Raw genomic sequence first — 57461 nt, 5'->3', positions numbered from 1 at the left:
ACCACCAGCATGTCGAGCTGTTCCATCGCGGTCTTCATTTCCTTGCCACGGGTCTGGCTGTTGGGCGCGTGGCCCCAGAGCACCATGGCGCGCACCTTGTTCGGGTTGTCCATGTTCTCGGGGTCTTCGAGCACACCGTCGATCCAGCGGCTCACCGGGATGCCGGAGAGGTTCTGGAGCGATTTCTCCTTGCCGTCCTTGTCGGTGACGGTGGCAAACTGCCCGGCCAGCCACTCGGGGTCTTCGCCCCAGACGCGCGCCCAGTGGGCCCACGCGCCCTTGCTCAGGCCGTAATAGGCGGGCAGCGTGTGGCTGAGGACACCGAGGTCCGTCGCGCCCTGCACGTTGTCATGGCCGCGGAAGATGTTGGTTCCGCCACCCTCGCGGCCCATGTTGCCCAGCGCAAGCTGAAGCACGCAATAGGCACGGGTGTTGTTGTTGCCGTTGGTGTGCTGGGTGCCGCCCATGCACCAGATCACGGTGCCGGGACGGCTGTTGGCCAATGTGCGCGCCACGCGGCGTAGCTGCGAGCCCGGCGTGCCGGTCACGCGCTCGACCTCCTCGGGCGTCCACTGCTTCACCTCATCGCGGATCTGGTCCATCCCCCAGACACGGGTGCGGATGAATTCCTTGTCCTCCCAGCCGTTCTCGAAGATGTGCCACAGGATGCCCCAGACCAGCGCCACGTCGGTGCCGGGACGGAAGCGCACGTATTCGTCGGCATGGGCCGCCGTGCGGGTGAAACGCGGGTCGCAGACGATGAGCGGCGCGTTGTTCTCTTCCTTGGCCTTGAGGACGTGCAACAGGCTGACGGGGTGGGCCTCCGCCGGGTTGCCGCCGATGATGAAGATGGCCCTGGAATTGTGGATGTCGTTGTAGCTGTTGGTCATGGCGCCGTAGCCCCATGTATTGGCAACGCCCGCAACGGTGGTCGAGTGACAGATGCGCGCCTGGTGGTCGACGTTGTTGGTGCCCCAGTAGGCGGCGAACTTGCGGAACAGGTAGGACTGTTCGTTGTTGTGCTTGGCCGAGCCGAGCCAGTAGACGCTGTCAGGCCCGCTCTCCTCGCGGATCTGCATCATGCCGTCGCCGATCTCGTTGATCGCCTGCTCCCAGCTAATGCGCTTCCACTCGCCGCCCTCTTTCTTCATCGGGTACTTGAGGCGGCGCTCGCCATGCGCGTGCTCGCGCACCGATGCGCCCTTGGCGCAATGCGCACCGAGGTTGAAGGGGCTGTCCCAGCCGGGCTCCTGGCCCGTCCAGACGCCATCCTGCACCTCTGCCACCACGGTGCAGCCGACCGAGCAGTGCGTGCAGACGGATTTCACCGTCTTCACCGCCTCTTTGGCGGCGCTCTGGGCGTTGGCGCGGGTGACGGTGCCCCCCATCGCCCCCATCGCGGCAAGGCCACCGATGGCCAGGCCGCTGCCGCGCAGGAACGCGCGGCGATCGACGGATTTGCCGCCGACCTCGGACAGGATACTGGTCCGCTGGGGGCGTCGCGCAACCCCGTTGGTCTTTTTCCTAAGCATGTTTCTCTCTCCTCCCTGGGCCTGGATTCAGGCTGGGTACTGCGGTTTCCGCTGACAGTCGGGCGTCACGCAACCAGTCGTCGGCGGTGGATGACGGCGTCCGGGTCTCAGAACCGGGCGCTGTCGTAATAGGCGCGGGTATGCGCGGTGTCCTGCATCCGCTCGGATGCGAGGTCGGGCTCTGCGGCCTCGGCCTGCGCGCCGGTCACGGCGGTGGCCGCCGCGACAACGGGCGCGCCGGTGGCGGCGAGCCGGAGGAAATCGCGGCGGCTTGTGGCCTCCTCGGGTTTCCGTGTCATTCTAGGGTTCCTCCCCTCGATTGATGGCGGCACACGCCGCCGGTTGCTGCGCGGCTCACGCCCCGCTCATCCGAAAGCCCTCGGTCTCGATTTCCATGAACACCCGGCCGAGCGCGCCGACCGAGGCATAGAGAACCGAGGACTGAGCACCCTCCAGATCCGTGAAAAAGTGCCCCGCCCAGGGGCCGATGTGACGCGCGAAGAACGTCCGCTGGTCTTCGAGGCTGCCCGGCGCACCAAAGCGGCCACGGATCAGCCCCGCCATCATCTCCATCAGCGAGGCGATGTTGTCCTCGGGCTCGTAGACGTTTTCCGCCCGCCGCATGCCGCGCGCGGCCATGTCGCGGCGCAGGGTGGCCAGCGGCTTCTCGTTGAGAAAGCCGGTGAGATAGTAGCTGGCATAAGGCAGCAATTCGCCCCGCCCCAGCCCGATGAACAGCGCGTTGAACTCCGATTCCACGGCGCGCGGCGTGCTCACGCCCGCCACCCGCGCCAGCGCGCTGACCGCCTGTCCCATCGCCGTGTCGTCGCCGGTCAGCGCGGCGGTCCGCCCAAGCAGATCGGCATCGGCGGGACGCGCCAGAAGCGCGCCGAGGAAATCGTAGAGATCGGCGCGCAGGCCGTCCTCCTCGGCGATGGATGGCGCGGCGTCGGTGGTATCCATGAGGGCCTCTTGGTTGGTCATGCCTGCTCTCCGTCCGCCCCGGCAAAGTCAAATCGCATCCGGCGGCGCGGTGGCGGCGGGGCGTCGTCCCCGGCCTGTGCAACAGCCTCGGCAGGCGCGCCCTCCGGTGGCGCGGCCGCATCCTCGGGCGCTGCCTGCGCCTCGGGCTCCGCTTCGGCCTCCGCCTCCGTCAGCGCCATCGACCCGGGCGCCTCGTCCCCGGCGTCTGCCACCGCCTCGGCCTCCGCCTGCCGGGCCATCTCCCGCACATGGGCGAGCATCCCCTTGCCCACCTGATAGGCGGTCTGCATCCCCTCGATCACGCAGGCGCTGTCGGTGAAATCCTCGCCGTAATCCACCATCCCGTCGAGATTGGCGAGCGCCGGATTGCTCAGCCACAGCCGGCGCAGCGCCCGACGGCGCAGCCGCTCGGGAACGGCGCGGTCCATGAAGGCCCGGAAATCGCCACCCGCCTCCAGCGTGTCGGGATCGGGCAGGCCCAGTTCCTCGCAGATCTCCGCGTCGCTCTTCTCGGCCAGCGCCGCCTCCTGCGCGGCCCCGACCTGCGCCTCGGCGGCGCGCGCCTCTGCCGCATCCTCGGCGGCGACCCGCGCCTTGCGGCGCGACCAGAAATCGGCAGCCTCTGTCACGGTGCGTGTCAATGCATCCTCTCCTTGCGGGCGCGGGCAGGCGCGCGGTAGACATCGGTTTCCTGCGGGATGCGCGCGTCGCCCACGCCATCCTCGGAGCCGGTCACCCGCACCCAATCGCGTTTGCGTTTCTTGAATTCCTCGGCAACGTGGTGAGCCGCCACGAAATCGCGGATGAGCGCGATCATCCCCTCGGGCATCGGCACCCGCTCCACCATCTCCTCGCCGGTGTCGCAATAATCCTGCGCCTCGAACGGCGAGGCCGTGACCAGCGTGACCTCGAAGGGCATCGCCTCCGCCTCCGCCATGACCGGGCGCATCACCACGTAGACCGACGGCACCCGCGCCCGCAGCGCCTCCAGATAGGCCTCGGTTTGCGTGTGGTGCAGATCGAGGGTCAGCGTGGCGGCGTGATACTCGACCGCGTCGCCCTCGCGGCGCATCTCGCGCCAATCGGCGGGCCCTGCGCCTGGCAGCACCGCCACGGCCTTCCAGCTCCAGGGTGCCCAGCGTGTCACCCCCGGCGCACGCCGCACGACGACCCCGAGGGGCAGAAGCAATTGCTTGTCATGCATGGTGGCGGTCACGGCTGGCGATATCCCCGTTTGCTGGCCTCGCCCCAGATTGGTGCAGTTTTCTGACCACGCAAAGCACTTTCTGTGCGCAAAGGTCTACCGCGGGCCGATCCCGGACATTTTGAACCATGCAGCCCGTCCAACCGTGGCGAATCGGACAGTTTGACCGCCGCGACGCAGAGATGCTGCGCCGCCGCATGACAAGGCGCTGGAAACACACGGAATCAATCAGGCTTGTCAGCCCGCCGGATCCGCGGCTCACGACGGGACCGTCTGATTCGAAAGCCTGTTTACGACAGCCTCGAATCATGCCTAAGCTTTGGCCTGATCCGCGCCAAACGCGCCTTTCCCGACACCGCAACGCCCGGGGGAAACATGCCCAAGCACTTGATATTATGTGACTGTTCCGGCTCCCAGACGATAGACGCCACAGGGTTGTCGCAGGCCACCGGGCTCGCCTGCTCGCGGATGCACAGCGCGTTGTGCACCGCCGAAACAGGTGCGGCAGCCAGGGCCATCGCCGACGAAGGGAACGACGAGCCGATCATCTGCTGCACGCAGGAGCGGCGGGTCTTCGACGAGATCGCCGCCGATCTGGGCGTCGAGGCGCCCGCGTGCCTCGACCTGCGCGACCGCGCCGGGTGGACCGACGATACCGCCCCGTTGCTGCCCAAAATGTCCGCGCTGGTAGCCGAGGCCACCCTGCCCGCGCGCCCCGACAAGAGCCTGGATGTCACCTCCGAGGGGCTGTGCCTCATCATCGGCAGCGCCAAGGCGGCGCTCGCCGCCGCCAAACGGCTGGCACCTGTGCTGGGGGTCACGGTGCTGCTGACCGACGACAGCGACCCGCCCGACAGCCGCGATTTTGACACCATCCGCGCGCGCGTCACCGCCGCACAGGGCGCGCTCGGCGGCTTCACCCTGCGGCTCGACGCGCTGCGACAGGTCGATCCCGGCGGGCGCGGCGCACTCTCATGGACCGCGCCGCGCGACGGGGCGGAAACCACCTGCGACATTATCCTCGACCTGTCGGGCGGCACCCCGCTCTTTCCCGCGCCGGAAAAGCGCGAGGGCTATCTGCGCGCCGATCCCGGCAGTCTCACGGCGGTGGCCGACGCGATCCTCGCCGCCTCGCAGCTTACCGGCACCTTCGAGAAGCCGCTCTACGTCGCGGTCGAACCGCTGCTCTGCGCGCATTCCCGCGCCGGGCAGACCGGATGCACCAAGTGCCTCGACATCTGCCCCACCGGCGCGATCAGCCCTGCGGGAGAGCATGTCAGCATCGATCCGATGGTCTGCGCGGGCTGCGGGGCCTGCGCCGCGCGCTGCCCCTCGGGCGCGATCAGCTACGACGCGCCGCCGCCCGACATGATCCTGCGGCGCATCCAGACGCTGGCCTCGGCCTACCGCCGCGCCGGCGGAGAGGCCCCGCGCCTTCTGGTGCATGACGCAAGCCATGGTGCCGAGATGATCCGCCTCGCCGCGCGCCACGGGCGCGGCCTGCCCGCCGATGTGATCCCGCTGGAGGTGTCGGCGCTTTCGGGCTTTGGCCATGCCGAGATCCTCGCCGCCCTCGCCTCGGGCTTTGCCGAGGTCACGGTGCTGTTGTCGCCCACCACCGAACGCGACGCGCCCGACCAGGAAATCCCGCTGGCGCAGGCGATGGCGGGCGGTCACCCGGTGCGCCTGCTGGACCTCGCCGATCCCGACGCGCTCTGCGAGGCACTCTACGATGCGGACGCCTCCACGCCGCTGGCCGAGCCGGTGCTGCCGATGGGCAACCGTCGGCAGGTGGCCCGTCTCGCCGCCCGCGCGCTCAACCCCGGAACAGAGGTTCTGGACCTGCCCGCCGCCGCCCCCTACGGCGCGGTGGTGGTCGATACCGACGCCTGCACGCTGTGTCTTTCATGCGTGTCGCTCTGTCCCTCCGGCGCGCTTCTCGACAACGAGGACCTGCCCCAACTGCGCTTTCAGGAGGATGCCTGCCTGCAATGCGGCCTCTGCGCCAATATCTGCCCGGAAAAGGCGATCACGCTGGAGCCGCGGATGAATCTCACCGATGCCGCGCTCGGCCAGGTGGTGCTCAACGAGGAAGAGCCCTTTGCCTGCATCGAATGCGGCACGCTCTTCGGCTCGAAATCGACCATCGAGAAGATCACCGAGAAACTCGCGGGCAAGCATTCCATGTTCGGCACGTCACAGGCCGCGCGCATGATCCAGATGTGCGAGAACTGCCGCATCAACGCGCAGTTCCACTCGGCCGACAATCCCTTCGCCTCGGCCGAGCGCCCGCGCCCGCGCACCACCGAGGATTACCTGTCGAACCGCAAGGTTCAGACGCCGAACCGCAAGGATCACTGAAGTTGCAACGGCGCACCCAGATCGGCGGGGGCGATCCCCGCCACATAGGCGAGGATCGCCTCGATCTCGCCGGGGCTCACCTCGATGGGCACGATGGCGGGTGGCAGGTGGCTGGCGAATCCCTCGGTCACGCCGGGCACCTGCGTGAAGGCGGGGTGCGGGTTGAGCGCGTAGAAACTCTGGAACCGCGTGTCCCAGTCGCTCAGCGTGCGCAGCACCGGAAAGGACGGGGTCGAGCCGATGCCGCCGCGGCGCTCGGGATCGACCACATGACAGCGCCCGCACTTGGCCTGCGCAACGCGCGCCCCCCTCTCGGCGTCGCCCTCGAATTCGGGGGCCGCATCCTCCGTCGCCGCCACCTCGGGCAGGGAAAAGGGCGCGGCACCATCCACCTCGTAGCTGGTGACCGTGCGCTGCCCGATCTCCGACGTCAGCCAGTCGGCGAACCGCGCGGCCCCCGGATGCCCGCCGTCGAGGCGCAGCCGCCATGTCTGCCCTGCCCCCACGAACACCTCGCGCCCCTCGGTCGTGGTGAACGCCGCGTCGGCCCCGGCCTCCGGTGCCACCACCTCGATCCGCACCCCGGTCTTGAGCGAGAAGCGCGGCAGGAGGTAGTCGAGCAGGCCGCTATCGGCCAGAGCCCCGGGGGCGGCAAGGCGGAACCGCTTGTCATCCGCGCGCGCCGCCAGCGGCCACAAAACCGCCAGCAACAGCGTGACACCAAGCGTGATGCGCAGACACGCCGATATCAGGTCGGTCCGGGCCATACCGGAGCGTAGAAACAGGACTATATCCGCGTCAAGCGAGCGATCAGAAGAAAGGAGACCGCGATGAGCGACGAATTCAACATGTCGATGCGAAAGTTTCTCAAGCAGGTGGGCGTCACCTCGCAGCAGGCCATCGAGGAGGGGCTGCGCGCAAAGGGCGCGACCGCCGGGCAGGAATTCGAGGCAAAGGTGGTGCTCACCGTCGAGGGGCTCGATATCGAGCACGTGGTGACCGGAAAGATCAAGGGGCAGGACTGAGGTGGCAGCTACACGCGATGGCGTCCTCGAGGCGCTGAAACAGATCACCGACCCCGTGAGCGGGTCCGATATCGTCGCGGCGGGCGTGGTGCGCGCGCTCAATGTCGAGGGTGACGAGGTCCGCTTCGTCCTCGAGATCGACCCCGCAAAGGCCAAGACCTACGAGCCGGTCCGCGACGCCGCCGAAGCGGCAGCCAGATCGGCGGGCGCGGGCAGCGTCTCGGCGGTGCTGACCGCCCATTCGGCCAAGGAGCCGCCCGACCTCAAGCCCGCGAAAAAGGCGGAGCCCAAGGGACCGCAGCGTGTACCCGGTGTCGATCACATCATCGCCATCGCGTCGGGAAAGGGGGGCGTCGGCAAATCCACCGTCGCGGCCAATATCGCCTGCGCGCTCGCCGCCGAGGGGCGCCGGGTGGGCCTGCTGGACGCCGATGTCTACGGCCCCTCGCAGCCGCGGATGATGGGCGTCTCGGGCCGCCCCGCGAGCCCCGATGGCAAGATCATCCTGCCGCTCAGGAATCACGGCGTCACCATGATGTCGATCGGCCTGATGGTGAACGAGGATCAGGCGGTCGTGTGGCGCGGACCGATGCTGATGGGCGCGCTGCAACAGATGCTGATGCAGGTGCAATGGGGCGCGCTCGACTGTCTGATCGTCGATCTGCCGCCGGGCACCGGCGACGTGTCGATGACGCTGGCGCAAAAGACCGAGGTCGACGGCGCGATCATCGTCTCGACGCCGCAGGACGTGGCGCTTCTCGATGCGCGCAAGGGCATCGACATGTTTACCCAGCTCAAGGTGCCGGTGCTGGGCCTGATCGAGAACATGAGCACGCATATCTGCTCAAATTGCGGACACGAAGAGCACATCTTCGGCCATGGCGGCGTCAAGGCCGAGGCCGGGAAGATGGGCGTGCCGCTGCTGTCCGAGGTGCCGCTGCATCTCGATATCCGCGTGGCCTCGGATGGCGGCGCGCCCATCGTCGTGACCAGGCCCGACAGCCCGCAGGCGCAGGCGTTCCGGCAGGTGGCGCGCGATCTCGTCTCGCGCGGCGTGGCATGAGCGCACCTTCCTTCCCGCCGCTGATGTCGGGGCTCGCCGTCAGCGGCGCGATCGCGCCCTTCGACAAGGCGCGCGCGATGGCCGCGCTCGGTTGCGACGCGGGGCTGGTGGTGCACAACGTCGCCGACAGCAACCTGTCGGCGGCGCTGGTGATGGCGCCCGAGGTGCCTTTGGGCCGCGCGATGGCGATGCTGCCCGCCTGCGGCATCGGCTTTCAGAACGCACTCGGCGCGCTGGCCCCCCCCGAGGTGGCGGTGCATCTCGAATGGGCCGGCGGCATCCGCGTCAACGGCGCGCGCTGCGGCCGGTTGCGGGTGGCGGCGGGGGGTGCCGATCCGGCGGCCCTGCCCGGCTGGCTCGTGGTGGGTCTTGAGGTGCCCGTCACCCCCCGCACCGACCGCCCCGGCGAGACCCCGGACGACACCGCCCTCACCGAGGAAGGCTGCGCCGAGGTGGACGCGGCGATGCTGCTCGAAGCCTGGGCGCGGCACACGCTGGTGTGGATCACCCGCTGGGAGGACGAAGGCCCCCGCCCCCTCCACGCCGAGTGGCGCGGCCTCGCCTGGGGCATGGGCGAGCCGCTCACCCACGCCGGCGAGACCGGCACATGGGTTGGCGTGGACGAGGATTTCGGTATGCTCCTGCGCGTGGGCGACGCCACCCGGCTCGTCCCGCTCACCACCCTGCTGGAGACAGGCACATGAAACTGGCCCGCGCGATCCATTTCGACGAGAGCGACATGCGCGTCTATCACAGCCCCGCGCGCACCGGTGAATGGTGCATCCCGGGCGGGTTCGAGTTCTCCAACTGGGGCGAGGGCGATCTGGTGGGCAAGGCGCGGCAGGCGTTCGCCAATGGCTGGCTCGGGGTCGAGACCTTCGGCCGCACCACCTTCGTCGCCGTCACGCAGGTCGAGCCGGATGAGGCCGAGACCGTGATCCGCGCGCTCGCGCAGCACTTCGTCGACGTCTACGGCGCGCCCGACATCGACGCCGCCCTGCCCGTGGCGCGCGACGAGGTCGCGCAGATGGCCGACCTGTGCGACGAGCACGCGCCCAACACGCTGCTCACCGTGATGCGCGAGTTGTCAGAGGCCGGGGTGCGCGAAAGCTACAGCGCCATCGCGCCGCAGGGGGCCGAGCTCGACCTCGTGGCCGTGCACGGCGCGCTCGACGAGTGAGGCGGGCCGGGGTGGTCGCGGAGCGCGTGAAGCGGGCACCGCGAATGGCCTATACCTGCCATTCGCCACCCACCCCGCCCGGAATCAAGGCGTGCTTGCACGCCGCCGCGCGAGCGGTCATGCCGAAGGCATGCCTCCGGCATGACCCGCCCCCCGGGCTGGCGCTCGCGCGGCTCATCACCGGATAGGTCAACGTCCCCTTCAGGCCAAAAACACCGTGCGTAGCATTGGGCGGCAAGAGGTATCACAACAGGTGAACAGTCCCGGCTCTCATGCTCGGCCCGACCACGGAGACGCCGGGAGGCCGCACAAGGCGCGCGCCAGAGCCGAAGATCGCCCCCGACGCGCGCCGCTTATAGCCTCACAGGTTCGGATAGATCGGGAACCGTGCGCAGAGCGCCTCCACCTCGGCCTTGACCTTCTCTTCCACCGCGGCGTTGCCGTCCTCGCCGTTGGCGGCGAGGCCATCGACCACCTCGATGATCCAGTCCGCGATCTGGCGGAATTCCGCCGCGGCAAAGCCGCGCGTGGTGCCCGCCGGGCTGCCCAGCCGGATGCCGCTCGTGATCGTGGGCTTTTCGGGGTCGAACGGCACGCCGTTCTTGTTGCAGGTGATATGCGCGCGTCCCAGCGCCTTTTCGGTGGCGTTGCCCTTGACGCCCTTGGGCCGCAGATCCACCAGCACGACATGCGTGTCGGTGCCATGCGTCACGGTATCCAGCCCGCCCTTGATGAGCTGATCCGACAGCGCCTGAGCATTGGCCACCACCGCCTTGATGTAGCTCTTGAATTCCGGGCGCAGCGCCTCGCCGAAGGCGACCGCCTTGGCGGCGATCACATGCATCAGCGGCCCGCCCTGGATGCCGGGGAAGATGGCCGAGTTGACCTTCTTGGCGATCGCCTCGTCATCGGTGAGGATCATGCCGCCGCGCGGCCCGCGCAGCGTCTTGTGCGTGGTCGTGGTGGCCACATGCGCGTGCGGGAACGGGCTGGGATGCTCGCCCGCCGCCACCAACCCTGCGAAATGCGCCATGTCGACATGCAGATACGCGCCGACGCTGTCGGCGATCTCGCGCATCCTGGCAAAGTCGATCCGACGCGGGATGGCCGAGCCGCCGGCGATGATGAGCTTGGGCCGATGCTCGCTGGCCAGCGCCTGCACCTGGTCGTAGTCGATCAGGTTGTCCTGCTTGCGCACGCCGTACTGCACCGCGTTGAACCACTTGCCCGACTGGTTGGGGGCCGCGCCATGGGTCAGGTGCCCGCCCGCGTCGAGGCTCATGCCGAGGATGGTGTCGCCGGGCTTGAGCAGCGCGGTGAACACACCCTGGTTGGCCTGGCTGCCCGAGTTGGGCTGCACATTGGCAAAGCCGCAGCCGAAAAGCTCGCAAGCCCGCGCGATGGCGAGGTTCTCGGCGATGTCGACAAACTGGCAGCCGCCGTAATAGCGCCGACCGGGATACCCTTCGGCATACTTGTTGGTCATCACCGAGCCCTGCGCCTCCATCACCGCCGCCGAGACGATGTTCTCGGACGCGATGAGCTCGATCTCGTCGCGCTGACGCCCGAGCTCTTGCCCGATCGCGCGGGCGATCTCGGGATCGCGCGAGGTCAGCGCCTCGGTGAAGAAACCGCTGTCGGCCACGGGCCGGTGTCCGTCATGGGGCATGGCATGTCCTCCGCCAGAAAATGACTCTGGCGACCACCTAGCGGAAAGGGGGTCCCAAGGAAAGATCGCAAAGCGACACATCCGCCCGCCTCACCGGCATGGCTGGCCTTGCCCGGTGAATTGTGCTTCGATCCGTCGGGCCAGGACACGAGGAGCCCGGATGCCCCGCAAGATCGCCTTTGTCGCCAGCGACGTGCCCAGCGCGCAGACCGCACGCGCCGCTCTTGTCGCGCGGTTCGGTAACGTGCCCGAGGGGCAGGCCGACGTGATCGTGGCGCTGGGCGGCGACGGATTCATGCTGCATACGATGCACCGCACGCAGGCGCTCGACACGCCGGTCTACGGGATGAATCGCGGCACCGTCGGCTTTCTGATGAACGACTATACCGAGACCGACCTGCCCGCGCGGCTCGCGTGCGCCGAGGAAGAGATCATCAACCCGCTCGCGATGCGCGCCGAGGCCAATGACGGCACGGTGCACGAGGCGCTCGCCATCAACGAGGTATCGCTGCTGCGCGCCGGTCCACAGGCGGCCAAGCTGCGCATCTCGATCGACGGGCGGCTGCGGCTGGAGGAACTCATCTGCGATGGCGCGCTGGTGGCCACGCCCGCCGGGTCCACCGCCTACAACTATTCCGCCCACGGGCCGATTCTGCCGATCGGCTCGGAGGTGCTGGCGCTCACTGCGGTGGCTGCCTTCCGCCCCCGGCGCTGGCGCGGCGCGCTCCTGCCCAAGCGCGCCTGCGTACGCTTCGACGTGATCGACCCCGACAAACGCCCGGTCATGGCCGACGCCGATAGCCGCTGGGTCGAAAGCGTGAACTGGGTCGAAATCCGCTCGCGCACCGATATCCGCCACCGCATCCTGTTCGATCCCGGTCACGGGCTTGAGGAACGGCTCCTGCGCGAACAATTTACATAAATCAACTTGAAAATCATTTTTATCCTCAGAAATCGCCGATATATTTAACTAGAAAGATCAATACAAACCAATCCACTGAAATGCCACGTCAGCCTCGTGATCCCGGCCATAGGCGACCACGGCGAGGCTCGTCACAGTCTCGGGGCGCGGCGTGTCGCGCAAGAACGCTCCCGAGGACGCAAAATCCACGAAAGGCAGGCGCACCTCGCGCCATGCCGGCGTGGTCTCGAACCCGGCCTGGTAATATTGCCACGGCAGGATGGTGCCGCGCGTGCGCAGATGCACGAAATAGCGCTGGCCGTTGCCGCGCACCCGGATCACCACGCCGCGCGCCTCCGCCGGGAACGACGCATCGATGTCCGCTCGCGCCTGGATAAAACCGCCCCGGTTCTCGGTGCTGACCGATCCGGTGAGGGCCAGATGCCGCGCCCCCTCGGAACCCGTCACCCGCGCCGCCCCGGTCGAGACGCCGCCCATCACCCGGTCGCTAAAGAACCGATACGAGTCGAGCGGCGGCGGCGCATAGCCGCCGGGGCTGTCACCGGCACGGGAAGGATCGGGCATGGCACAGATCACACAGGCAAGAAACACAAGAATTACAAGTCGTATTGATCCACTCATTTTCTCTAGGTAGATCGCGCGACGCCCGCGGAAACCCCCGTGTTATCGCATATCATCGGCACGATATTGCCTGTCCCACCCTGCCCTGCGCATGAACGATTGGCCTGCAACACGCAGGTGTGCCATGTCAGGCGAAAGGAGGCTCGGTCATGCGGGTAATGAATGTCATCAGGATCCTTCTGCTTGGAAGCCTGATTGTCGCGGGGATTGTCCTGTATCCGGAGCGGGGTGGGAAGACCGCCGATCCGGCCTCTGTAACCAGTCTCGTCCCCAGCCCCGTGACGGTAACGATCCTGACCGCGCGCTCGTCCTGAGCAGCCATGGTGCGCGCCCTGCCCGGGCTATCCCGGGCAGGGCCTTTTCCACAGATGGGCGCGTCGCTTACGTCGCCAGACCAATGCCTTGCAGGGCGCTCTTGATCTCGTCAAGGATCGCCGGGTCGTCGATCGTGGCGGGCATCTTGTAGTCCTGCCCGTCGGCGATACGCACCATGATCGCGCGCAGGATCTTGCCCGAGCGGGTCTTGGGCAAGCGGTCCACCACGACTGCGAGCTTGAACGCCGCGACCGGTCCGATCTGATCGCGTACAAGCGCCACACATTCCTTCACGATCTCGTCATGGCTGCGGTTGACACCCTTGGTCAGACACAGGAACCCCACCGGCGCCTGCCCCTTGAGCGCGTCGCTCGCCCCGATCACGGCGCATTCGGCCACATCGGGGTGGCTGGCCAGCACCTCCTCCATCGCGCCGGTCGAGAGACGATGCCCGGCGACGTTGATCACGTCATCGGTGCGCGCCATGATCCAGAGGTATCCGTCCTCGTCCTTCATGCCCGCATCGCCGGTCTCGTAATAGCCGGGGAAATGCTCCAGATAGGATTTGCGGAATCGCGCTTCGGCATTCCACAGCGTCGGCAGCGTGCCCGGCGGCAGCGGCAGCCGGATCGCGATGGCACCCAGCGTGCCCGCCGGCACCTCGTGCCCGCCCTCGTCGAGGATCTGCACGTCATAGCCCGGCATCGCCACGGTGGGCGAGCCGACCTTCACCTCCATCGGTTCGATCCCCGCCGGGTTGCCGGCGATGGTCCAGCCTGTCTCGGTCTGCCACCAGTGGTCATAGACCGGCACGCCCATCTTGTCGGCTGCCCAGTTGATCGTGTCGGGATCGGCCCGTTCCCCGGCGAGGTAGAGCGCGCGCAGGCAGGAAATGTCGTATTTCTGCAGTTCCTTGGCGTCCGGGTCGTCGCGCTTGATGGCGCGGAACGCGGTCGGCGCGGTAAAGAAGCTGCGTACCTTGTGCTCGGAGATCACCCGCCAGAACGTGCCGGCATCGGGCGTGCCCACCGGCTTGCCCTCGAACACCACGGTGGTGTTGCCGTGGATCAGCGGGCCGTAGCAGATATAGCTGTGCCCGACGACCCAGCCGACATCCGACGCCGCCCAGAACACCTCGCCGGGGTTCACGTCATAGATGTTCTTCATCGTCCAGTTGAGCGCCACCAGATGCCCGGCGGTGTGGCGCACCACGCCCTTGGGCTGCCCGGTGGTGCCGGAGGTGTAGAGAATGTAGGCCGGGTGGTTGCCCTCGACCGGCAGGCATTCGGCGGGCTCGACCCCGTATTGAAAGGCGTGCCAGTCCAGATCGCGCCCCGGTTCGAGATGGGCAACCTCCTCCTCGCGCTGAAAGATCACGCAGAAATCGGGCTTGTGCGCCGCCTGCTCGATGGCCCCGTCCAGAAGCGGCTTGTACTGCACCACGCGCCCCGGCTCGATCCCGCAGGACGCGGCGATGATCGCCTTGGGCGCGCAATCGTCGATCCGCACCGCCAGCTCGTGTGCGGCGAAGCCGCCGAACACCACCGAATGCACCGCGCCGATTCGCGCGCAGGCCAGCATCGCCTCGAGCGCCTCGGGCACCATCGGCATGTAGATGATGACGCGGTCGCCTTTTTCCACGCCCTTGTCGCGCAGCGCACCCGCCAGACGCGCCACGCGGCTGCGCAGTTGCGCATAGCTGATCTTCTGCTTGATGCCGGTCACCGGGCTGTCGTGGATGATCGCCGCCTGCGCGCCGCGCCCGGCCTCGACATGCCGGTCCACCGCGTTCCAGCAGGTGTTCACCAGCCCGTCGCTGTACCATTCATAGAGCGGCGCGTTGTCGTCGAAGAGCGCCTTCGACGGCTTGCGCGTCCAGTCGATCGCCTCGGCCTGTTCGAGCCAGAAGCCCTCCGGGTCGGCCAGCGAGCGCTCGTAAATCTCCTTGTATCCCATGGTATCCTCCTCCGATCCTCTGCATCGGTGTTACGGATCGCGTTGGCCCGCGGCAAGCGTCGTGCGCGGCGGCGCGGCAGATGGCCGCAAAAAATTTGCAGAAATTGCCCCTTTGAGGTTGCAAATTTTTGCAAACCCGGGTCAATCAGTCGAAAAATCCGCCCGTTAGCGGCGGGTTTGCAAATTTTTCTGAAAATCCCTGCAAACCGCCGATTCTACCCGTAATGCGCCACCGGCGTCCCGGCGATGGCGGCCATGTTCAGCAGGCCCCGCGCCGTGATCCCCGGCGTGACCACATGCGCGCGGTTGCCCATGCCCATCAGGATCGGCCCCACCTCGAGCCCGCCGGCCTTGGCCTTGAGGATGTTGCGCACCCCCGAGGCGGCATCGGCATGGCCGAAGATCAACACATTGGCCGCCCCCTCGAGCCGGTTGCCGGGCAACAGCCGTTCGCGCAGCTCGGCGTTGAGCGCGGCATCCACGTTCATCTCGCCCTCATAGGCGAAATCGCGCGGCGCGGCGTCAAGAATGTCGATCCCCGCGCGCAGCCGCTTGCCCGAGCCCTCGGCCTGATTGCCGAACTGCGACTGAGAGCAGAACGCCACCTTGGGCTCGATCCCGAAGCGGCGCACATGGCGCGCCGCGCCGATGGCGATCTCGGCGAGGTTCTCGGGCGTCGGTAGCGAATAGACATGCGTGTCGGCGATAAAGAGCGGCCCGTCCTCGAGGATCATCAGGCTGAGCGCGCCATGCGGGCGATACTCGTCATCTGCCAGAAGCTGGGACACATAGTTGAGATGCCAGCGGAATTCGCCGAACGTGCCGCAGATCAGGCTGTCGGCCTCGTCGCGATGGACCATCACCGCGCCGATGGCGGTGGTGTTGGTGCGCATCACCGCGCGGGCGATGTCGGGCGTCACCCCGCGCCGCGCCATGATCGCGTGATAGCTCTCCCAGTAGTCGCGGTAGCGGGGGTCGTTCTCGGGGTTGACCACGTTGAAATCGCGCTCGGGCCGGATCGCCAGCCCGGCCCGCTCGCAGCGCCGTGCGATCACATCGGGCCGCCCGATCAGGATCGGTGTCTCCGGCGTCTCCTCGAGGATCGCCTGCGCGGCGCGCAGCACGCGCTCGTCCTCGCCCTCGGCAAAGACGAGACGGCGCGCGGCGGTGCGCGCCGCCTCGAAGACCGGCCGCATCAGCAGCGCCGACTTGAACACGCTGGCGTCGAGATCGGCCTTGTACTGCTCGAGGTCGGCGACCGGCCGCGTGGCCACCCCGGTCTCCATCGCCGCGCGCGCCACCGAGGACGACACGATCCCCGACAGGCGTGGATCGAACGGCTTGGGAATCAGGTAATCGGGGCCGAATGTCATCGACTCGCCGCGATAGGCCGCCGCCGCCTCGGCACTGGTGCTGGCGCGGGCCAGCTCGGCGATGCCTTCCACGCAGGCCACCTGCATGGCGTCGTTGATCTCGGTCGCGCCCGCGTCCAATGCGCCGCGAAAGATGAACGGGAAACACAACACGTTGTTGACCTGATTGGGAAAGTCAGACCGGCCCGTGGCGATGATCGCATCCGGCACGGCGGCGCGCGCGGCATCGGGCATGATCTCGGGGCTGGGATTGGCCAGCGCAAAGACGATGGGCCGCGCCGCCATCTCGCGCACCATTTCAGGCGTCAGCACGTTGGGCCCCGACAGCCCCAGGAACAGGTCCGCGCCTTCGATCACCTCGGCCAGGCCGCGTTTGTCAGAGACCTGCGCAAAGGCGGCCTTTTCCGGGTTCATGTCCACTTCGCGGCCCTCGTGGACCAGCCCGTGAATGTCGCACAGCCACACGTTCTCGCGCTTGACCCCCAGCTTCAGCAGCATGTTGAGGCATGCGATGCCCGCCGCGCCGCCGCCCGCCGAAACCACCTTGATATCCTCGAACCGCTTCTCGGCGACGTAGAGCGCGTTGGTCGCCGCCGCGCCCACCACGATGGCGGTACCGTGCTGGTCGTCGTGAAACACGGGGATGTTCATCCGCTCGCGGCAGATGCGCTCGACGATGAAACAGTCGGGGGCCTTGATGTCCTCCAGGTTCACCGCGCCACAGGTCGGCTCCAGCGCGCAGACGATCCCGGCCAGCTTCTCGGGGTCGGGCTCGTCCAGTTCGATATCGAAACAGTCGATATTGGCGAACTTCTTGAAGAGCACCGCCTTGCCCTCCATCACCGGCTTGGAGGCGAGCGCACCGATATTGCCCAGCCCGAGCACGGCGGTGCCGTTGGTGACCACCGCCACGAGGTTGCCGCGCGCGGTATAGCGGCGCGCGGTCTGCGGATCGGCCTTGATCTCGAGACACGCCTCGGCCACGCCGGGGCTGTAGGCGCGCGCCAGATCGCGGCCATTGGCCATCGGCTTGGTGGCGCGGATCTCCAGCTTGCCGGGCCTGGGGTACTCGTGATAATCGAGCGCCGCCTGGCGCACGCTGTCCCTGAGGCTTTCGGTCATAATATCCTCCCGGCGTGACACGCTGATCGTTTAACGTTAAACTATTTTCGCTCTTAGCACGGCTTCCCCGAACCGGCAAACCCCCCGCTTCGCATATGCGACGCCCGCGGTCCCCGCGCCGGGCCGCCCGCTTTCCCCAGAATCTGCGTCACCGGGCACACACGCCACCAGATGAGCCAATGGCTGTTTACTATACACAGAAAATGGGGCACGATTCAGGGTATTGATCCAGGGGGGGTCACATGCCCGTTCGTCGCTTTCTGTTTGTATCCTGCGCGGCTGTCGTATTGGCCACGGGCCCGGGCGGGGCGCAATCCCTGCGCAACCCGCCGGTTCCGGCAGAGTTCCCACCCGAGTCCTATACCGGCACGCAATACGTGGACAGCGCGGGCTGCGTCTTTATCCGGGCGGGTGTCGGTGCCGTCGAGACCTGGGTGCCGCGCCTCACCCGCTCGCGGCAGCCGCTTTGCGGGTTCACCCCTTCGCTCGCCAGGTCCACGCCCGACGCGGCCCCCGCGCAGCAGACGCAACGAACCGCCGCCGCGCCCAGGCCGGCCCCCCGCGCCAAGTCCAGCCAGCCGCAGCCCGCCGCCGCGCCCCGCTCGACCAGCGCGCCCCGCTCAGCCAGCGCGCGCGCGCCGGAGCGCGTCACCGCCACCGCCACGCCGACACCTGCCCGCCGACCGGTCGCGACGCCCGACACCGCGGCCCGTCCAGCGCGCCGGATCACGCCGCCCGATCCCGGGCGCAGCGCCTGCGCCGGGCTGAGTGGCGTCTCGGCGGCCTATACCGTTCAGCACACCGGCTCGCCCGTGCGCTGCGGCCCGCAGCGCGCGCATTACATCACCTACGCGCAAGGCGGCGGTGCCGCCGCGTCCCCGCCGCCGGGCACCCGCGCCACGCCCGACAGCGTCCCGCCCGGCACCCGTGTCGCCCCCGCTCGCGTCTATGCCAGCCAGAAGGCCAGCACCGCCGGCATTTCCGTTCCCGACGGCATGAAACCGGTCTGGGAGGACGACCGCCTCAACCCGCACCGCGCCCACCAGACCTTCGCGGGCAAGGCGCGGATGGAGCTGATGTGGACCAACACCGTGCCGCGCCGCCTGATCGACCGGCGCAGCGGGGGGGACGTGATCCACAAGTATCCCGGCCTCCGCCCGCCCTATACCAGCTTTGAGGACCAGCGCGCCGCCGGGGTGACGGTGGCCACGCGCGGCAGCTACGTGCCCGACCCCGTCACCACCGGCGAGGTCCGGGGCCGCGCCCGGTCCACCGGCGCGCGCCCCGCCTCGGTATCGACGCGCTCGGCCCCGAAAGTCGCCAACGCCGCCGCCGGGCCCGCCCCGCAAGAGCCCGGCCAGCAAGAGCCCGGCCAGACCGCGCATTACGCGCAGGCGGGGCTCTTTGCCGATGCCGCGCGGGGCCTTGCCGCCGCGCGCCGCATCACCGGGGCCGGTCTGCCGGCGCGGCGCGGCACGCTCCATCGCGACGGGCGCGCGCTGACCCTCGTGCTCGCCGGGCCCTTCCCCACCGAGGCGGAGGCGCGCGAGGGCGCGGCGCGGCTGCGCGGCATGGGATTTAGCGACGTGCGGCTGCGGTAGCGGGGGGCCCGTCAGCCGCGCCCCATCAACAGTGCCATATCCAGCATCCTTGCTGAAAAGCCCCATTCGTTGTCATACCAGCCGAACACCCGCAGCAGCCCGCCCGCCGAGACCGAGATCTGCGGACCGCTGACGATCAGGCTTTCGGGCCGCCCGCGCAGGTCCGATGACACCAGCGGTGCCTCGGTCCAGCCCAGCCAGTGATGGCGCTCTGCGGCCTCGCGCAGCATCGCCCCCACCGCCTCCGCGGTCACGGCCACGCGGGTCTGCACCGTCAGGTCGATGGCCGAGACCGAGGCCGTGGGGACCCTGATCGCCCGTGCCTCGATCCGCCCGGCGAGACCCGGCAGCACCCGCCCCGTCAGGTGCTGCGCGCTCGTCGTGGTGGGCACCATCGACAGCGCCGCGGCGCGGCTGCGCTCGGGCGCGCCGCGCGGCTTGTCCACCGTGGGCTGGCTTCCGGTATAGCAATGCACCGTGGTCATCTGCCCGCTCTCGATGCCATACGCCGCGTCGAGGAGCCGCGCCAGCGGCGCCAGCGCGTTGGTGGTGCAGGACGCGTTCGAGACGATCCGCTGTCCCCTGAGCGCCTCTTCGTTGGCGCCCATCACCACGGTGATGTCGGCCTCCTCCGACGGCCCCGAGACCAGCACCATGCGTGCCCCCGCCACCAGCCCCCGCTCGGCCACCGTGCGGGCCCCGGCCATGCCGGTGCAATCGAGCACCACATCGACGCCCGACAGGTCGAGCGTGCTCAGGTCATGGGCGGCGTGCACGGGGATCGCGCGCCCGTCCACCACCAGCGCCCCGCCCCCCTGCGTCACCGTGCCCGGCCAGGGGCCGAACACGCTGTCATACTGGAACAGGTAAGCGCAGGTCTCCAGCGGCTCGATCTCGTTGATGCAGACCAGATCGACGTCGGGGCGTTCGCGCATCAGGATGCGCAGGATCGTGCGGCCGATGCGCCCGAAGCCGTTGATCGCGATGCGCAGGGGGGGCTCGGTCATGGCGGTCTCCCGGAAACGAAGGTCAGTGACACTGACTTTGTCGCAGCGCGCGCCGACTGGCCAGAGGTGAAACAGAATTTGATCAAATCATTCGCCGGGATCGAAGCGATAGCCGAAGCGCGCGATATCCTCGGCGGCGACCTCGGCCACGATCGCGGCGGTCCGGTCGCTGTAATAGCGCCGGTAATCGCCGCGCGCCGAGGCATTGAGTCGCGGCAAGGCAAGGCGAAAACCGAGATGCTGCCAAAGCGGCGCGGCGTCGTCCGCGAGCGCCTCAAGCCGGATGAAGAGCCGCGCGTGTTCCTGCCCGTCGGCGGCGGTCATGTAATGCCGCGCATGCGCGGCAGCCCAGGCCGCGCGGATCTCGGGCGCGGCGACGAAGCCATTGAAATCCCGCGTCCGCGCCAGCCGCACCGCCGGGTGGTCGAAACGTTGCGCCCGCGCCCATGTGTAATAGCTCACCATCCGGTCCCACGGGTTGCGGACCAGCGTGACGGTGAACATCGCCGCGATTTCGGGCGGCGTCAGCAGCCCGTCGATATCCGAGAGCGTGGAATGCTTCCACAGCCGCCCCCGCGCCTGTCCGCGCAGGCGCGCCACCCGCCCGCGCCGCCGCCGCGCCTTGGGCGTGTCGCCGATCAGGATGTCGGTGGCGGTGGCGCGGCCCTCCAGCGCCTGCGCAAGAGAGGTGCCCCCGGTCTTGGGGATGTGCACGAAGATATAGCCACGCTCGCGAGAGAGGATCATGGCGCCACTCTAGGCCGGGACGGGGTGACAGGGAACGGGGCCTGCACGCCGCGCCCGTGGCCGGGGCGCCCGTTACCGCATCGGCTGATCCCCGCACGCCGCCGGGGGCGTTGCCGCGGGCGGGCCGCCGGGCGGGGCAGCCGCGACCAGCAGCCCGGCCTCGTAGCGGCGCAACACCCGGCGCGCCGCGGGGCCATAGCGAGCCGGCCCCATGCCCTCGTAGAGCTCGGGAAACAGACGGCGCAGCTCGGCCTCGGCCTCGACGTCGAAGCCGGTCATCGTCTCGGGGCCTGGATGATAGCTCTCGCTCCACAGCCCGCCCCCGCGCACGATCTCGTGCCGGTCAAAGAGCAGGTGCACATAGCGCAGCGCCCGCCCGTCCGCGCGCCGCGCGATCCCCGGCTGCCCGGCAAGGTCGCGCGCCCGCACCAGCACCTCGGTCTCGGCAAAGAGCAGTTCCGCCGCCGGAGCCGCGATCATCACCCGGTGGTTGGGCGACAGGTCCAGCGCCGCGTTGGCCCCGAGCGCGCCCGCCGCGATTCGCACCGGCGCGTCCGGGCCTGTCGCGCGCCGCGTGCTGAGGCCCAGCCAGCGCAGCGGCTGCGGCCCGTGATCGCGCGTCAACACCCTGTCGCCGGGGCGCAGCGCCTCGACCGGCACTGCCCCGCGCGGCGTGTCGATCAGCGTCCCGGCCACGAAACACGGCGTGGTGGTCAGGGTGACAAAGCCGATATCGGTGTTGCCGCTTGCGTCGCTCACCTCGTAGGAAAAGGTGTTCCCGCCCGGCTCTCCGGCACCGGCGGCCAGCACGATCCCCGTCGGCGTGAGCGTGATCGCCTCGCCCGATGCCAGCACCACCGTGTCGCCCACCTCCACCGGCTGGTTGTTGATGGCGGTGATGCTCAGCGTGCCGCCAGCGGCGCTTTCGTCATTGGCCAGCAGGTCGGCCTCCACCTCCTGGCCCGGCCGCGCCCCGATCGCGTCATCGCCCGCGACCAGCGCGGTCTGCACCGAATTGCCCGCGATCAGCAGGTTGCTGTCATAGATGCGGTCGCCGCCATCGGCGATGCCGATGCGGATCGAATTGGCCTCGCCGGGGATGACGGGAGCCTTGAGCGTCAGCGTCACGGTCAGCCCGTCCATCTCGGTATTGTAGGTCTCGCCGCTGGCGGGGTTGTCGAGGTAGAGGTTGGAATTGCTCTCGTCGTTGATGTTGTTGATGGTGATGCCGCCGCTGCCGACGGTCAGCTCCGCCTGCTCGCCATTGACCCAGATGCCGACCGCGTCGTTGAAGCCGGACCCGACATATTCGAGATATTCCTCCGACGAGAACACCACCTGCATGGTCAGCGTGCTGCCCTCGGGGACGAATTCCGCCTCGAAGATCGCCGCGTCATAGGTCGATTGCCCGGAAATCGCGCTCAGCCCGGCATCGCCTGACGTGTCGTTGGCCGTCGAGGTGCCCGGGGACGTGTTGGCATCGCCCGAAGGATTGGTGATGTCGGACGCACGCCCCGTGGACAGGATCACGCCGCTGTCCGAGGGGGTGACGCCCGGCGCCGTACTGTCGCCTTGCGAATAGATGCCCGAGGCGCGCCCCGCGCCCTGATAACTCGCGCCTGTCACGGTGATGCCGGTGCCGAACATGGCCTCGGCCATGTCCATCGCCGAGGCGGATGTGTCGATCGGCAGGTCTGATGCGGTGGCCATGCGTCGCTCCGTTTCGGCCACCCTCGCCGCTGCCGGTCAAAACCGGCTTAACGGCCCTCAGGAAAATGCCTAAAATTCGCCTGACCCGCGCGCCGGGCGCGCTTGCAGCCTCGCCGCCCACCCCCATATCAGCGACGGCAGAAGGAGGCACGAATGACCGGATACCTGCGCACAGCCATTCTCATGGCGGCGATGACCGCGCTTTTCCTCGGCCTCGGCGCGCTGCTGGGCGGGATGGGCGGGGCGCTCATCGCGTTCGTGATCGCGGTGGCGATGAACGCCTATACCTGGTGGAATTCCGACAGGATGGTCCTGAAGATGCACGGCGCGCGCCCGGCCTCGGGCCCCAAGGGAGCGGCGCTCGCCAACATGGTGCACGAGATGGCCGACCGCGCAGGGATGCCGCGACCGGCGGTCTATATCCTCGACAATGACCAGCCCAACGCCTTCGCCACCGGGCGCAACCCGCAAAACGCCGCCGTGGCCGCCACCACCGGCCTGTTGCACGGCCTTGAGCGCGAGGAGATCGCCGCCGTGATGGCGCATGAGCTTGCCCATATCCGCAACCACGACACCACCATCATGACGATCACCGCCACCTTCGCGGGCGCGATCTCGATGCTGGCCAATTTCGCGCTGTTCTTCGGCGGCAGCCGCAACAATCCAGCAGGCCTCATCGGTACGCTGGCGCTGATGATCCTCGCACCCCTCGGGGCCGCGCTGGTGCAGATGGCAATCAGCCGGGGCCGCGAATACGAGGCCGATCGCACGGGCGCCGATATCTGCGGCAATCCGCTCTGGCTCGCCTCGGCGCTGGGGAAAATCTCCGGCCTTGCCGCGCGGATCGACAACGACACCGCCGAGCGCAACCCCGCCACCGCGCATATGTTCATCGTCAACCCGCTGCACGCGCACGCGCGCGACCGGCTCTTCTCCACCCACCCCGCGCCGGAAAACCGCATCGCGGCCCTGCGCGCGATGGCCGGTCAGGCGCGCCCGCGCGGCCCTTGGGCCTGAGCCGGGCCTGAGCCGGTCCTCAGGATTTCGCCGCGAGAATCTCCGGCCAGCGGTCATCGCCCGCCTCGATGAAGCCGGGAATATCCTTCTGCCAGCGCGCCTCGATATCATCGTTGTAGTTGAGGTAGAGCTTGTCATCCACGATCGCCCAGTTGTCGGGCTGCGTGGAATAGAGCTTGCCCTTCTCCGCCACCGCCCAGGCGCAGAACCCGCCATATTGCGGGGCGTAGGCCTCTGGATCGTCGGCAAAGGCCGCGCGGTTGCCGGCGCTGGCGAAATGCCATGTCGCGCCGTTCCATTCCAGCGCGTGCTCCGGCGTGCCGGGTACCGCGCGCCCTTCGGTGAAATAGGCCACCGGGTCGGTGCCGCGGATCGCCACGCCGTCCGGCGCATAGACCGGGGCTGTGGCCAGTTCCTCAAACCCTCCGAGCCAAGTCTGTCCCGCCACCGCCGCGATCGCCGCCACACCCGCGACGCCCGCCGCGATGAAAACCCGACGCCGAGTGATGTTTGCCATGCTCGCCTCCTCGCTTGAACCTGCCGGAGATCTGGGGGCGGATCGCCGACATCCAAATCACGAATTCGCGGGTCCTGTGTCAGCGCCCGCGCCGCCGCCATTGCAATCCTGCCACGAAACCCCTTAGAACGCACGCGCGCCGTTTCTTCAAAAGGTCTCCGCGATGCCCGATGCCACGCCCTTCATGTCGAGCTTCCACACCGTCGAGGACGGCTGGATCGACTATAACGGCCACATGAACATGGGCTATTACACCGTGGTGATGGACCGCTGCGCCGACGAGGCCTTTGCCGGGATGGGCTTTGGACCCGCCTACGTGACCGAGCGCGGGCTCACCACCTACACCGCCGAGTTCCACATCCGCTATCTGCGCGAGCTCAAGCTCGGTGACCGGGTCCGCAGCAGCTTTTACCTGCTCGACCATGACGAGAAGCGGTTCCACTTCTTCCAGGAGCTGTTCCACGAGGACGGCTGGTGCGCGGCCACCGGCGAGAGCCTGACGCTGCACGTGGACATGGCCGGCCCGCGCGTGGCCCCCATGCCCGACGACATCGCCGCGCGGGTGGCCGAGATGGCGCGCGCCCACGCCACACTGCCCCGCCCCGAGGGCGTCGGCAGCCGCATCGGCATCCGCCGCACGGGCTGAGGGGCGGCGACGGACCGGGGCCACGTCTGGCCTGTTGCGGACTTCGCCTCCTGCCCCGCGCGGAACAAGGCGCGTTTACGCGCCGCCGCGCATCGTCATGCCAGAGGCATGCCTTTGGCATGACGGGCGGGTGCTTTTCTACGTCTCAAGCTGTTGATAACGCGGGAGTATGCCGCGCCATAACGTGTATCGCCTCTTCGTCGGCGCGCGCACCCGCGGCCGGGCCCTCGCGCGGCTCTTCCAACGACCGCAACACGCCATTCCCCCATCCCCCCGCCGCGCCTTCACACCGGCTTTGCCTCCGGTTTCGGTGCCAGCACGCCCAGCGGGTGCCGCACCTTCTCGCGCAAGCCCGGCCCGCTCGGAGCCTGCACGCGCTTGGTGGCCTCGACCATCAGCACGCCGCCGGCCGCCAGCACCGACATGCGCGCGCCCATGCGCTCCCACATGCCTGCCGTGCGCCGCCAGAACGGCCGGTCCGAGGGCGGCTGGTAGAGCGTGGTGGCGTGCCGCTCGGGCAGGAATCCGTGGCTCTTGAGCTGCGTCTCGAGCTGCGTCTGGCTGTAGGGCCGCCCGAAGCCGAACGGCGTGCGGTCCGAACGCGACCAAAGCCCCGCCCGGTTGGGCACGATGAACAGCGCCGAACCGCCGGGCCCCAGCACCCTCAGACATTCGTCCAGGAGCGCGCCGGGCTGCTCCGAGGTCTCGAGTCCGTGCACCACCAGCAGCCGGTCCACATGCCCCGTCTCCAATGGCCAGAACGTCTCTTCGCACAGCACCGAGACATTGGGCATCCCCTGCGGCCAGGCGATCACCCCCTGCGGCGCAGGCATCAGCGCCATCACCCGCCGCGCATCGGCAAGATAAGGCCGCAGGAACGGCACCGCAAAGCCGAAGCCGACGATGGTCTTGCCATGCGCCTCGGGCCAGAACCCGGCGATGCGCGCGCGCAGCACCTTCTGCACCGCCCGCCCAAGCGGGTTGCGGTAGTAGAAATTTCGCAGGTCCTGCACGTCGAGATGCATTGCAGTGCCGCCCCTGATCCGTCACTCTGACGCTATCATCTCATGACAGCGGGGAACATAGCATGAGCCTGCAAATCCTAACCATCCCCTGCCGCACGGACAATTACGCCTATCTCGCGCACGATCCGGAGACCGGGGCCACCGCCCTCGTCGACGTGCCCGAGGCGGGGCCGATCCTGGACGCACTGTCGCAGCACGGCTGGCGGCTCTCGGATGTGCTCATCACCCACCACCACGGCGACCATGTCGAGGGGCTGAAGGACGTGCTCTCACATGCCCCCGCCCGGGTGATCGGCGCGGCCGCCGACGCCCACCGCCTGCCGCCGCTCGACATCGCCGTGTCCGAGGGCGACGCGGTGCACATCGGCTCCGAGACGGGCCGCGTGATCGAGGTGCCGGGGCACACGGTGGGCCACATCGCCTTTCACTTCCCCGAAAGCGGCGCGGTCTTCACCGCCGACAGCCTGATGGCGCTGGGCTGCGGGCGGGTGTTCGAGGGCACGATGCCACAGATGCACGCCAGCCTCGGCAAGCTCGCCGCGCTGCCGCCCGCGACGCTGGTCTATTCGGGCCACGAATACACCGCCGCCAACGCCGCATTCGCGCGCAGCGTCGATCCCGACAACCCGCGCCTCGCCGCGCGCACCGAGGAGATCGCCCGCACCCGCGCCGCGGGGCGGCCCACCGTGCCCGTCCCGCTCGCCGAGGAGCTGGAAACCAACCCCTTCCTGCGCGCCCAGGACCCCGCGATCCGCGCGCATCTGGGGCTTGAAAGCGCGACCGATGCAGAGGTGTTCGCCGAAATCCGCGGTCGAAAGGACAGGTTTTGACACACGGATTAGATGCAATCGCGGCGCACAAGGCGAAAAGTGAAGCTGTTTGACAAAAAATACCTTGAAGCCGGGCCCTCATCGACCAAACTTTAACATACCGAGGCCAGACTTGTCGGGCGACGTACCCGGCGGGCAAGATCAGAAGGAGCACGACCGTGCCTTCATTCTCGACCACACTTGAACAGGCAATTCACGCCGCGCTCGCGCTCGCCAATGCGCGGCGGCACGAATTCGCGACGCTCGAGCATCTGTTGCTCGCCCTCGTGGACGAGCCGGACGCCGCCCGCGTGCTCAAGGCATGCAGCGTCGATACCGAGGAATTGCGGACCACGCTGGTCGATTTCATCGACGATGATCTCGCCAACCTCGTAACCGATATCGATGGCTCCGAGGCGGTGCCCACCGCCGCCTTCCAGCGCGTGATCCAGCGCGCGGCCATCCATGTCCAGAGCTCCGGGCGCACCGAGGTGACCGGCGCCAACGTGCTCGTCGCCATCTTTGCCGAGCGCGAATCGAACGCCGCCTATTTCCTGCAGGAACAGGACATGACCCGCTACGACGCGGTCAATTTCATCGCCCACGGCGTGGCAAAGAATCCCGCTTTCGGCGAATCGCGCCCGATCACCGGCGCGACCGAGGTCGATGACGACGGGGCCGAGAAACATGTCGAGACCGAGGCGGTCGAGGCCGGCGACTCGGCGCTCGCCAAATACTGCGTCGATCTCAACGAGAAATCCCGCCGCGGCGATGTCGATCCGCTCATCGGCCGCGATTCGGAGGTCGAGCGCTGCATCCAGGTGCTGTGCCGGCGGCGCAAGAACAACCCGATCCTGGTGGGCGATCCCGGCGTCGGCAAGACCGCCATCGCCGAGGGGCTGGCCCACAAGATCGTCGGCGGCAACACACCCAAGGTGTTGTCGGGCACCACCATCTATGCGCTCGACATGGGCGCGCTGCTGGCGGGCACCCGCTATCGCGGCGATTTCGAGGAGCGGCTCAAGGCGGTGGTGACCGAGCTCGAGAAACATCCCGACGCAGTGCTCTTCATCGACGAAATCCACACCGTGATCGGTGCCGGTGCCACCTCCGGCGGGGCGATGGACGCCTCCAACCTGCTCAAGCCGGCGCTGCAGGGCGGCAAGCTGCGCTGCATGGGCTCGACCACCTACAAGGAGTACCGCCAGCACTTCGAGAAGGACCGCGCCCTGTCGCGCCGCTTCCAGAAGATCGACGTGAGCGAGCCCACCGTCGAGGACGCGATCAAGATCCTCACCGGGCTCAAGCCGTATTTCGAGACCCACCACTCGGTCAAATACACCCACGACGCGATCCGCAGCGCGGTGGACCTGTCGTCGCGCTACATCAACGACCGCAAGCTGCCCGACAAGGCCATCGACGTGATCGACGAGGCGGGCGCGGCGCAGCACCTCGTGGCGGCGTCCAAGCGGCGCAAGTCCATCGGCGTCAAGGAGATCGAGAACGTCGTTGCCAAGATCGCCCGCATCCCGCCCAAGAACGTGTCCAAGAACGACGCCGAGGTACTCAAGGACCTCGAGGGCGCGCTCAAGCGCGTGGTGTTCGGCCAGGACGATGCCATCGTGGCGCTCTCCTCGGCGATCAAGCTCTCCCGCGCCGGGCTGCGCGAGCCGGAAAAACCCATCGGCAACTACCTCTTCGCAGGGCCCACCGGCGTCGGCAAGACCGAGGTGGCCCGCCAGCTCGCCGACACGCTCGGGGTCGAGCTGCTGCGTTTCGACATGTCCGAATACATGGAGAAACACGCCGTCTCGCGCCTGATCGGCGCGCCGCCGGGCTATGTGGGCTTCGACCAGGGCGGCCTGCTGACCGACGGGGTCGACCAGCACCCGCATTGCGTCCTGCTGCTCGACGAGATCGAGAAGGCGCACCCGGACGTGTTCAACATCCTGCTGCAGGTGATGGATCACGGCACGCTCACCGACCATAACGGGCGCAGCGTCGATTTCCGCAACGTCGTGCTTATCATGACCTCCAACGCCGGGGCCACCGAACAGGCGAAATCCGCCGTCGGCTTTGGCCGCGACCGGCGCGAGGGCGAGGATACGGCGGCGATCGAGCGCACCTTCACGCCCGAATTCCGCAACCGGCTCGACGCGGTGATCTCCTTCGGCGCTCTGCCGCAAAAGGTGATCCTCAAGGTGGTCGAGAAATTCGTCCTCCAGCTCGAGGCGCAGCTCATGGACCGCGACGTCACCATCGAGCTTACCGACGAGGCCGCCAAGTGGCTTGCCGAGCGGGGCTATGACGACCGGATGGGTGCCCGCCCGCTCGGCCGCGTGATCCAGGAGCACATCAAGAAGCCGCTCGCCGAGGAACTTCTGTTCGGCAGGCTCGCCAAGGGCGGCACCGTCCGCGTGGGCGTGCAGGGCGACAAGATCACGCTCGACGTGGAAGGGCCCGCCGCGCGCCGCCTCTCGGGCAAGAAAAAGCCGCCGTTACTCACCGCCGAATGAAACGGCTGGCCGCGGCTGGCCGCGCGCTGACGCTTTGCGCAGCGCTGCCCGCCGCGGCCGATCCGCCCACGCTCTCGCTCCCGCTCGACTGCGCCTATGGCCGAACCTGCGTGATCGAGGATTACGTCGATACCGATCCCGGCCCCGGCACCCGCGATCACGCCTGCGGCCCCAAGAGCCGGGACGGCCATCGCGGCACCGATTTCATGCTCCTGTCTTTCGCGGCGATGCGTTCGGGCGTTGACGTCCGGGCCGCTGCCCCCGGCACCGTTGCGGCCACCCGCGACGGCATGGCCGACACCCCCGTCACGCCCGACACCCGCGCGGCCATCGCGGGCCGCGAATGCGGCAACGCGGTCCGCGTCGATCACGGCGACGGCTGGCAGACGCTCTATTGCCACCTCGAACACGGCTCCATCGCCGTCCGGCGGGGCGAACGGGTGGCGCGCGGCGACACGCTCGGGCAGGTCGGACTCAGCGGCCTGACCAATGCCCCGCACCTGCACCTCGGCCTGCTCCATCAGGGCCGCATCGCCGATCCCTTCGCCCCGCAGGCGCGCGACACCTGCGCCCTCGATCCCGGCACCGGGATGTGGCAGCCGCCCCTGCCCTACACGCCCACCGGCCTGTTCACCGCCGGGTTCAGCACGTCGGTGCCCGACCTCAACGCCGTGACCTCCGGGGGCGCCCGCGTCACGACGTCGGTCCCCGACGCACCCCTCGTGCTCTACGGTCGCGTGGTCCACGCCGAACCGGGCGACCGGCTCACGCTCTCGGCACGCGGCCCCGGCGGCAACATCTTCCGCCGCACCATCCCGCTCGACACTCCGAGGGCACAGCTTGTCCGCGCCTTCGGCCGCCCCGCCCCGCCCGGTGGCTGGCCGCCGGGGGCCTATCGCGGCCATGTCCGGCTCTGGCGTGGCGAAACGCTCGTCGCCACGCGCCACGCCGACATTACCGTGCGGCCCTGACGCGCCGCTACCGCGTCGTCAGCTTCAGTTCGATCCGCCGGTTCTGCGCCCGCGCCCCGGGCGTATCGGCGGGGTTGAGCGGCTGATACTCACCATAGCCATTGGCCGACAGCCGGTCGGGCGGAAAGCCAAGGTCATCCGCCAGGTAGCGCACCACCGACAGCGCCCGCGCCTGGCTCAGCGCCCAGTTGTCCTCGAATTCCGCGCCGGGCGGGATCGGCACGGTGTCGGTATGGCCGTCCACCTGCAACACCCAGTCGATACCCTCGGGAATCTCGTCGCTGACGCGGCGCAGGATCGCCGCCACCTGGGCGATCTCCTGCTCGCCCTCGTCCGACAGATCGGCCTCGCCAGGCGCGAACAGCACCTCCGAAGAGAACACGAACCGGTCGCCAACGATGCGCACGCGCTCCTGCCCGCTCAGCAATTCGCGCATCCGGCCAAAGAATTCCGACCGGTATTTCTCCAGGTCCTCCTTCTCGGCGGCGAGCCGCTCGGCCCGCTCCTCCAGCAGCCGCGCCCGCTCCTCCAGCAGCCGCGCCCGCTCTTCCTCGGCCTGCCGCCGCCGCCGCTCCTCGGCGGCCACGCGCGCCAACGCAGTGTTGAGCTCGTTGCCGAGCGACTGAAGCTGCACCTGCGCCTCCGCCTCGCGCGCCTCGGACGCATCCAGCAGCGCCTGGAGCTGCGACAATTGCGTGCGCAGCGCCTCGACCTGCTGGTTCAGGAGCGCCTGCTGGCGCTGCGCCTCGGCCGAGACGGCCTCCTCCTCGGCCAGCTTCTCGCGCGCCTGCGCCAGCAGTACGGCCTGCCGCTCGGCCTCGCTCATTTCCTCTTCGGCGCGCGCCTCCGCCGCCCGTTGCGCCACCAGTGACGCGATCAGCCGCGCCCGCACCTCCTCGGCATCCAGCGCCTCGGCCTGCGCCGTCTTGCGCGCCGCCATAGCCTGCGCCAGGTCGGCCTCCAGCGCGCGGATGCGCGCCCGCGCCTCGGCCAGTGCCGTCTCGCGATCCTCCAGCGTACCGCCCCGCTTTTCCAGCGCCGTCCGCGCCTCGCCGAGCGCCGCCTCGGCCTCGGCCCGGGCCGCGCGCTCCTGCTCCAGCGCCGTTCGCGCCTCGGCCAGCGCCGCCTCGGCCTGTCCGCGGGCGGCACGCTCGCCCTCCAGCGCGGTGCGCGCCTGCGCCAGTGCCGCGTCGCGCTCCTCCAGCGTGCCGCTCGTCCGCTCCAGCGCCGTCCGCGCCTGCGCCAACCCCGCCTCGGCCCTTTCCCGCGCCGCGCGCTCGCCCTCCAGCGCGGCCCGCGCCTCGGCCAGCGCCGTCTGCGCCTGTTCCCGCGCCACGCGCTCCTCTTCCAACGCCGCCTGCGCCTCGCCGACCCCCGCCGCGCGCGCGGTCTCGGCCTCCTCGGCGCGCAACAGCGCCTGCGCCAGCGCGGCGTCGAGATCGTCGCGCGCCGCCTCCGCCGCCGCCAGCAGCGTCAGCGTCTCCTCGGCGCGGGCGCGCTCTTCCTCCAGCGCCAACGTCATCGCGGTCAACTCCGACTGTGCCTCTTCCAGCCGCTTGCGAAGCGCCGCGGCGGCCTCGGCCTCGGCCAGCCGTGCCGCCTCCTCCTCGCTCAGCCGCTCCTCGAGCGCGGCCACCTCGTCGCCCAGCGCCGCGCCCGCCTGCCGCGCCTCGGCGTTGCGCGCGCGCAGATCGGCGATCAGCGCCTCCAGCGCCTCGCGCCGCGCAGCCGCCAGCCGTGCCGCCTCGGTCTGTGCATCGACCTCGTCGCGCAGCCCCGCGAGCCGATCCTCCAGCGCCGCCTGCTCGTCGAGCAGCGCCGCGCGCTCGCCTTCCAGCGCGGCCACCTCGTCGCGCGCCGCATCGCGCTCGCTCTCCAGCCCCGCCGCCCGGTCACGGGCCGCGTCGCGTTGCGACAGCAGCCGCGCCACCTGTTCCTCGAAGGACGCGATCCGCCCCTCCGCCGCCGCCAGCGACTCGGCCCGTGCCGCGCTCTCGGCGCGCAGCGACGCAATCTCCGCCGCCTGTTCCTCGGCCCGCGTGCGGGCATCGCCCAGCGTCGCGGTCAACGCGCCGACGCGTTCCTGCAACGTGGCATTGCGATCCTGCTCCAGCCCCAGCGCCCGCGACAGCGCCGCCACCTCCGCCGACAGCGCGTCCAGCTTGGTGGCCTGCCCGCTGATCTCCTCGCGCAGCACGAACTGCACCACCATGAAGATGGTGAGCACGAACATGAGAACCAGCAGCAGACCGGTCATGGCATCGACGAAGCCGGGCCAGATCGCGCTCTGGAAACGCGCGCCGGTGCGCCGCGAGAGCGCCATCTCAGCCGCCCTCGCCCGTTTCGCCCGACCGCTCTCCGGTCGCTTCGTCGCTGCGCGGCCCCACCGGGCGCACGGGGCGCGGCGTGGGCCCGCGCGCCTGCGCCATGAGCCGCGTCAGCGCCGCAAGGTCGGTGCGCAGCTCGGTCATGGTTTCCTGCCGCCCGGCGCTGATCTCTTCGAGGATGCGCAGCATCTGCACGTCGATCGAGCGCAGGCGCATCCGGCTTTCGGCATCCAGGCCCTCGCTCGTCTCGCGCGCCTCGATCGCCTCGATAAGCCGCTCCTGCCCGTCGGCCACACGCATCAGCGCCACCTGCACCGGGCTCTGATCGCTCATCCGGTGGGTCAGCCGCTCGATGGAATCGGCCAGCACGCCCAGCTTTTCATCGACCATCGCGCGGCTCACCTCGGATTGCGCGATGGTGGACTGCAGCGCCTCGACCTGCCCGGTCATGTGGTCGAGCACCTCGGCCACCATGGCGCGCCCGCCATCCTCGCCCTCGCCCTCCGACATGCCCAGCCGCGTGATGGTCGATATCCATTCCTCGAGTTCGCGGTAGAACCGGTTCTGCCCATGCCCCGCGAACAGCTCAAGCAGCCCCACCACCAGCGATCCCGACAACCCCAGCAGCGACGAGGCAAAGGCCACGCCCATACCGCCAAGCTGCGCCTCCAGCCCGGTCATCAGCCGGTTGAAGATGGCGATCCCCTCCTCGCCTTCCTGCGGGGCGAGGCTGCGGATGGTATCGACCACCGCCGGCACGGTGGTGGCAAGGCCGTAAAACGTCCCCAGAAGCCCGAGGAAGATCAGCAGGCTGACGATATAGCGGGTGATCTCGCGCGCCTCGTCGATGCGTTGCGCCACCGAATCGAGGATCGAGCGCGCCGAGCTTGACGCGATCTGCATCCGCTTGCCGCGCCCGCGCAGCATGGTGGCCAGCGGCGCCAGCAGCGACGGCGGCCGGGTCAACTCGTGCCCCGGCACCTGCGCGGCAAACCCCTCGATCCAGCGGGCAGACCCGATGAGCTGGATCACCTGCCAGAAGGTCGCGATCACGCCCAGGACGAACACGAAGAAGATGAACCCGTTGAGCCACGGGTTCGCCTCGAACACCGGCAGCACCCGCGGTGCCGCCAGAAATGCCCCCGCCGCCGTCAGCGCCAGCACGATCAGCATCAGCAGGATCTGCCGATAGGGGGTGGAAAACTGCGGCTCGGCCTCGCGGTCCGGCTGGTCCATCTGGACGCTCCCGACACGTTTCTTTGCAGGTTTCTGCATGTCTTGACAGGCGCAACCCTACGCCGCCCGCAAGCCCAAGCCAAGGGCTATCCGCAGAGATCGCGCACCCGGCGCACCAGCCAGTCCAGTTCGCGATCACCCAGACCCAGTTCGCGCAGATGCGCGTCGGTCTGAAAGAGGTATTCGGTGTTGGGCCCCCGTCCGCCATGCGCGCGGGCTATGATCTGCGCCTGTTCTTCCAGGTCCAGCCCGCCGCAATACTGCGCATGATCCGCGTCCACGACGTAGGTCACCGCCTCCACCTCGCGCCCGTCGCCGAGCGCGACCGGCAGCCGCGCCTCGTGATAGGCCGCCGAGATCAGTTCGCGCGCGCGCAGATATTCCAGCACCGCATCGGCCTCGGCGGCATCGACCCGTAGCGCCAGGCCCGAACAGGCTGCCTCGGGCGCACGGTCCAGCGCCAGCACCAGCCCCGGTGCCTCGGGCGTGCCGCGATGGTGGATCGACCGCATGCAAAAGCTGCGCCGATAGCCCGGCAGCCGCGCGGTCACCCGTTCCACCGTGTCAAAGCCCGGATTCCATACCAGCGAGCCATAGCCGAACACCCACATGCCTTTTCCCCTGTTCCTCGTGATCCGCCCCCTATAAACACCCTTCGCGAAGGGCATGAAAGGGGCAAGCCATGCGGGCACTTCTGGCCGTCATCCTCGTCGCCGCCGCGGCATGGGCGGGCTATTGGGTCATCGGCAGCCGCGCCACCCTCTCGGCGTTCGAGCGCTGGTTCGACGCGCGCCGCGCCGAGGGCTGGGTCGCCGAGACGAGCCGCCTCGGCGTGCAGGGCTTTCCCAACCGCTTCGATGTGGCGTTCGAGGATCTGATCCTTGCGGACCCGGCCACCGGGCTGGCGTGGGAGGCGCCGCGCTTCCAGATAGACGCGCTGAGCTACCGGCCGGGCCACGTCATCGCCGTCTGGCCCGACGAGCAACTCGTCGCCACGCCGCAGGAGAAATTCCGGCTGGAGAGCCGCGACATGCGCGCCTCGCTGGTGATCGCACCGGATACCGCGCTGGCCCCACGGCGCATGACTCTGACCGCCGAGTTCCTGCGCGTCACCCCCAAGGCGCGGCCCGAGGAGACCACCGCGCTCTCGGCCCTCAGCCTCGCCGCCGAGCGGCAGGAGGGCAGCACCTACCGGCTGGGCCTGCGCGCCGAGGGGCTGACGCTGGCGGCGCGCACGCACGCGCGGCTCGACCCCGGGGGCCGCCTGCCCGACCGCATCAGCGGCTTTTCCGCCGATGTTGTCGCCAGTTTCGACAAGCCCTGGGACCGCACCGCCATCGAGCGCGCCCGCCCGCAGCCCACGCATCTGCGCGTGCGGCTGGCCGAGGGGCGCTGGGGCGATCTGCATCTGCAGGCGGCGGGCGAGGTGGACGTGACCCAAGAGGGCTGGCCCGAGGGCGAGATCACGCTCAAGGCCCGCAACTGGCGCGAAATCGTAACCATCCTGCGCAGCGCCGGTGCCCTGCCCGAGAGCCTGGCCGGCAGCGTCGAGAGCGGGCTCGGCATGATGGCGCGCCTTGCCGGCAACCCCGACACCCTCGACATCCCCCTCGGCTTCGGCGGCGGGCGGATGTGGCTGGGCCCCGTGCCGCTGGGCACGGCCCCGCGGCTGCGGCTTCGGTGAGGGCGGCGGGCAGTTCCGGCCTTGAACGGACGTTGTGGCCAACGGTCGAGGAGCCGCGCGAGCGCCAGCCCGCGGGGTGGCGATGCAACGCCTGGGCTATCGCGATTTATTCCTGGGTTCCCGACAGAGATCAAAGCTTTGCGCCAACGTCACCCAATCGCCAGCCCGGGGGGCGGGTCATGCCGGAGGCATGCCTTCGGCATGACCGCTCGCGCGGCGGCGTGCAAGCACGCCTTGATTCCGCGCGGGGTGGGGGGCGAATGGCGGGAACAGGCCAAAGGTTCCCCACTCAGCCCGAAGGCCACAGCACCGGCACCAGCGTCGCCACCAGCAGCGCCGCCATCACACGGTTGAACAGCCGCAGGCGCGCCGGGTTCGTCAGCAGCCGCCGCACCTGCTGGCCCAGCACCGTCCAGCTCGTCGTGCTGACCGTCGACACGGCCACATAGACGCCGGCAACCCACAGCACCGCGACCATGTCGCGCCCGGTCGCATAAAGCGTGATCGCCGAGAGCGCCATGCTCCACGCCTTGGGGTTGACCCACTGGAACGCCGCCGATTGCAGAAAGGTGAGCGGCCTGCCCTCCGCCTGCCCGTCAGCCGATGCCGGTGGTGCCGCGTTGGCGACCTTCCACGCGAGATAGAGCAGATAGGCCACCGACGCAGCCTTGAGCAGCGTGTAGCTGAGCGGCCAGAGATCAAAGACCTGCATCACGCCCAGCCCCACGCAGGCCACCATAAGCGGAAAACCCAGACCAATTCCCAGCATGTGCGGAACGGTCCGCACAAAGCCGAAATTCGTCCCCGACGCCATGAGCATCAGGTTGTTGGGCCCCGGCGTGATGACCGTGACGAGGGCAAAGGTCGCGAGCGCGGCAAGAAGATCAAGTGTCATGCGCACAACCTTATGCGATCATGCCCGCATTTGAATTGCGTTTAGTTGTGATTTTTTATGATTCATGCAATCAATGAAATTTATGGATCAAATCAGTGAACGTATATTGCAGGAATTGGCCCGCGACGGTCGGATCAGCAACCTGCAACTCGCCGAGCGCGTCGGTCTCTCGCCCTCGGCCTGCCTGCGGCGGGTGCAGGATCTCGAACGGCGCGGGGTGATCGCGGGCTATCGCGCGGTGCTCGACCGGGCGGCGATGGGGGTGGGGTTTGCCGCCTATGTCACCGTCGGGCTGAGCAGCCACACCAAGGCCAGCCAGGAGGCGTTCGAGCGGGCGATGGACCGCGCCTCCGAGGTGGTGGAATGCCACAACATCACCGGCGCGGTGGAGTACCTGCTGCGGGTCGAGGTGGCGGACCTGCCCGCCTACAAGCGCTTTCACACCGAGGTGCTCGGCACCCTGCCACAGGTCAACGCGATCACCTCTTATGTGGTGATGGGCTCGCCCAAGGACGCGCGCGCATGACGGCACGCCCGAAATGAACGGGGGCCGTTGAACCGGCCCCTCGTCCACACCTGCCGCCGTATTCCAATGGATCGCCTCACTACCAGATATAGGGCAGTTTCGGCGAATCAGTCAACAGGCAGCGATTCGCTCCGCCGGATTCTCATGCCACGAGGCCGCGCCCCACGAGCAGGGCCGCCACGCCGGGCATCCGCCCGCGAAACGCCTCGTAGAGCGTGCCCGCCTCCTCGGACCCGCCCCGCGACAGGATGTGCCGCTCCAGCGCCCGCGCCTGTTCCGCGTCGAACGCGCCGCCCGCCTCCTCGAACGCGGCAAAGGCGTCGGCATCCATCACCTCGGACCACATGTAGCTGTAATAGCCGCTGGAATAGCCGTCACCGCTGAAAACATGCGCGAAATGCGGGCTCGCGTGGCGCATGGCGATGGCGCGCGGCATACCGATCTCCGCCAGCACCTCTGCCTGCCGCGCCATCACGTCCGCGGGCGGCGCGCCCTCGTGAAAGGCGAGATCCACCAGCGCCGATGCCACGTATTCCACCGTCTGGAACCCCATGTCGAAATTGGCCGCCGCCAGCACCCTGTCGCGCATCTCTTCCGGCATCGGCGCGCCGGTCCCGACATGGCGGGCGTGGGTATCGAGCACCTCGGGCACCTCCAGCCAGTGTTCGTAAAGCTGGCTGGGCAATTCCACGAAATCGCGCGCCACGTTGGTGCCCGACAGGCTCTCATAGGTGACATCCGACAGCATCTGGTGCAGCGCGTGGCCGAACTCGTGAAACAGGGTCCGCGCGTCGTCGTAGGACAGAAGCGCCGGGTCGCCCTTGGCAAAATTGCACACGTTGATGACCACCGGGCCCTGCACCTCGGGCCGTTTCGCCTGCCCGCGCATGGCCGAGCACCACGCGCCCGACCGCTTGGAGGCACGGGCAAAGTAATCGCCGATAAAGACGGCGACGTGACGCCCTTGCCGCGTCACCTCCCACGCGCGGCAATCGGGGTGGTAAAGCGCCACGTCGAGCGGGCGGAATTCGAGGCCGAAGAGCCGGTGCGCGCAGTCAAACGCCGCCGCGATCATCGCATCGAGCGACAGGTAAGGCTTCACCGCTGCCTCTTCCAGATCATGCTCGGCCTGCCGCCGCTTCTCGGCGTAATAGCGCCAGTCCCAGGGCTCCAGCTCGCCGTTGACCCCGTCGTCGCGCATCATCGCGCTGAGCACCTCCGCATCGCGCGCCGCCTGGGCACGGGCGGGGCCCCAGACCGCCATCAGCAGATCGCGCACCGCGCCGGGTGTTCCGGCCATCTGCGTCTCCAGCTTGTAGTCGGCAAAGCTCTCGTAACCCAGCAGCGCCGCGCGTTCCCGGCGCAGGGCGAGGATCTCGGCAGCGATCCCCCGGTTGTCGGTCTCGCCGTCCCCCGCACCCCGCGCGGCCCAGGCCTCAAAGGCACGCTTGCGCAGGTCGCGCCGCGCGGAAAATTGCAGGAACGGCACGATGAGCGAGCGCGACAGCGTGATGACCGGCGCCTCGAGCCCCGCCTCGCGCCCCGCCGCACGCGCATTCGCCACGACAAAATCCGGCAGCCCGTCGAGATCACCCTCGCCCAGCTCCATCCGCCAGCCCGCCTCGTCGGCGAGCAGGTTCTGCGTAAAAGCCGTGCCAAGCTCTGCCAGCCGCGCCATGATCGCGCGCATCCGCGCCTCCGCCTCGCCGCTCAGCGCCGCCCCTGCCCGCACGAAGGACCGGCGCGTCAGCAGCAAGAGCCGCACCTCCTCGGGGGCAAGGCCAAGCGTGTCGCGCGCCTGCCACAGCGCCTCGATCCGGGCGAAAAGCGCCTTGTTGCCATATAGCTCCGAAGACCATGCCGCGAGCTTCGGCGCGAACTCGCGCTGCAATTCCTGCCGCGCCGGGTTGCTGTCCGCCCCGGCGACGGTAAAGAACACCGACAGCACCCGGTCGAGCGCGCGGCCGGAAAACTCCAGCGCCTCGACCGTGTTGGCAAAGTCGGGCGGCGCGGGGTTGTCGGCGATCGTCGCCACCTCTGCACGCGCCTCCGCCAGCGCCGCGTCGAAGGCGGGCGCGAAATCGGTGTCGGCGATCTCGTCGAACGGGGCGAGGCCAAAGGGCGTGTCCCAGTCAGCCAGCAGCGGATTGGTCATCTCTGTCTCCTTTTTCGCCGCAGATTTCGCCGCAGACCGGGCAACCGGCGCGGCGGCTGAGCGCGATCTTGCGGCTCTCACCGTAGAGGGCATCGTAGATCAGCATCTCGCCCCGGAGCGGCGTGCCCGCCCCGGTGATGACCTTGATTGCCTCTGCAGCCATCATCGCCCCCACCACACCGGGCAGCGGCCCGAGGACACCCGCCTCGGCGCAGGAGGGCGCGAGACCGGGTGCCGGTGCCTCGGGAAAGACGCACTCGTAACAGGGCGTTCCATGGGCCGGGTCGAACACGCTGATCTGCCCCTCCCATTGCGACAATGCACCGGAAATCAATGGCTTGCCATGCAAAGCTGCAGCGGCATTCGCGACGTAGCGCGTGTCGAAATTGTCGGTGCCGTCGAGGATCAGCTCATACTCGGCAAACAGCGCTTCGGCGATCTCTTGCGTGAGCCGCCTCTGGTAGGGATGCACCGTTACATTGGGGTTTTGCGCCTGCATCGCCTGCATGGCCGATTGCACTTTTGGTAAACCAATATCTGCATCTCTGTGGATAACTTGCCTTTGCAGATTGGAATTATCCACATCATCGTCGTCGATTACCCCGATAGTGCCGACCCCTGCAGCGGCCAGATACAGCAGCGCGGGCGATCCAAGCCCCCCCGCGCCGATCACCAGCACCCGCGCCTGCTTCAATGCCTTCTGCCCCGGCCCGCCCAATTCGCGCAGAACGATGTGGCGGGCATAGCGGTCAAGCTCGCCTTGGGTGAAGAGCGGCTTCGGTGCGTTGTTCTCCACGGCCTGCGCCGCCTCGGCCTCGCGCATCCCGGCGCGCGCGCGCAAGCGCCCCAGCCCCGCGCGATAGACCAGCACCAACACCACCGCACCCCCGGTCATCAGCCACAGCGCCGCGCTTTCGCCGGTCGCGAGCCGGAACGGGTGGCCCTCGGGCAGCACCAGATGCGCCAGCGTGACCGCCGCCCACAGCCCCGCGATCATCCCCCAGCGCAGCCGCCGGGGCGTGCCCATCGCCGCGCCGATCCCCCACAGAGCGGCGGCCATGACCAGCACCAGCAGCATCAGCCCGCCCCCGTCGAGCCGAAGCCGCCCACGCCGCGCGTGGTGTCGCCCAGGGCATCCACCACTTTGAGCCGCGCCTGCACCACCGGGGCCACCACCATCTGCGCGATGCGCGCGCCATGCACGATCTCGAACGGGTCCTGCCCGGCATTCATCACGATCACCCCCAGCGGCCCTCGATTATATACTCCACTGGAGCGCTTAAATGTTTTTTTATATAGCTTATTTCCGTCTAAGCGCTCTAAGCACCGCTTAAATAGTGACTGGATCAAAGTTCGAAGCGTGCGCACTAAGAGATTCCCGACTTGACGAGTTGGAACCCACAAAAAACACCTTTGGTGCACGGAAGCAACAATGGCCTATCGCACTACGCAGTCCAAGGGCATTTGAATTGTAGCTGCAAACTGATCCTCAGCGACCGGAGCCATGAGTTTGGCTCTACGATTTTTCTCTGCCAGAACGGCGCGCAGCCAACGGCGGCTCCACGTGAGCCATCTCGTTGTCCTCGCAGGAGTAGTGAGGCTGGACCTCAAGAGCAGTGAGGCATCCGGGATGGTTTGCATCGATGCAGCAGGCGATGCGCACAACGTCTTCTTCGAGGCGTTTCTCGGCGGCTGCAGGAGACAACGATGCGCGACATTGAGGGGATAGGCGCGATAATCGACAGCCGCGAGCACCAGCCGGAGGCCCACTCTATCTGTCTGTCTTTCGCGGTCCAACCGGCCGCGAAAGACAGACAGATAGACAGACAACCGGATCGGTCTTGTCGTGAAGATCCGGAGATCGAGGATGTGCGCGAGAGAAAAGGCTGTGATAGGATGGCCTTACAAGGAGACGCCAATGAGTAATGTAGAAATCGTCATTTGTGTTGTGGTGGTCAGCGTGTCAGTGCTGCTCATCATCTACATGCTGCATATCGCCAAGTCGAGCGGGCGAGTCCGCCTTCACGATCCAGAGCGGGTGCGGCGATTTGTGGAAAGCGCCCCCTATGATCGCCTGAAAGACGTGCTGGACGATTATGAGCGCTGAGCGCAGCATCCGCGTCCTGTCACGACACCGGTCTCTGGCTGCAGCTCGGCCACGCCGGTGCCTTGCTCCACCCACCAATCAGCACGCCCATGGGACCGAGTGCGCTCGACCTGCCCGCACTCAAGAGCGCCGAGATGTCTCTCGACGATATCAAGGAAGTTCCTATCCGCTTCGCGGAAACGGCACAACGTGCATAACCCCATAACCTGGAAGCACTGCCGAGCGATACCAAGCGTAGGCCATCAATTCCGACTCGAACTGCGGGCCAACGCGTGCAAGTATCTCTACCATCTCCCTAAGTCGCTTTTGTGTCTTTGGATTACCAACTCGCTTAGATCTGGCAAGAGCATCGTGGCTGAGACCTGAAGAGTCCGCGATCTCATCGATGGTTGTGCGCAAAGACTGAGCAAGGAGGCGTGGGGCAAACAGACCGTTCTCAGACACAGCATTCAAATCCATTCAGCCCTCGCTAAGGTTGACGCATTTGACGTCAATTTGTATGACGAAGGTTAGGGCAGATCAAGATATAGTGTTCACCACAGGGCGCGAGGGCTACAGAAATGATCCAGGCCTTGTTGGCAGAAAAGTCCTCATCACCGCTACACGACCCCGTCAGGTTAGCTCCATATACCTTCTATGCCCAGTCTGATTGATCTCGATAACAACGCAACGACCCCTGTTCTGCGCGCCGTGTGTGATGCAATGATCGAAGCTATGGCACCGTCCATTGGCAACCCATCCAGCAGCCACCGCCAAGGACAGGCGGCGCGCGACCTCATCGAGACTGCGCGGTCTGATGTTGCCGAAATGCTCACAGTGAACCCTGATCAGATCATATTCACTTCGGGAGCGACTGAAGGCAATGACGCCGTGCTCCGACACCATCGGGCCAAGGTCCTTTTGACAACGGCGGGCGCACACCCCTCATTGATTGGAGGGCACACTGGACGTCAGAGGCTCATCGAGGTGAATCGAGACGGGCGTATCGATCTTACGAATTTCGAAGATGCTTTGCAGGAAATTGGCCCATGCGTTGTCGCTCTGGCCATGGTCAACGGCGAAACGGGAGTTGTTCAACCGATCGACGAGGTTTGTGAGATTGGAAAACGCTACGGCGCTACCATCCTCATCGACGCGGCCCAAGCTGTTGGCCGCCTTCCCCGGGAGTGCTTCGGGATCCATTCGGACTATGTGACCGTATCCGCCCACAAAATGAACGGCCCTAAAGGCGTTGGGTGCCTAATAGTTGGCGAAGATGCAGAGCTACCCCTGCTCGCCTCAGGAGGGGGACAAGAGCGTGGTCGCCGCTCCGGGACCGAAAATGTTCCCGGCATCGCAGGATTTGGAGCGGCATGCAGACAACGACTTGAAACCTTAGAGCAGGATCTTCAACGAATGAAGGAGCTCAGAGATCGTTTTGAGCGGCAACTCGAGGCGGGACTGCCCTTTGCACGGATAAATTCCAAGCAGGCAGATCGCGCAGTGACCACTACAAGCTTAACTACGCGTGGCATTGACGGAATGGCTCTTGCGGCGCGCCTCGATACCAAGGGCATAATGTGTTCGCAGGTCTCCGCCTGTTCGTCCGGCCGCCCTGAGCCCTCCGCGGCGCTCATGGCCATGGGTCTGAGTGAGCAGGATGCCTTTTCGACAATTCGTTTTTCCGTGTCTGTTCAGACAACCACAGATCAGATAGACGAAGCAGCTGCGGTCATCGCTCAAGAAGCGCAGTTCCTGCATGGTATAATGGGAGGAGCCGCATGAAATTCGGCGGACATGAGACGTTCTATCTACGTCCGGGCTGGCTAACCAAGGGCCTCACACTGGTTCAATCTGAATCCGCTGTTGTCTGGAATAGTGACTTCGCATCCGACTCGATGGGTGTTGGCCGAAATATGTCGAAATCGATTGGATGGTGGCTCAGCCGAACTGGAACGGTGCACCGTGAGCAGAGAAGCCAGCCACTCACGCTTACACCTCTTGGCTCAGAAATTCTTAAAAGTGATCCCTACTTTGTTCAACTCGCGACATGGTGGATAATTCACTTCCAACTCGTTCTGAATGGCCCTGAGGACGTCTTCTCTTGGTTTTTCGGCTCGCGGGCGGATCCGCGTTTCACCAGAGCTGCGCTCGAAGGCTCGCTGCACGCACATATCGAGAGAAGCGGATCCAAAATGCCTGCGGCACGCACCTTGCATCGTGATATTGGTGTACTTCTTCAATCCTACGGGCGTCCGCTTCCCGCTCCACATGTAGATCCCGAGGACAATTTGGATTGCCCCTTGCGCCGCCTTGATCTGATCGTTCATCGAACCGACCTGGATGTCTTCGAGCGGCGCAGTGCACTGTCACTTATTGCACCCGAGGCAATTTGCTTTGGACTTTTAAGCACCCTGCCCAACACAGAAACAGATTATGTCGATATACCACTCGACCACATGGGTGCCCTGCGTCGGCTTGGTGTTGGTACTGGCCGTAGCGTCGATGCTGTAGCAGAGGCGATAGCATCTGCTGCCAGCGTTCTGGACGACGACTTGTTGACGATCCGCCAATTGGCTGGCCAACGCGTTGCTCGCATCCGATCCCTTCCAGGGCAAGACTGGCTGAAGCTTCACGTAGATCGAACCAAGAGCACTTCCGCGTCGAAGAAGGGACGTGCCGCATGAGTTTTCTGAAATCAATCAGCCTTGCCGAAGATCTTTCTGTACCCGTAAGAGCGTGCCATTATCGACCAACCTCGAAGTCGATCGATATCCTTCGATCGATCACAGGACCGCGCGGCAGTCGTGCAACTTCTGTTGTGGCTACATATGGAAGCGGCAAATCACTCGCTGCGATGGTTGCAAGCATTTTGGTCGATGGTGACCCCGATAAAATCGACGCCCTTGAACCCGCTCACCGACGCCTCATGAAATTTGATCCTGAGCTTGGCGAATGGATGGAAGCTCGGATTGACCGAGGTCAGCGTGGGGCTGTCATAACTCTCGCAGGCCATGTTTCCGATTTACCAAGTGCCTTAATGGAAGCCATTGGCGGCGATGACGCTGAAACAATGGCGGATGCGCTACGAGCGCTTGAGCTGCATCTTTCCCGCACCAAGTCTGACCGACTTGCGATCGTCTGGGATGAGTTCGGCCGCCATCTTGAGACACTTGCTGGCAAAGGTCGGGCTGAAGATCTCGCTCAACTGCAAGACCTTGCTGAGTGGATCATGCGTCGCAAGGCACCATCGGCCACGTTAACACTTCTTCTGCACCAAGACTTCCACCGTTATGCTGGTCGCCTGGGCCAAACCGATCAATCAGGATGGCGTAAGATCGAAGGACGCTTCGATATTCTGCGTATCGTCGAAGACAGCGATGAAATCTACGACCTGATCGCAGACGTGGTTTCGGAACTGACTAAGTCAGGACGCGCCCGATTGACTAACGGCACCATGAGAATGGTTCAAGATCTTGGTTTTTTTCCGTTTGCAGAGGGGGAAATATCGAAGGACCTTCTTCGCCGCGCCGCCCCCCTTAGCCCTACCGCATTCTATCTCCTGCCGAGAATCGCCGGCCGCATCGGACAGAGTGAACGAACAATATTCGGCTTCCTGGGCACAGAGCTTCCCGAAAACCGGAGTGAAACTGTAACAATCGAGAACCTTTATCGGCATTTTTCAGACGCAATGCGTGCTGATACTGCTGTGGGTGGTACGCACAAACGGTTTGTCGAAACCGAAGCCGCCCGAGCGCGCGCGGTAACCCCGCTCGAGCGGGAGATCATTGCGGGCACATCCTTGATGCATTTGGCAGCCACCGGCGAGACCGCCCGCGTCAGCCGAGAGCGGCTGGTAAAAGCAATGGATATTGGATCAACTCATCCCCGACGGAAGATCGAAGAAGCTGTCGACGGCCTACTTGATCGTAAACTGCTATTACATCGAACCCTTACCGACGAAATTTCGGTTTGGGAGGGCTCTGACGTTGATGTCCGGACGCGCGCCCAGGAAGAAATGGACCAGCTGCGTACTGCCGGCGATCCCCTTGATCGAGTAAAATCTCACGTGCCGGCGCCTCACTATGTTGGAGAGGCCTACAACCACACTTACGCTATGACACGCTACGCAAAGAGTGTCTTTGTTTCCGCAGCAACACTTCTCGATCCGAAATCACGCCATGACTTGCTGACACAAGCCGACCAGAATGACGCCCTCGTGGCGCTGGTTGTTGACGCATCTGCTCATGACTTCAGAAAGTTGGGCGGTGGCTGGATGAACGATTATCCGCATTTCATCATCGCCTTGGCGGATCAGAGTCCTGATCTCGATATGGCATCTCTTGAAGCGGATGCATACGCAAGGCTTGAGCATGATGAACTGTTGCTCGAAATGGATCCGCGGGTGGCTCGAGAAATTTCCGAGCTGAAGGGTGATATTCTCGAATTTCTCCTCGGCAGAGCGGCCAGTCTTACCGATCCCGCCACCGGGACGGTCAATTGGTTCAGTCAAAACAAGTGCCTCGGAGCGGGCTCAGAACTTCGGCCAGGCGAAATACTATCGCACATCTTTACAACACGATTCCCGTTGACACCGCACATAGCGAATGAGCAAATCGTACGGCGCAAGGTGACACCACAGACGAAGAGTGCGCGAAAGCGTCTGCTGTTGGGCATTCTCGAGCGCAGTGATTTGCCCTTCATGGGGTACAAAGACTATTCCACGTCTGACGCTTCGATGTTCCGAACTACGCTTGTGGCTCCGGGGCTCTTTGATGATCAGAATGGTCAATGGCGCTCCCCTGTGGACTTGCTTGATGAAGGGATGCGTGAAGCGTGGTCGCGCATAGAGGATTTCTACACATCTCCCGACACTCAAACGCGTTCGTTTGTCGAAATCATCCATCAACTTACGCGTCCACCCCTTGGAATTCGGTCAGGCCTGATACCAATCCTCTTGACCGCAGGCTTGCGTGCCTTTGCGAACCTGATCGCCATCAGAAAGCACGCTGATGGTCGGTGGGTATATCTCGATGACATCGTTCCATCCATCATGGAAGAAATCGCGGAAAACCCAGAAGCTTTCGAGATTGAAGTCATCAAGGCGACTGCGGCTCAGAAAAAGCGGATTGCCCAGCTATCTGCTGAGTTTTCACCAATGCCTGATAAGGTTGAAACGGATCTAATCCGGGCTTTTCATGACGCCGTTTCGCAATGGATGCGAGCGCTGCCGACCGCCGCCATGACGGCACGCGGTCTTGGTATGGAAGCCGAGGCACTACAGCCAGCCCTTCGCCAAACACGCGCTGATCCCGTCCACCTGATACTTCGCGCCTTGCCATCTATCGCGGGCCAAAAGCACCTTGACGACAAAACACTGGCCTTCGTTTCGGAAGGACGCAAACAAATGGAACGCGTAACAGATCGCTACGCGGCCGAAGCTATTCACGCTGTAAAAGATGCTTTTGGCGCAGCGAACTCCGATCAAGATGCTTTGTCTGCGGCAAAAACCTGGGCGGACCGCGTGCCGCAAAGTCTCTTAAAAGACGCTTCAATCGACAGTGTTTCTCGCGCAATCCTGAACAGAGCTCGCCGCGCAGATTCAGGATCAGACACAGAGCGAAGCTTTGCCCGCGCGCTATCTGCCATGCTCCTCGGCCTTGATTTCGAGGAATGGGATGATGGTGTTTCCAGAGAATATGCCAGAGATCTCAAGGGCCGGCTGCGCGAGATCGAGGATGCAATCTTGTCAGCCAAAGATCTTGATGAAACTGCGGCCCCATTCCTGACTGACCGCATTCGAACCTACATGAAGTTACTGGAGAAGACGTCGGGCAAAAACGCTACTGACGCGATGCTCGCAGAACTTAAAGGAGACCGGAAATGATACCTGCCAGCTTGGAAGAAGCGACCTCCGACCTTGGACGTCGCCACATCGTTCCCCTCTCCGGCGGCAAGGATTCAACGGCCTTGGCGATCTATATGATAGAGAACCATTCCCACCTTCCGCTTGAATTTCTGTTCACCGACACCGGCGCAGAGTTGCCTGAGACCTACGCTTATATTAAACGCTTCGAAGCAATCTTTGGCGTGGAGGTTCAGCGACTAACCGCCCTGGATCTACCAGAACTCCGCGTGCGCGACAAAGCTGGAAAGCGCTCGCCGTTCGATGTTCTGCTCGATGAGGTTTACTCGGGGTTCTTGCCGAACCCTCAGGCTCGTTGGTGCACTCGTATGCTCAAAATTCGACCCTTTGAGCACTTCGTTGGAGACAGCGAATGCTATTCCTATATCGGCATACGTGCCGATGAGAATCGAGACGGATTTGGGGGTGCAGCTGCGAACCACCGCCAGCAATACGACGCCAACCGGAGAGCCAAGCCAGTGGCCCTTTCTGAAAAAGAGAACATCCGGCCTGTCTACCCTCTTAAAGACGCCGGGCTCGGTATTGCAGACGTACGCGCTATGCTCGACGACAGCGGTCTCGGCCTTCCAAAATACTACGAATGGCGTTCGCGATCTGGCTGTTACTTTTGCTTTTACCAACAAATCGGTGAATGGCAGGCGCTAAAGGAGCGGCATCCCGAGCTATTCGAAAGCGCCTCAACCTATGAGGATGAAAAGTCCGACGGACGACGTTTCACCTGGACTCAAAGACGAACGCTACAGGAGATCGCAAGAATGGAGCGGCGCGATGCGCCTGTTGGTGAGCCAGAAGACGGCTGTGCAATTTGTCACCTGTAATCGCCATGAACAAGCATTCCCTAATTGATCTGCTGCTCGCATACGGCCCCCGCCCCGACGGGAACGCGATGTATGACGAGTTCGTACAAACAGAGGCGGAACGGACAGGATTTGATCCGCTAAAAATTCCTGAGGACGTGTCTACCGAGGTGATCCAGCTGATTTCTGGAAGCGATCCAAGATCTGTAATTTTGACTGGCACCGCAGGCGATGGGAAAACGTACACCGCTCGCTGCACCTTCCAAGAACTCAAGCCCGGGTGCTGGAATGATACTGAAATAGAAAATGTAGTCCCTGAACACGGACAGCGGCCGAAGATCCGCTTTATCAAAGATCTAAGTGAGCTCTCGCGTAAAGAACGGGAAAAAATCTTCCCGGATATTGTAGCATCATTCACGGGCCGGTCACCCGACCGTTTTGTTATCTGTGTCAACGATGGCCAGCTTCTGTCTTTCTTCCGTGAAAATCAGAACAATCCAGATGCCAATCCTCTCGTGGCAGAAATCTCTGAAATGCTTCAAAGTGGGGAACAGGCCCCCAAGCAGAATTTCTTATTCAACCTGATCCACATGTCTCGAAAGTCTCACTCCGAGACGATCGACGCGATTTTCAAGAAGATACTTCAGCATCCTGGCTGGAAGGCTTTCTCGGAGTCAGCACCGAACAAGGACGTCAACCCCATTCTTATCAATCGCGATATCTTGCTTGGTCAGAACGGAAACTCGTTGTTTCAGCAACGCTTGAAAGACCTGGTTGAAATAGCGGCCGCTGACGAACATCATCTTCCGCTTCGACACCTCATCATTTTGGTCGTCAATGCTCTTCTTGGAAATTCGCAGAACCCCAACCAACCTCTTATGGATGCCGACCGCGCGGCTGGAGTCACAGAGCCTTCAGATTACTCATTTACGGACCCTTACTCCAACCTGTTTGGGTATAACCACGCAGCAAGTGTTAGAGAGGGGACCGCTGCATTCAGGGCTCTCGCGGAGATCGGCGTTGGAGAAGAAACAACAAACACTATAGACGATACCCTCCTTGACGAGGAGAGATCCAAATCGCTTCCAAAAGATGAATTCTACGGTGAGCCTTTGATCAAACAGGCACGTGCCGATTACGCGGAAGATCCTGCCGGACAGGCTGGCATCATCAGGGAGATTTTGCGAAGGCAACGGCGGCGACTGTTTCTGACTTTGCCCAGCGACAATTGCATTCATCAGGATCCTTGGGCGCTTACGCGCTTTCATTACGCCCAAAGATATCTCGATATGGCCCGAGCTCTCACCGATGGTGACCTCGTGGAGACCTCGACCACTCGAATGATCATTCGGGGTCTCAATCGCACCCTTACCGGCACTCTTACTGAAACCGATGACAAGTTTTGGCTCACGCGCCCTATGGGAGCGCAGCAAGGCCGTTTTGTTCCCCTTCTTGTGGACCACCCGATTTCTTGGAAGAGCCGCTATACGCGCGTCTTACTCGAGGCCCCGAAAGCGTCAGGACGGCCACCACACTTTTTGATAAGTGAGTCATCTGTCCCACTCGCGCGATTGGAACTAACACCATCCATGTTCGAATTCCTTTGCCGCGTAGCACATGGCTCACTGCCCGGGTCCTTCGGGTCGAAGTGTATTCAGGACGTCAGAACTTTCCAGATAAAAGCATTTGGGGCCATTGAGCACGCTGCACATTCAAATGATCAAACGGTTCAGCTGAGTGCAGTCGGACTTGGCCAAGACGGTCACTTGCAAGAGCGACCGATCAAGATCTTGGAGGATACATAATGAGTAATGGTGGCGTCCTTCCCCCAGACCATATCCGTGACGGTGGAAGCCCGCCCGACATGTGGGTGCAAGAAGCCATATACGGCCACCGCTTTCGGGAGGAGCAAAAGCCTTTCATGCTCGTCCTCGAGGCTCTTCTTGTTTGCCTCGGGCGGTTCCGAGCCGGACAAGAGATGTTTCCTGGCCTGCCAGGGAATGGATCCCATGAGAGAATTCAATCTCAACTGGAGATGCACGGTCCACTTCGGTTTCTGACTTTTTGGCAGATCATTGACGAAGATGAATCGATGTCTGCAAGCAATCCGCAGGAACGTTTTCAAAAAATGATTGAAGCGCTCGAACAAAGTTACCCCGTGAAAGGTGTAACGCATCCCTTCTCTCATCTCGGAGAGCGGCTCGGCCACGACCCTAATGCCCTCAAGCAGGCGGTTAACATTGTCAGGGGTTACGAAGTCGATGCGGGGAGTTCCCGCAGACCAACGGCGCGGTTCCTCAATCCACAAGGGCCAAATTTGCACCTCTCAGAGCTGGGTCGGGGATTGAGCTCGAGCCCTCGTGATTTCTTGGCGCGCGGCGGAGAGATGATCTACCTGATGCTCAACAGGTCCAATGTGGCTTCTGACCTTGCGGTAGAGATTCAGGAAAAATTCTTTGATGATACGGATCCAATCGATCGAATCGCTCAGGTGCTTTCGCCTTCCGAAAATGAGCACCGACCGGGTTCTGATCTCGGATATCTGCCATGGGTAACGATGGATAGTTATGATCGAATAGGCCGTGATTGGCTGTCCATCCTCAGAACATCATCTCTCCCGCGTTCGGAAATTCTTGGTCCGCTCGCGTCGATCACGGCTCTAAATTTGTTCACATACTTCGCCGAAGCGGGGCAAAAAAAATTCGAGACGCCTCTTCATCCAATCCCATTGGATATGAGTGATGGCAAACTGGCTGACATCCGAAAACTCGGACGCATGATGCTTACGCAACATCGTGAAGCTATCCGCGAGGCGGTGATTAAATACGTCAATGATGCGCTTTCGAAATCCGCCCTTTGGAATAATTGCTTCGGAGCAAATAGTCATCCAGACGAGTCGGTTCGGTCACACAACGCGCGAGAAGCCATAGAGATTGCTTTGAGAATGTCCTTCAAAGGAGATCATGGCACTGTAAGAACGCCGGAGGAATGGAAGCAAGCCGCACTTGATGCAATTGGAAAGCGGCAGAATAATGACCCCGAAACAATCCTGAAACCATTAGGGCAAGCCGCGGGTTTTGTTACGTCGCGACAGCGCATTGGACCATGGTTTAGCGCGTCTGATCGCATGCTTGAAGCACTTGTGCTGTCCAATGTATCTACACCAATTACGATCGACGATTTCGCTGAGCGTCTTCATGCGCGATACGGGATCGTAATCGGCCCGATAGAAGCGAAAATGAGGCTCTCCGGGATGAACATCAACGCCGCAAGTTTCCGAAAGAACATCAACCTTTTTGAAGAACGCCTTTCTGCTCTCGGTATGGCCAAGCGGCTATCTGACGATTGTGCTTTCGTATCGAATCCCTTTGCAAAACGGGAGCAAAAATGAATACCCATAGCCCTGCCCAAAACATGAATCAGAAGACTACGGAAATCCAATCCAAGGCTTCCAATATGATCGCAGTGGTCATCTGGAAGAAGGTTGAGCGGGATGCAGATCCCGATCGCCGCTCCTTGTTTCTGCTTGACGGTTTGGCGCCAACGGTTCTGGAGGCGGTGTCCAAAAGCACACATAAGATATCCAGATCCACACCGTGGCTTGCGATCGACCCACAGATTGATGGCCTCGAGGCCAAGCAGTTGCAGGACACGCATCTGTTCGAAGATTCCCCTGTCCGTATTCGCAACTCGCCGTTTAACGGCCCGGTACTGATCGCCGTACGTGAAGAAGAGCGTAGCCGGACTCGCGCCAGTCTCGGAACTGTCAGCATTCTCGACGCCGAGAGCTTACAAAGCGAGACAGAGCTCTGGATTGAGGCAGTATCCGACATGCGAGGCGCGACGCTCAGCTCGGACATTTACACCTGCTGTAAAGCCATCATTCAGGGAATGGTGAAATCTGGTGTAGTTTCGGATTTGTTGCAATTCGCGGCGGTTATACATGAAATCGCTTCGGAGCCGGGCAAAGGTCCTCATATCTCATTCGCCAATGCTGCGCCTCATCTTCGACTTCCGATGGGCTCACTGGGACGTCTTCCTGCTCCAAACTCCAACGGCGTGTCTGCAACTGCTTTCTCGAACGCACTGAAGGATGCCGAGAGAGAAGCACAAAATGCACCGATGCTATACGACCAAGATGGGCGTCGCTTCGACATTGCCGCTATTCGGAAGGCCGTTGATGAACAGAGGCGCCGTCCTTCTTCAGACGCGAACCGACCACCCAATTCAGTACTCGACGCCGTCCAAGACCTACTTGATGATTCCGATAATCTGAGCGCGTCGGAATGGAGACCTTCCCAACAAGCGTTTTGTGAAAACTTCGACTGGTTCTTTGCAAAGCTCATCTTTGTAGGTCTTCGCAAGCCTAAGGCGCCGAAACTACCTGAGAGGATCAAGCAAATCCTCAAAAACGAAGGCCGCGAAGACCGAATTACTGAACTCGAGGAGACCTTTCGTGTCTTTGAGGAGGGCAATGACGAGGAGGCGCGAGCCGCAGCTGCCGAGGTTCTGGACACAGAGGGCGATTGGCTTACCAACCAGGATAATACAATCGTCCCGAAATTGCGCGCCTTTGCTCACCCGGACGTTATAAGCAAACAGGAAAATCTTTTGGCAGGATTGCTGGAGGGTTTCCACACACTCATGGCAAAAACAATGGAGGCTCGGCAAGAAGCCCTTATCGCTGGCCACACGCAAACACTTCGTCTCACTGCCCCAAAAGCAAATTCGCTTTCGACTTGGAAGAATCTCGATGAAGACGTTCACAAAAGCCTGATCTTTGAGCTATGTGCCGCCCGCCCAATGCTCGAAAAAGTTCTCAATTTTGACCTTGGAAAATGGTTGGATCCGTCGGCCTTCCAGGAAAAAAAGTCAAAAAAAGAGAAACAATTCCAGATAGAACTTCGGTGGAGTACCGACTGCTCAGAGCAAGCAGAACATGTTGTTCGGATTGAATGGAAACCCAAACTGAATGGCTTGGGTCAGGCGCTTCCCACCGACCTTAAAGCACTTCGAAGAAACTTCGATGGTTCGTCGATGGCTCGCGTCTGGCCGCTCACCACGACACCAACGTGCACGGGCGACACAAGCACGATTTCCCTGCACGATACCAATAGCTTCGACCTTCCGGATACACACTCCCTGACAGTTCGCGAACAGCAGAGCGAACCGGATTTCTTCTCGCTATTAGAAAGCAGTGTCGCCGAGTGCGTTCGTCAGCACGCTGTGACCAAATGCGAAGGAGAACATGCGACGCGCAAGCTAAGATCGTTCCAAAAAGCCCTGGCCGATACGATTAACATTCTCGATGACGACCCAGGAGACCTTCAAGCATCGCGGTCTGTAAGGCAGTTATCCGACTCATTTGGAGAACTATGCGCTGCCGTTCGGCCCTTCGCGCTCAATAGTATGGGGCGCGATAACGTTCTGCGCCGTGTCTGTGAATTTGGCCTTGTGACGTCTCGAGATAGCGATGCGACAATTATTCCGGCATGGCACCCTCTTAGATTGCAAGAGAGGTGGGCGAAAATTAAAAGATTTGGGGATATTCTCTCAGAAATTGCAAGTGCGCCTATCTTCGGTGAAGGCATCAATCACGAAGTTTCCGAATTCGCTCGAATGATCGACCGCTATCGTCTTCCTGAGGTCCTTCTTGTAAATGATCGCACCTTCCAAGTGATAGACACTGTTGGAGGCTATGGGCTGGCCGTAGCTTGTGATCATCACAGATCTGCTCAAACATCACTTGAAGCTACGGCAGAAATGGCCTCAGATGTCTTTCTTGGAGTTGTAGACGATTATCTGAGCCTTAACCCTCACGAAGAGGCCAATCTATCAACAGCCATCTATGGAGCCGAGAGCAAGGCTCTTCCGAGGCTGCTCACGAAGGGACTTGGCGATCGCATGGCAGCCAACCCTGAGCTCCGATGCGAACTCTTGATCACGCATGACGACAGTCAGCAGGTTCGCAATATTTTCGCGACACAAAACAGTATGCTCACAGAGCGCGGCTCTCCTGTTGGCGATGGCTTTCTGTCTCGACTGCGTATTGGCATGTTGCCTCCCAACAGGCCTACGGCCGACCAAACGAGTGCCGACATCGATGTAGTCCTTCTGCACGATGTCTACATGCGAAACTCATCCGTCGAATGGGAACTCAGAGGAGGTTCCTCGGAGGATTTGCCATCCGATATCTCCCTTAACGATTGGATGATACCACACCGACCGAAATTCGAAGCCAGAACTGGCGACAAGAAAACGCTGAAAATGCCGCTGGTAATTGCACACCCTCCTCGGACACTGGGACATTTTCTTGATCTCTGTTTTCTGGGCCAGAGAAATCAGCCAACCATTGCAAGCGGTAACAGGGCAATCCCAACTCGAATCGCACGCCTCGAAGAGAATCCGGGGGAGATCAGTAAGATCGTCGAAAAGGCTCACGATCTTGGAGAATGGGTGGTTAGTGTCGATCAGATGTCCACCAGGGCAATGCTTTCCGATCTTGGAATCGAGGTTATCCGTGACATACCAGCCAAAGGTTCTGACCATCGTATTCTCGTCAGTTCTCGTCGACCGAGCGAGGGTCTAAGACGTAGGATCAAGACCCGGTTTTCGAACTTCGGTTCAGCAAATGCACCCGAAACCGCAGCTGATTTTGCGGATGATGCGATCCGAACTGTGGTCCGGGTCGCAGGACAAAAGCTCCTAAAGGCCAATAGATCCGAAAACGCTGCCCTTGAGATTATCGGTCTCGCGGCAGCCACTAAACTCATCGAAAACGAAGCCGCGAAATCCAAAGTAAATGATGGCATCGTCTGGTTATCGCTTGACGAGAATAAGGGCGCTCTCGGCTTGAAGGGCAAACTTGCAGATGCTCTTGCCGTGAAGGTCGATCTCACAGGTAGCCGACCAAGCCTCACAATCATCGTTGTTGAAGCAAAGTGCGTGGCGTCCACATCGCTTTCGGAAGAGGCCAAAGGGTCCCGAGAACAGACTCTTAATTCAATTACTGCATTGCAAACCCGTTTGGTCGATAGCGCACAATCCGATCCAGCAACGAAGCGATCGGCATGTCGGGACCTTCTGCGCTTGCTTGTTGCCAAACCAGAACTGGACGTTGCTTTGCCCGACGCGGATGATCGGCTCCTGCTTTCGGAAAGCCTGTTAAACGGTGATACGGATGTCGTAATTCGGGGCTGTTCTGTCGTTGCTGTCCACGACAAGAAGTCTGATCAGAAATCAGGTTGGCCGATCAAACTCGACGACGCAGCAAGCGGGTGGCAACATATACTTGATCAAGATGATCTATCCTCTCTCATGTCGGGCATGCACGTTTGCACCGAAACGAACTACCTCTTCCCTCAGGCTCAGGTTACTGCCAATTCCGACGATATTGTAGCTCAAGATCACAACCAGCCCTCCTTCGAGTTGGCACTCAATAGTGATAACCTGCCCTCGGACAGCTCTGCAGCTCCCGACGAGCAACTCATCGACCCAGAGCCGGAGCCGACTACAGTTGCAATAAACGAAGACCTTGAAAATGAGGAACCAGCGCGCGGCCTGAAGGCGTTTCCTTCGCCGATCGCAGAGCATTTGGTCGAAATGGGAGGCAGGCCAGAGGCTCTGGAGGGGCGTGAAGATGTGGAAGCCGAAGCAAATCGCATGGCGCAAGCACTCCAATCGGCCTTGGTCGAAAACGGAGTGCAGGCCGATTTCCATGATCCAGCTTACACAACAACACCAAACGGAACGCTTGTTCGATTTCGCGGTCACAAAACACTCACCGAAAAAGCCATTCGATCCAAGAGTTCGGAGCTCCGCACGACTTACGGAATCGACGTCGCTTATGTTCGGCCAGGCCTGGGTTGGGTCGGTGTCTTCGTCGCGGCCAGCAAGCGTCGAATCGTCCATATGAGTGAACTCTGGACCCATGCAGAGTGGAGGTCAGAAGCGCCGACACAGAACGTGAGCCTTCTCCTTGGTCGTCGAGAGGACGATGGCGGTCCACTCTGGCTTAACCTTGACAAGTCACATGGAGACCAGCCGCAACATGCACCACATACCTTGATCGCGGGCGAGACTGGGAGCGGCAAAGGCAATTTATTGCAAAGTATTCTTTTACAATTGGCCGCCACCAACGACCCAAAGTGCCTCCGCCTCAAGCTCATTGATCCCAAGGCCGGAGCTGACTTCTTCTGGATAGCTGACGCCCCTCACCTCGACGGCGGAATCACGGCAACATCGGGCGAAGCGATCACGGTTTTCAAAAATCTCGTCACCGAGATGAATCGCCGCTACGAGCTTTTTGGAGAACAGAAGGCACGTGACATCGACCAATACAACGCGCGCACGTCGGCCGAGAACCGTTTGCCCAGGATCGTTGTGGCTCATGACGAAATCGCCAGTTGGATGATTGGCTCTGACACTTATCGACAATCAGTTGAAGCCGCATTGACCGATCTTGCAATGAAGGCTCGTGCAGCCGGGATCTATATCATCCTGATCACGCAGCGGGCCTCCCAGGATGCGATCCCGCCGAATATCCGCGAGAACCTCGGAAACCGCCTCTGCCTGAAGGTTGCTTCGAACAAAGGTTCAATGCTCGCGCTCGGAGAGGCTGGTGCCGAGAATCTGCTTGGTCGTGGGCATCTCGCGGCTTCACTCTCAGGCGATAATCCGTCGGGCGCACCTTTCTTCGTTGCTCAGGTACCCTTCATCTCAGAAGAGGATCTCGAGAAGTTTGGTAATCTGATTGTTCAGAGCTGGCAGGACTAACTGAGCTAATGGGATGAACTGCCTTCCCACCAAACCGCTGCTACTGTGGCGAGCGTAGGTGGAGAGAGAGGATCATTCTGATGGATATCGAAGTATTGGGCATTGATTTGGGCAAGACCGTTTGTAGTCTTGCCGGGCTGGCCTGTAATCGCGGCATCGAGCGCATGGACCTCCTCGGAAAATGTCTGGGTAATGTGCAATTGGCTAATTTTCGCCCCTGCATGGGCCTGCCACCGTTCCCAGCTCGGCGCATTGGTTGCGCCGGATTTCCAACGATAGTGCAGCAATGGTAATGCAAGCACCTGATCCGGTGACATATGTGGCTGGGCTGTCAGCAGCATGGGCGAGCATACCGGTATGAAGCGGTCGGGAAACAACCGATGCCATTCGGCGTCCGCAGCTGGCCGCTCCGCATAGCGGATCGCTATGTCAACCCTCGCTGCACATCCACGACCGTTGCCTTGATCGACTTCTGCTCGGGCGTGAGATAACTGCGCTTGATGATGTCCATCAGCAGCGCCTGTTCCTCAGGCCGAAGAAGGCTGGTCCTGTTGCCGCATTTCGAGAGGTCGTCGGCCAATGCCGGAAGTCCATGGGCTTGGTAATCTGCGTAGAGTTTCCGTAGGTAGTCGGAGCTATAGAGTTTGACGCCCTCCTTGGCCACGCCACCCCGATTTCGGCGAACACCCTTGCGTACCCGATCTGGCAGGCGGCCTTTTTCCATTTTGACCTGCCACTGAACTTTCATCCATTCGGAATCGGAGCCCTTTGGGTTGATACGCCGGTTGGCGCAGGTGGAGCAAGCGACATCCGTGCGGAGCTTTCAGATGGCGCAGCGCGGGTGTCGGTTGCGGTGGTGAGATGTTCGGCGAATGCCTTGGGCGTCCGATAGCCAAGTGCCGAATGCGGGCGTGTTTCGTTGAAGTCATCCGCCCAGGCCCGGATTACAGCGCGGGCATGAGCCATGTTGCGGAACATGGTCTCGTTCAGGAGTTCGTCGCGCATACGCCCGTTGAAACTCTCGACGAAGCCGTTCTGCATGGGCTTGCCTGGCGCGATGTAATGCCATTCAAGCTTGCGCTCCGTGGCAAAGGTTATGAGCTACCCCCCGAAATTCGGACACTGACATAAGCTACGATTTGCAGTCTGCTGATCTTCGAC

Annotated in this window: 45 protein-coding genes and 2 pseudogenes (1 of these 47 running past the window's edge); 22 read left to right on the top strand and 25 right to left on the bottom strand. The window is 64.1% G+C overall.

Annotation, left to right across the window (positions count from 1 at the left end):
* The 5 genes from ACFFU4_RS08055 to ACFFU4_RS08035 form a co-directional block, all read right to left on the bottom strand.
* A protein-coding gene (locus ACFFU4_RS08055) for a formate dehydrogenase subunit alpha (protein WP_377068871.1) crosses the window boundary here: on the bottom strand, positions 1-1532 show its 5' portion. Its footprint begins 1366 nt before the window's first position; only the first 1532 of its 2898 coding nucleotides appear in the window; its start codon is at positions 1530-1532; its stop codon lies beyond the left edge, outside the window.
* Positions 1533-1639: 107 nt separating this feature from the next.
* Positions 1640-1831: a ubiquinol-cytochrome c reductase iron-sulfur subunit N-terminal domain-containing protein gene (locus ACFFU4_RS08050; protein ID WP_377068869.1), complete on the bottom strand. Its 192-nt coding sequence runs from the start codon at positions 1829-1831 to the stop codon at positions 1640-1642.
* A 55-nt stretch (positions 1832-1886) separates the two neighbouring features.
* Positions 1887-2516, bottom strand: a complete 630-nt coding sequence (locus ACFFU4_RS08045) for a TorD/DmsD family molecular chaperone (protein ID WP_377068867.1) — start codon at positions 2514-2516, stop codon at positions 1887-1889.
* Positions 2513-3157 (bottom strand): DUF3306 domain-containing protein, encoded by a 645-nt coding sequence (locus ACFFU4_RS08040; RefSeq protein WP_377068865.1) that lies wholly within the window; start codon positions 3155-3157, stop codon positions 2513-2515. Before ACFFU4_RS08040 ends, ACFFU4_RS08045 begins: the two co-directional genes overlap by 4 nt.
* A complete protein-coding gene (locus tag ACFFU4_RS08035) occupies positions 3154-3720 on the bottom strand; it encodes a DUF3305 domain-containing protein (protein WP_377068998.1) in 567 nt (188 codons plus the stop codon). The genes ACFFU4_RS08040 and ACFFU4_RS08035 overlap by 4 nt, the downstream gene beginning before the upstream one ends.
* A gap of 375 nt (positions 3721-4095) precedes the next feature.
* Here ACFFU4_RS08035 and ACFFU4_RS08030 point away from each other — a divergent pair, with 375 nt between their 5' ends.
* A complete protein-coding gene (locus ACFFU4_RS08030; RefSeq protein WP_377068863.1) occupies positions 4096-6081 on the top strand; it encodes a 4Fe-4S binding protein in 1986 nt (661 codons plus the stop codon).
* Here ACFFU4_RS08030 and ACFFU4_RS08025 read toward each other — a convergent pair.
* The gene (locus ACFFU4_RS08025) at positions 6075-6848 is read right to left on the bottom strand and encodes a c-type cytochrome (RefSeq protein ID WP_377068861.1); all 774 of its coding nucleotides are present in this window, start codon (positions 6846-6848) and stop codon (positions 6075-6077) included. The genes ACFFU4_RS08030 and ACFFU4_RS08025 overlap by 7 nt on opposite strands.
* Positions 6849-6911: 63 nt before the next feature.
* Between ACFFU4_RS08025 and ACFFU4_RS08020 the strand changes: the two genes are divergently transcribed.
* The 4 genes from ACFFU4_RS08020 to ACFFU4_RS08005 are packed head-to-tail and all read left to right on the top strand — an operon-like array spanning position 6912 to position 9349.
* The gene (locus tag ACFFU4_RS08020; protein WP_377068859.1) at positions 6912-7106 is read left to right on the top strand and encodes a DUF6494 family protein; all 195 of its coding nucleotides are present in this window, start codon (positions 6912-6914) and stop codon (positions 7104-7106) included.
* Position 7107: 1 nt separating this feature from the next.
* Positions 7108-8169 carry an Mrp/NBP35 family ATP-binding protein gene (locus ACFFU4_RS08015; protein ID WP_377068857.1) on the top strand — a complete coding sequence of 354 codons (1062 nt, stop codon included), beginning with the start codon at positions 7108-7110 and terminating at the stop codon, positions 8167-8169.
* On the top strand, positions 8166-8873 hold the full coding sequence (locus tag ACFFU4_RS08010; protein WP_377068855.1) for a biotin/lipoate--protein ligase family protein: 708 nt from the start codon (positions 8166-8168) through the stop codon (positions 8871-8873). Before ACFFU4_RS08015 ends, ACFFU4_RS08010 begins: the two co-directional genes overlap by 4 nt.
* A complete protein-coding gene (locus ACFFU4_RS08005; protein WP_377068853.1) occupies positions 8870-9349 on the top strand; it encodes a DUF6505 family protein in 480 nt (159 codons plus the stop codon). The genes ACFFU4_RS08010 and ACFFU4_RS08005 overlap by 4 nt, the downstream gene beginning before the upstream one ends.
* Positions 9350-9710: 361 nt before the next feature.
* On the opposite strand, the gene glyA is transcribed toward ACFFU4_RS08005, so the two are convergent.
* Entirely contained in the window at positions 9711-11018 is a 1308-nt protein-coding gene (glyA, locus tag ACFFU4_RS08000; protein ID WP_377068851.1) for a serine hydroxymethyltransferase, read from the bottom strand.
* 160 nt (positions 11019-11178) lie between these two features.
* Between glyA and ACFFU4_RS07995 the strand changes: the two genes are divergently transcribed.
* A complete protein-coding gene (locus ACFFU4_RS07995) occupies positions 11179-11940 on the top strand; it encodes an NAD kinase (RefSeq protein ID WP_377068849.1) in 762 nt (253 codons plus the stop codon).
* Between the two features lie 57 nt (positions 11941-11997).
* Here the strand turns inward: ACFFU4_RS07995 and ACFFU4_RS07990 are convergent, their stop codons facing one another.
* The 3 genes from ACFFU4_RS07990 to ACFFU4_RS07980 all read right to left on the bottom strand — a co-directional run bounded on the left by ACFFU4_RS07990 (position 11998) and on the right by ACFFU4_RS07980 (position 17327).
* Positions 11998-12504, bottom strand: a complete 507-nt coding sequence (locus tag ACFFU4_RS07990; RefSeq protein ID WP_377068847.1) for a CIA30 family protein — start codon at positions 12502-12504, stop codon at positions 11998-12000.
* A 438-nt stretch (positions 12505-12942) separates the two neighbouring features.
* Entirely contained in the window at positions 12943-14832 is a 1890-nt protein-coding gene (prpE, locus tag ACFFU4_RS07985; RefSeq protein ID WP_377068845.1) for a propionate-CoA ligase PrpE, read from the bottom strand.
* Positions 14833-15047: 215 nt separating this feature from the next.
* Complete coding sequence (locus ACFFU4_RS07980) at positions 15048-17327, bottom strand: NADP-dependent malic enzyme (RefSeq protein ID WP_377068843.1); 2280 nt, start codon at positions 17325-17327, stop codon at positions 15048-15050.
* Between the two features lie 287 nt (positions 17328-17614).
* Here ACFFU4_RS07980 and ACFFU4_RS07975 point away from each other — a divergent pair, with 287 nt between their 5' ends.
* Positions 17615-18928, top strand: a complete 1314-nt coding sequence (locus ACFFU4_RS07975; RefSeq protein WP_377068841.1) for an SPOR domain-containing protein — start codon at positions 17615-17617, stop codon at positions 18926-18928.
* Between the two features lie 11 nt (positions 18929-18939).
* Here the strand turns inward: ACFFU4_RS07975 and ACFFU4_RS07970 are convergent, their stop codons facing one another.
* The 3 genes from ACFFU4_RS07970 to ACFFU4_RS07960 form a co-directional block, all read right to left on the bottom strand.
* Positions 18940-19935: a type I glyceraldehyde-3-phosphate dehydrogenase gene (locus tag ACFFU4_RS07970; RefSeq protein ID WP_377068839.1), complete on the bottom strand. Its 996-nt coding sequence runs from the start codon at positions 19933-19935 to the stop codon at positions 18940-18942.
* Between the two features lie 87 nt (positions 19936-20022).
* Positions 20023-20682: a sulfotransferase family 2 domain-containing protein gene (locus tag ACFFU4_RS07965; protein ID WP_377068837.1), complete on the bottom strand. Its 660-nt coding sequence runs from the start codon at positions 20680-20682 to the stop codon at positions 20023-20025.
* Between the two features lie 72 nt (positions 20683-20754).
* Positions 20755-22392, bottom strand: a complete 1638-nt coding sequence (locus ACFFU4_RS07960; protein WP_377068835.1) for a choice-of-anchor L domain-containing protein — start codon at positions 22390-22392, stop codon at positions 20755-20757.
* A gap of 153 nt (positions 22393-22545) precedes the next feature.
* Between ACFFU4_RS07960 and htpX the strand changes: the two genes are divergently transcribed.
* Entirely contained in the window at positions 22546-23409 is an 864-nt protein-coding gene (htpX, locus tag ACFFU4_RS07955) for a zinc metalloprotease HtpX (RefSeq protein ID WP_377068833.1), read from the top strand.
* Positions 23410-23428: 19 nt separating this feature from the next.
* On the opposite strand, the gene ACFFU4_RS07950 is transcribed toward htpX, so the two are convergent.
* Complete coding sequence (locus tag ACFFU4_RS07950; RefSeq protein ID WP_377068831.1) at positions 23429-23926, bottom strand: YHS domain-containing (seleno)protein; 498 nt, start codon at positions 23924-23926, stop codon at positions 23429-23431.
* A 163-nt stretch (positions 23927-24089) separates the two neighbouring features.
* Here ACFFU4_RS07950 and ACFFU4_RS07945 point away from each other — a divergent pair, with 163 nt between their 5' ends.
* Positions 24090-24572 carry a thioesterase family protein gene (locus tag ACFFU4_RS07945; protein ID WP_377068829.1) on the top strand — a complete coding sequence of 161 codons (483 nt, stop codon included), beginning with the start codon at positions 24090-24092 and terminating at the stop codon, positions 24570-24572.
* Positions 24573-24856: 284 nt separating this feature from the next.
* Here the strand turns inward: ACFFU4_RS07945 and ACFFU4_RS07940 are convergent, their stop codons facing one another.
* Entirely contained in the window at positions 24857-25597 is a 741-nt protein-coding gene (locus ACFFU4_RS07940; protein ID WP_377068827.1) for a methyltransferase domain-containing protein, read from the bottom strand.
* 62 nt (positions 25598-25659) lie between these two features.
* Between ACFFU4_RS07940 and gloB the strand changes: the two genes are divergently transcribed.
* The 3 genes from gloB (at position 25660) to ACFFU4_RS07925 (ending at position 29893) form a co-directional block, all read left to right on the top strand.
* Positions 25660-26427 carry a hydroxyacylglutathione hydrolase gene (gene gloB / locus ACFFU4_RS07935; protein ID WP_377068825.1) on the top strand — a complete coding sequence of 256 codons (768 nt, stop codon included), beginning with the start codon at positions 25660-25662 and terminating at the stop codon, positions 26425-26427.
* Positions 26428-26585: 158 nt separating this feature from the next.
* Positions 26586-28922: an ATP-dependent Clp protease ATP-binding subunit ClpA gene (clpA, locus tag ACFFU4_RS07930; RefSeq protein ID WP_377068823.1), complete on the top strand. Its 2337-nt coding sequence runs from the start codon at positions 26586-26588 to the stop codon at positions 28920-28922.
* Positions 28919-29893, top strand: coding sequence for a M23 family metallopeptidase (locus tag ACFFU4_RS07925; RefSeq protein ID WP_377068821.1), 975 nt, complete (start codon positions 28919-28921; stop codon positions 29891-29893). Before clpA ends, ACFFU4_RS07925 begins: the two co-directional genes overlap by 4 nt.
* 7 nt (positions 29894-29900) lie before the next feature.
* On the opposite strand, the gene ACFFU4_RS07920 is transcribed toward ACFFU4_RS07925, so the two are convergent.
* The 3 genes from ACFFU4_RS07920 to ACFFU4_RS07910 all read right to left on the bottom strand — a co-directional run bounded on the left by ACFFU4_RS07920 (position 29901) and on the right by ACFFU4_RS07910 (position 34067).
* On the bottom strand, positions 29901-32216 hold the full coding sequence (locus tag ACFFU4_RS07920; RefSeq protein ID WP_377068819.1) for a peptidoglycan -binding protein: 2316 nt from the start codon (positions 32214-32216) through the stop codon (positions 29901-29903).
* A 1-nt stretch (position 32217) separates the two neighbouring features.
* Positions 32218-33456, bottom strand: coding sequence for a biopolymer transporter ExbB (locus tag ACFFU4_RS07915; protein WP_377068817.1), 1239 nt, complete (start codon positions 33454-33456; stop codon positions 32218-32220).
* An 86-nt stretch (positions 33457-33542) separates the two neighbouring features.
* The gene (locus ACFFU4_RS07910) at positions 33543-34067 is read right to left on the bottom strand and encodes a gamma-glutamylcyclotransferase (protein WP_377068815.1); all 525 of its coding nucleotides are present in this window, start codon (positions 34065-34067) and stop codon (positions 33543-33545) included.
* A gap of 71 nt (positions 34068-34138) precedes the next feature.
* Here ACFFU4_RS07910 and ACFFU4_RS07905 point away from each other — a divergent pair, with 71 nt between their 5' ends.
* On the top strand, positions 34139-35140 hold the full coding sequence (locus ACFFU4_RS07905) for a DUF2125 domain-containing protein (RefSeq protein ID WP_377068813.1): 1002 nt from the start codon (positions 34139-34141) through the stop codon (positions 35138-35140).
* 289 nt (positions 35141-35429) lie between these two features.
* Here ACFFU4_RS07905 and ACFFU4_RS07900 read toward each other — a convergent pair whose 3' ends face one another.
* A complete protein-coding gene (locus ACFFU4_RS07900; RefSeq protein ID WP_377068811.1) occupies positions 35430-36035 on the bottom strand; it encodes a LysE family translocator in 606 nt (201 codons plus the stop codon).
* 73 nt (positions 36036-36108) lie between these two features.
* Between ACFFU4_RS07900 and ACFFU4_RS07895 the strand changes: the two genes are divergently transcribed.
* Positions 36109-36561 carry an Lrp/AsnC family transcriptional regulator gene (locus tag ACFFU4_RS07895; RefSeq protein ID WP_377068808.1) on the top strand — a complete coding sequence of 151 codons (453 nt, stop codon included), beginning with the start codon at positions 36109-36111 and terminating at the stop codon, positions 36559-36561.
* Positions 36562-36703: 142 nt separating this feature from the next.
* Here ACFFU4_RS07895 and ACFFU4_RS07890 read toward each other — a convergent pair whose 3' ends face one another.
* The 3 genes and pseudogenes from ACFFU4_RS07890 to ACFFU4_RS07880 form a co-directional block, all read right to left on the bottom strand.
* Positions 36704-38716: a M3 family metallopeptidase gene (locus ACFFU4_RS07890; RefSeq protein ID WP_377068806.1), complete on the bottom strand. Its 2013-nt coding sequence runs from the start codon at positions 38714-38716 to the stop codon at positions 36704-36706.
* A complete protein-coding gene (locus tag ACFFU4_RS07885; RefSeq protein WP_377068804.1) occupies positions 38694-39794 on the bottom strand; it encodes a HesA/MoeB/ThiF family protein in 1101 nt (366 codons plus the stop codon). The genes ACFFU4_RS07890 and ACFFU4_RS07885 overlap by 23 nt, the downstream gene beginning before the upstream one ends.
* Positions 39794-39973 (bottom strand): annotated as a pseudogene (locus tag ACFFU4_RS07880) (dUTP diphosphatase); the annotation flags it as partial. The pseudogene ACFFU4_RS07880 and the gene ACFFU4_RS07885, both read right to left, overlap by 1 nt.
* 661 nt (positions 39974-40634) lie before the next feature.
* On the opposite strand from ACFFU4_RS07880, the gene ACFFU4_RS07875 reads away from it, so the two are divergent.
* The 8 genes from ACFFU4_RS07875 (at position 40635) to ACFFU4_RS07840 (ending at position 56300) form a co-directional block, all read left to right on the top strand.
* Positions 40635-40823, top strand: coding sequence for a hypothetical protein (locus ACFFU4_RS07875; RefSeq protein WP_377068802.1), 189 nt, complete (start codon positions 40635-40637; stop codon positions 40821-40823).
* A 636-nt stretch (positions 40824-41459) separates the two neighbouring features.
* Entirely contained in the window at positions 41460-42587 is a 1128-nt protein-coding gene (locus ACFFU4_RS07870; RefSeq protein WP_377068800.1) for a cysteine desulfurase family protein, read from the top strand.
* Positions 42584-43489 carry a DUF4007 family protein gene (locus ACFFU4_RS07865; RefSeq protein WP_377068798.1) on the top strand — a complete coding sequence of 302 codons (906 nt, stop codon included), beginning with the start codon at positions 42584-42586 and terminating at the stop codon, positions 43487-43489. The genes ACFFU4_RS07870 and ACFFU4_RS07865 overlap by 4 nt, the downstream gene beginning before the upstream one ends.
* Entirely contained in the window at positions 43486-46689 is a 3204-nt protein-coding gene (locus tag ACFFU4_RS07860) for a hypothetical protein (protein WP_377068796.1), read from the top strand. The genes ACFFU4_RS07865 and ACFFU4_RS07860 overlap by 4 nt, the downstream gene beginning before the upstream one ends.
* A complete protein-coding gene (locus ACFFU4_RS07855) occupies positions 46686-47546 on the top strand; it encodes a phosphoadenosine phosphosulfate reductase domain-containing protein (RefSeq protein ID WP_377068794.1) in 861 nt (286 codons plus the stop codon). Before ACFFU4_RS07860 ends, ACFFU4_RS07855 begins: the two co-directional genes overlap by 4 nt.
* Positions 47547-47551: 5 nt before the next feature.
* Complete coding sequence (locus ACFFU4_RS07850) at positions 47552-49330, top strand: hypothetical protein (protein WP_377068792.1); 1779 nt, start codon at positions 47552-47554, stop codon at positions 49328-49330.
* Positions 49330-50916, top strand: coding sequence for a methylation-associated defense system protein MAD7 family protein (locus ACFFU4_RS07845; RefSeq protein ID WP_377068790.1), 1587 nt, complete (start codon positions 49330-49332; stop codon positions 50914-50916). Before ACFFU4_RS07850 ends, ACFFU4_RS07845 begins: the two co-directional genes overlap by 1 nt.
* Positions 50917-50939: 23 nt before the next feature.
* The gene (locus tag ACFFU4_RS07840; protein WP_377068788.1) at positions 50940-56300 is read left to right on the top strand and encodes an FtsK/SpoIIIE domain-containing protein; all 5361 of its coding nucleotides are present in this window, start codon (positions 50940-50942) and stop codon (positions 56298-56300) included.
* 5 nt (positions 56301-56305) lie between these two features.
* Here the strand turns inward: ACFFU4_RS07840 and ACFFU4_RS07835 are convergent, their stop codons facing one another.
* From ACFFU4_RS07835 to ACFFU4_RS07825, 3 genes and pseudogenes are all read right to left on the bottom strand, one after another.
* Positions 56306-56677, bottom strand: a complete 372-nt coding sequence (locus ACFFU4_RS07835; protein ID WP_377068786.1) for a type 2 periplasmic-binding domain-containing protein — start codon at positions 56675-56677, stop codon at positions 56306-56308.
* A gap of 47 nt (positions 56678-56724) precedes the next feature.
* Complete coding sequence (locus ACFFU4_RS07830) at positions 56725-57048, bottom strand: hypothetical protein (RefSeq protein WP_377068784.1); 324 nt, start codon at positions 57046-57048, stop codon at positions 56725-56727.
* A pseudogene (locus ACFFU4_RS07825) lies at positions 57045-57401 on the bottom strand (integrase core domain-containing protein); the annotation flags it as partial. The pseudogene ACFFU4_RS07825 and the gene ACFFU4_RS07830, both read right to left, overlap by 4 nt.
* Between the last annotated feature and the right edge of the window lie 60 nt (positions 57402-57461).

It is taken from the genome of Roseovarius ramblicola, assembly GCF_042430665.1.
Classification (GTDB): Bacteria; Pseudomonadota; Alphaproteobacteria; order Rhodobacterales; family Rhodobacteraceae; genus Roseovarius; species Roseovarius ramblicola.
This window is presented reverse-complemented; position numbering and strand designations above follow the sequence as displayed.

What these genes read in the sequence shown, in the direction of transcription:
- ACFFU4_RS08050 (WP_377068869.1), bottom strand. Translation starts at nt 1,831, where the DNA reads ATGACACGGAAACCCGAGGAGGCCACAAGCCGCCGCGATTTCCTCCGG.
- ACFFU4_RS08045 (WP_377068867.1), bottom strand. Translation starts at nt 2,516, where the DNA reads ATGACCAACCAAGAGGCCCTCATGGATACCACCGACGCCGCGCCATCC.
- ACFFU4_RS08035 (WP_377068998.1), bottom strand. Translation starts at nt 3,720, where the DNA reads ATGCATGACAAGCAATTGCTTCTGCCCCTCGGGGTCGTCGTGCGGCGT.
- ACFFU4_RS08030 (WP_377068863.1), top strand. Translation starts at nt 4,096, where the DNA reads ATGCCCAAGCACTTGATATTATGTGACTGTTCCGGCTCCCAGACGATA.
- ACFFU4_RS08025 (WP_377068861.1), bottom strand. Translation starts at nt 6,848, where the DNA reads ATGGCCCGGACCGACCTGATATCGGCGTGTCTGCGCATCACGCTTGGT.
- ACFFU4_RS08020 (WP_377068859.1), top strand. Translation starts at nt 6,912, where the DNA reads ATGAGCGACGAATTCAACATGTCGATGCGAAAGTTTCTCAAGCAGGTG.
- ACFFU4_RS08010 (WP_377068855.1), top strand. Translation starts at nt 8,166, where the DNA reads ATGAGCGCACCTTCCTTCCCGCCGCTGATGTCGGGGCTCGCCGTCAGC.
- ACFFU4_RS08005 (WP_377068853.1), top strand. Translation starts at nt 8,870, where the DNA reads ATGAAACTGGCCCGCGCGATCCATTTCGACGAGAGCGACATGCGCGTC.
- glyA (WP_377068851.1), bottom strand. Translation starts at nt 11,018, where the DNA reads ATGCCCCATGACGGACACCGGCCCGTGGCCGACAGCGGTTTCTTCACC.
- ACFFU4_RS07995 (WP_377068849.1), top strand. Translation starts at nt 11,179, where the DNA reads ATGCCCCGCAAGATCGCCTTTGTCGCCAGCGACGTGCCCAGCGCGCAG.
- ACFFU4_RS07990 (WP_377068847.1), bottom strand. Translation starts at nt 12,504, where the DNA reads ATGCCCGATCCTTCCCGTGCCGGTGACAGCCCCGGCGGCTATGCGCCG.
- prpE (WP_377068845.1), bottom strand. Translation starts at nt 14,832, where the DNA reads ATGGGATACAAGGAGATTTACGAGCGCTCGCTGGCCGACCCGGAGGGC.
- ACFFU4_RS07980 (WP_377068843.1), bottom strand. Translation starts at nt 17,327, where the DNA reads ATGACCGAAAGCCTCAGGGACAGCGTGCGCCAGGCGGCGCTCGATTAT.
- ACFFU4_RS07970 (WP_377068839.1), bottom strand. Translation starts at nt 19,935, where the DNA reads ATGACCGAGCCCCCCCTGCGCATCGCGATCAACGGCTTCGGGCGCATC.
- ACFFU4_RS07965 (WP_377068837.1), bottom strand. Translation starts at nt 20,682, where the DNA reads ATGATCCTCTCTCGCGAGCGTGGCTATATCTTCGTGCACATCCCCAAG.
- ACFFU4_RS07960 (WP_377068835.1), bottom strand. Translation starts at nt 22,392, where the DNA reads ATGGCCACCGCATCAGACCTGCCGATCGACACATCCGCCTCGGCGATG.
- htpX (WP_377068833.1), top strand. Translation starts at nt 22,546, where the DNA reads ATGACCGGATACCTGCGCACAGCCATTCTCATGGCGGCGATGACCGCG.
- ACFFU4_RS07950 (WP_377068831.1), bottom strand. Translation starts at nt 23,926, where the DNA reads ATGGCAAACATCACTCGGCGTCGGGTTTTCATCGCGGCGGGCGTCGCG.
- ACFFU4_RS07945 (WP_377068829.1), top strand. Translation starts at nt 24,090, where the DNA reads ATGCCCGATGCCACGCCCTTCATGTCGAGCTTCCACACCGTCGAGGAC.
- ACFFU4_RS07940 (WP_377068827.1), bottom strand. Translation starts at nt 25,597, where the DNA reads ATGCATCTCGACGTGCAGGACCTGCGAAATTTCTACTACCGCAACCCG.
- gloB (WP_377068825.1), top strand. Translation starts at nt 25,660, where the DNA reads ATGAGCCTGCAAATCCTAACCATCCCCTGCCGCACGGACAATTACGCC.
- ACFFU4_RS07925 (WP_377068821.1), top strand. Translation starts at nt 28,919, where the DNA reads ATGAAACGGCTGGCCGCGGCTGGCCGCGCGCTGACGCTTTGCGCAGCG.
- ACFFU4_RS07920 (WP_377068819.1), bottom strand. Translation starts at nt 32,216, where the DNA reads ATGGCGCTCTCGCGGCGCACCGGCGCGCGTTTCCAGAGCGCGATCTGG.
- ACFFU4_RS07915 (WP_377068817.1), bottom strand. Translation starts at nt 33,456, where the DNA reads ATGGACCAGCCGGACCGCGAGGCCGAGCCGCAGTTTTCCACCCCCTAT.
- ACFFU4_RS07910 (WP_377068815.1), bottom strand. Translation starts at nt 34,067, where the DNA reads ATGTGGGTGTTCGGCTATGGCTCGCTGGTATGGAATCCGGGCTTTGAC.
- ACFFU4_RS07905 (WP_377068813.1), top strand. Translation starts at nt 34,139, where the DNA reads ATGCGGGCACTTCTGGCCGTCATCCTCGTCGCCGCCGCGGCATGGGCG.
- ACFFU4_RS07900 (WP_377068811.1), bottom strand. Translation starts at nt 36,035, where the DNA reads ATGACACTTGATCTTCTTGCCGCGCTCGCGACCTTTGCCCTCGTCACG.
- ACFFU4_RS07895 (WP_377068808.1), top strand. Translation starts at nt 36,109, where the DNA reads ATGAAATTTATGGATCAAATCAGTGAACGTATATTGCAGGAATTGGCC.
- ACFFU4_RS07890 (WP_377068806.1), bottom strand. Translation starts at nt 38,716, where the DNA reads ATGACCAATCCGCTGCTGGCTGACTGGGACACGCCCTTTGGCCTCGCC.
- ACFFU4_RS07885 (WP_377068804.1), bottom strand. Translation starts at nt 39,794, where the DNA reads ATGCTGCTGGTGCTGGTCATGGCCGCCGCTCTGTGGGGGATCGGCGCG.
- ACFFU4_RS07875 (WP_377068802.1), top strand. Translation starts at nt 40,635, where the DNA reads ATGAGTAATGTAGAAATCGTCATTTGTGTTGTGGTGGTCAGCGTGTCA.
- ACFFU4_RS07870 (WP_377068800.1), top strand. Translation starts at nt 41,460, where the DNA reads ATGCCCAGTCTGATTGATCTCGATAACAACGCAACGACCCCTGTTCTG.
- ACFFU4_RS07865 (WP_377068798.1), top strand. Translation starts at nt 42,584, where the DNA reads ATGAAATTCGGCGGACATGAGACGTTCTATCTACGTCCGGGCTGGCTA.
- ACFFU4_RS07860 (WP_377068796.1), top strand. Translation starts at nt 43,486, where the DNA reads ATGAGTTTTCTGAAATCAATCAGCCTTGCCGAAGATCTTTCTGTACCC.
- ACFFU4_RS07855 (WP_377068794.1), top strand. Translation starts at nt 46,686, where the DNA reads ATGATACCTGCCAGCTTGGAAGAAGCGACCTCCGACCTTGGACGTCGC.
- ACFFU4_RS07850 (WP_377068792.1), top strand. Translation starts at nt 47,552, where the DNA reads ATGAACAAGCATTCCCTAATTGATCTGCTGCTCGCATACGGCCCCCGC.
- ACFFU4_RS07845 (WP_377068790.1), top strand. Translation starts at nt 49,330, where the DNA reads ATGAGTAATGGTGGCGTCCTTCCCCCAGACCATATCCGTGACGGTGGA.
- ACFFU4_RS07840 (WP_377068788.1), top strand. Translation starts at nt 50,940, where the DNA reads ATGAATCAGAAGACTACGGAAATCCAATCCAAGGCTTCCAATATGATC.
- ACFFU4_RS07830 (WP_377068784.1), bottom strand. Translation starts at nt 57,048, where the DNA reads ATGAAAGTTCAGTGGCAGGTCAAAATGGAAAAAGGCCGCCTGCCAGAT.